Annotated in this window: 51 protein-coding genes and 1 pseudogene; 17 read left to right on the plus strand and 35 right to left on the minus strand. The window is 60.4% G+C overall.

Annotated features, from left to right (window positions below):
• Positions 1-411: 411 nt before the first annotated feature.
• Together ACODSV_RS12405 and ACODSV_RS12410 are read left to right on the plus strand one after the other, a co-directional pair.
• A complete protein-coding gene (locus ACODSV_RS12405; protein WP_024074338.1) occupies positions 412-1182 on the plus strand; it encodes a hypothetical protein in 771 nt (256 codons plus the stop codon).
• A gap of 114 nt (positions 1183-1296) precedes the next feature.
• On the plus strand, positions 1297-2109 hold the full coding sequence (locus tag ACODSV_RS12410; RefSeq protein WP_024074337.1) for an alpha/beta fold hydrolase: 813 nt from the start codon (positions 1297-1299) through the stop codon (positions 2107-2109).
• A 36-nt stretch (positions 2110-2145) separates the two neighbouring features.
• Here ACODSV_RS12410 and ACODSV_RS12415 read toward each other — a convergent pair whose 3' ends face one another.
• The 4 genes and pseudogenes from ACODSV_RS12415 to ACODSV_RS12430 form a co-directional block, all read right to left on the minus strand.
• On the minus strand, positions 2146-3027 hold the full coding sequence (locus ACODSV_RS12415) for a methyl-accepting chemotaxis protein (protein ID WP_370531106.1): 882 nt from the start codon (positions 3025-3027) through the stop codon (positions 2146-2148).
• Positions 3007-4113, minus strand: a pseudogene (locus ACODSV_RS12420) (HAMP domain-containing protein); the annotation flags it as partial. The gene ACODSV_RS12415 and the pseudogene ACODSV_RS12420, both read right to left, overlap by 21 nt.
• A 114-nt stretch (positions 4114-4227) precedes the next feature.
• Positions 4228-5640: an aminotransferase-like domain-containing protein gene (locus tag ACODSV_RS12425; RefSeq protein ID WP_150055004.1), complete on the minus strand. Its 1413-nt coding sequence runs from the start codon at positions 5638-5640 to the stop codon at positions 4228-4230.
• 203 nt (positions 5641-5843) lie between these two features.
• Positions 5844-6605, minus strand: coding sequence for an SDR family oxidoreductase (locus tag ACODSV_RS12430; RefSeq protein WP_024074333.1), 762 nt, complete (start codon positions 6603-6605; stop codon positions 5844-5846).
• Between the two features lie 227 nt (positions 6606-6832).
• On the opposite strand from ACODSV_RS12430, the gene ACODSV_RS12435 reads away from it, so the two are divergent.
• Positions 6833-7840: an NADP-dependent oxidoreductase gene (locus ACODSV_RS12435; RefSeq protein ID WP_024074332.1), complete on the plus strand. Its 1008-nt coding sequence runs from the start codon at positions 6833-6835 to the stop codon at positions 7838-7840.
• Positions 7841-7902: 62 nt separating this feature from the next.
• Here the strand turns inward: ACODSV_RS12435 and pyrF are convergent, their stop codons facing one another.
• Positions 7903-8601, minus strand: coding sequence for an orotidine-5'-phosphate decarboxylase (gene pyrF, locus ACODSV_RS12440; protein WP_069075589.1), 699 nt, complete (start codon positions 8599-8601; stop codon positions 7903-7905).
• A gap of 259 nt (positions 8602-8860) precedes the next feature.
• On the opposite strand from pyrF, the gene ACODSV_RS12445 reads away from it, so the two are divergent.
• Both ACODSV_RS12445 and ACODSV_RS12450 read left to right on the plus strand, forming a co-directional pair.
• Complete coding sequence (locus ACODSV_RS12445) at positions 8861-9625, plus strand: response regulator (protein ID WP_041161131.1); 765 nt, start codon at positions 8861-8863, stop codon at positions 9623-9625.
• Positions 9625-10659 (plus strand): sensor histidine kinase, encoded by a 1035-nt coding sequence (locus ACODSV_RS12450; RefSeq protein WP_069075588.1) that lies wholly within the window; start codon positions 9625-9627, stop codon positions 10657-10659. Before ACODSV_RS12445 ends, ACODSV_RS12450 begins: the two co-directional genes overlap by 1 nt.
• A gap of 31 nt (positions 10660-10690) precedes the next feature.
• Here ACODSV_RS12450 and ACODSV_RS12455 read toward each other — a convergent pair whose 3' ends face one another.
• The 9 genes from ACODSV_RS12455 to ACODSV_RS12495 form a co-directional block, all read right to left on the minus strand.
• Positions 10691-11752: an AI-2E family transporter gene (locus tag ACODSV_RS12455; protein WP_024074328.1), complete on the minus strand. Its 1062-nt coding sequence runs from the start codon at positions 11750-11752 to the stop codon at positions 10691-10693.
• Between the two features lie 72 nt (positions 11753-11824).
• On the minus strand, positions 11825-12643 hold the full coding sequence (locus ACODSV_RS12460; RefSeq protein WP_024074327.1) for a DUF4892 domain-containing protein: 819 nt from the start codon (positions 12641-12643) through the stop codon (positions 11825-11827).
• Positions 12644-12757: 114 nt separating this feature from the next.
• Positions 12758-13612: an alpha/beta hydrolase gene (locus ACODSV_RS12465; protein ID WP_150095240.1), complete on the minus strand. Its 855-nt coding sequence runs from the start codon at positions 13610-13612 to the stop codon at positions 12758-12760.
• Positions 13609-14412 (minus strand): alpha/beta fold hydrolase, encoded by an 804-nt coding sequence (locus ACODSV_RS12470; RefSeq protein WP_150055005.1) that lies wholly within the window; start codon positions 14410-14412, stop codon positions 13609-13611. Before ACODSV_RS12470 ends, ACODSV_RS12465 begins: the two co-directional genes overlap by 4 nt.
• A gap of 97 nt (positions 14413-14509) precedes the next feature.
• Entirely contained in the window at positions 14510-14953 is a 444-nt protein-coding gene (locus tag ACODSV_RS12475) for a hotdog fold thioesterase (protein ID WP_024074324.1), read from the minus strand.
• Between the two features lie 30 nt (positions 14954-14983).
• Positions 14984-16639 (minus strand): AMP-binding protein, encoded by a 1656-nt coding sequence (locus ACODSV_RS12480; protein WP_150055006.1) that lies wholly within the window; start codon positions 16637-16639, stop codon positions 14984-14986.
• A gap of 85 nt (positions 16640-16724) precedes the next feature.
• Entirely contained in the window at positions 16725-17174 is a 450-nt protein-coding gene (gene sixA / locus ACODSV_RS12485; protein WP_024074322.1) for a phosphohistidine phosphatase SixA, read from the minus strand.
• Positions 17171-17518 (minus strand): DUF4389 domain-containing protein, encoded by a 348-nt coding sequence (locus ACODSV_RS12490; RefSeq protein WP_024074321.1) that lies wholly within the window; start codon positions 17516-17518, stop codon positions 17171-17173. The genes sixA and ACODSV_RS12490 overlap by 4 nt, the downstream gene beginning before the upstream one ends.
• Positions 17519-17528: 10 nt before the next feature.
• The gene (locus ACODSV_RS12495; protein ID WP_024074320.1) at positions 17529-18554 is read right to left on the minus strand and encodes an NAD(P)H-dependent glycerol-3-phosphate dehydrogenase; all 1026 of its coding nucleotides are present in this window, start codon (positions 18552-18554) and stop codon (positions 17529-17531) included.
• Positions 18555-18749: 195 nt separating this feature from the next.
• Here ACODSV_RS12495 and ACODSV_RS12500 point away from each other — a divergent pair, with 195 nt between their 5' ends.
• From ACODSV_RS12500 to fabB, 5 genes are all read left to right on the plus strand, one after another.
• A complete protein-coding gene (locus ACODSV_RS12500) occupies positions 18750-20870 on the plus strand; it encodes a TonB-dependent receptor plug domain-containing protein (protein ID WP_150095241.1) in 2121 nt (706 codons plus the stop codon).
• A gap of 1 nt (position 20871) precedes the next feature.
• On the plus strand, positions 20872-21801 hold the full coding sequence (locus ACODSV_RS12505; RefSeq protein WP_024074318.1) for an ABC transporter substrate-binding protein: 930 nt from the start codon (positions 20872-20874) through the stop codon (positions 21799-21801).
• Positions 21798-23699: an ATP-binding protein gene (locus ACODSV_RS12510; RefSeq protein WP_024074317.1), complete on the plus strand. Its 1902-nt coding sequence runs from the start codon at positions 21798-21800 to the stop codon at positions 23697-23699. Before ACODSV_RS12505 ends, ACODSV_RS12510 begins: the two co-directional genes overlap by 4 nt.
• A 249-nt stretch (positions 23700-23948) precedes the next feature.
• Positions 23949-24464 carry a 3-hydroxyacyl-[acyl-carrier-protein] dehydratase FabA gene (gene fabA, locus ACODSV_RS12515; protein ID WP_024074316.1) on the plus strand — a complete coding sequence of 172 codons (516 nt, stop codon included), beginning with the start codon at positions 23949-23951 and terminating at the stop codon, positions 24462-24464.
• Positions 24465-24475: 11 nt separating this feature from the next.
• Entirely contained in the window at positions 24476-25696 is a 1221-nt protein-coding gene (gene fabB / locus ACODSV_RS12520; RefSeq protein ID WP_102624104.1) for a beta-ketoacyl-ACP synthase I, read from the plus strand.
• 107 nt (positions 25697-25803) lie between these two features.
• On the opposite strand, the gene ACODSV_RS12525 is transcribed toward fabB, so the two are convergent.
• Positions 25804-26817 carry an amidohydrolase family protein gene (locus tag ACODSV_RS12525; protein WP_024074314.1) on the minus strand — a complete coding sequence of 338 codons (1014 nt, stop codon included), beginning with the start codon at positions 26815-26817 and terminating at the stop codon, positions 25804-25806.
• Between the two features lie 139 nt (positions 26818-26956).
• On the opposite strand from ACODSV_RS12525, the gene ACODSV_RS12530 reads away from it, so the two are divergent.
• Both ACODSV_RS12530 and ACODSV_RS12535 read left to right on the plus strand, forming a co-directional pair.
• Positions 26957-27373, plus strand: coding sequence for an OsmC family protein (locus tag ACODSV_RS12530; RefSeq protein WP_024074313.1), 417 nt, complete (start codon positions 26957-26959; stop codon positions 27371-27373).
• A 64-nt stretch (positions 27374-27437) separates the two neighbouring features.
• Positions 27438-28304 carry a pirin family protein gene (locus ACODSV_RS12535; RefSeq protein ID WP_150055032.1) on the plus strand — a complete coding sequence of 289 codons (867 nt, stop codon included), beginning with the start codon at positions 27438-27440 and terminating at the stop codon, positions 28302-28304.
• Positions 28305-28418: 114 nt separating this feature from the next.
• On the opposite strand, the gene ACODSV_RS12540 is transcribed toward ACODSV_RS12535, so the two are convergent.
• The 4 genes from ACODSV_RS12540 to ACODSV_RS12555 form a co-directional block, all read right to left on the minus strand.
• Entirely contained in the window at positions 28419-29147 is a 729-nt protein-coding gene (locus ACODSV_RS12540) for a dienelactone hydrolase family protein (protein ID WP_024074311.1), read from the minus strand.
• A 107-nt stretch (positions 29148-29254) separates the two neighbouring features.
• The gene (gene htpG / locus ACODSV_RS12545) at positions 29255-31159 is read right to left on the minus strand and encodes a molecular chaperone HtpG (RefSeq protein ID WP_041161130.1); all 1905 of its coding nucleotides are present in this window, start codon (positions 31157-31159) and stop codon (positions 29255-29257) included.
• Between the two features lie 89 nt (positions 31160-31248).
• Complete coding sequence (locus ACODSV_RS12550; protein WP_024074309.1) at positions 31249-31701, minus strand: PaaI family thioesterase; 453 nt, start codon at positions 31699-31701, stop codon at positions 31249-31251.
• On the minus strand, positions 31698-32174 hold the full coding sequence (locus ACODSV_RS12555; protein ID WP_024074308.1) for a PaaI family thioesterase: 477 nt from the start codon (positions 32172-32174) through the stop codon (positions 31698-31700). Before ACODSV_RS12555 ends, ACODSV_RS12550 begins: the two co-directional genes overlap by 4 nt.
• Positions 32175-32332: 158 nt before the next feature.
• Here ACODSV_RS12555 and ACODSV_RS12560 point away from each other — a divergent pair, with 158 nt between their 5' ends.
• Positions 32333-32584: a hypothetical protein gene (locus tag ACODSV_RS12560; RefSeq protein WP_012723095.1), complete on the plus strand. Its 252-nt coding sequence runs from the start codon at positions 32333-32335 to the stop codon at positions 32582-32584.
• A 105-nt stretch (positions 32585-32689) separates the two neighbouring features.
• Here ACODSV_RS12560 and ACODSV_RS12565 read toward each other — a convergent pair whose 3' ends face one another.
• The 11 genes from ACODSV_RS12565 to sdhC all read right to left on the minus strand — a co-directional run bounded on the left by ACODSV_RS12565 (position 32690) and on the right by sdhC (position 46611).
• On the minus strand, positions 32690-33427 hold the full coding sequence (locus tag ACODSV_RS12565) for a DUF599 domain-containing protein (RefSeq protein ID WP_150056264.1): 738 nt from the start codon (positions 33425-33427) through the stop codon (positions 32690-32692).
• Between the two features lie 172 nt (positions 33428-33599).
• Positions 33600-34913: a branched-chain amino acid transport system II carrier protein gene (brnQ, locus tag ACODSV_RS12570; protein ID WP_150053973.1), complete on the minus strand. Its 1314-nt coding sequence runs from the start codon at positions 34911-34913 to the stop codon at positions 33600-33602.
• Positions 34914-35230: 317 nt separating this feature from the next.
• Positions 35231-36112, minus strand: coding sequence for a succinate--CoA ligase subunit alpha (sucD, locus tag ACODSV_RS12575; protein ID WP_003172813.1), 882 nt, complete (start codon positions 36110-36112; stop codon positions 35231-35233).
• On the minus strand, positions 36112-37278 hold the full coding sequence (gene sucC / locus ACODSV_RS12580; RefSeq protein ID WP_003233235.1) for an ADP-forming succinate--CoA ligase subunit beta: 1167 nt from the start codon (positions 37276-37278) through the stop codon (positions 36112-36114). The genes sucD and sucC overlap by 1 nt, the downstream gene beginning before the upstream one ends.
• A gap of 202 nt (positions 37279-37480) precedes the next feature.
• Positions 37481-38917: a dihydrolipoyl dehydrogenase gene (gene lpdA / locus ACODSV_RS12585; RefSeq protein ID WP_024074305.1), complete on the minus strand. Its 1437-nt coding sequence runs from the start codon at positions 38915-38917 to the stop codon at positions 37481-37483.
• A gap of 101 nt (positions 38918-39018) precedes the next feature.
• The gene (gene odhB / locus ACODSV_RS12590; RefSeq protein WP_024074304.1) at positions 39019-40242 is read right to left on the minus strand and encodes a 2-oxoglutarate dehydrogenase complex dihydrolipoyllysine-residue succinyltransferase; all 1224 of its coding nucleotides are present in this window, start codon (positions 40240-40242) and stop codon (positions 39019-39021) included.
• Between the two features lie 44 nt (positions 40243-40286).
• On the minus strand, positions 40287-43118 hold the full coding sequence (locus ACODSV_RS12595) for a 2-oxoglutarate dehydrogenase E1 component (RefSeq protein WP_024074303.1): 2832 nt from the start codon (positions 43116-43118) through the stop codon (positions 40287-40289).
• Between the two features lie 261 nt (positions 43119-43379).
• On the minus strand, positions 43380-44084 hold the full coding sequence (locus ACODSV_RS12600) for a succinate dehydrogenase iron-sulfur subunit (RefSeq protein ID WP_024074302.1): 705 nt from the start codon (positions 44082-44084) through the stop codon (positions 43380-43382).
• Positions 44085-44095: 11 nt separating this feature from the next.
• Entirely contained in the window at positions 44096-45868 is a 1773-nt protein-coding gene (gene sdhA, locus ACODSV_RS12605; RefSeq protein WP_024074301.1) for a succinate dehydrogenase flavoprotein subunit, read from the minus strand.
• A gap of 3 nt (positions 45869-45871) precedes the next feature.
• On the minus strand, positions 45872-46240 hold the full coding sequence (sdhD, locus tag ACODSV_RS12610) for a succinate dehydrogenase, hydrophobic membrane anchor protein (RefSeq protein ID WP_024074300.1): 369 nt from the start codon (positions 46238-46240) through the stop codon (positions 45872-45874).
• Positions 46234-46611 (minus strand): succinate dehydrogenase, cytochrome b556 subunit, encoded by a 378-nt coding sequence (gene sdhC / locus ACODSV_RS12615; RefSeq protein WP_024074299.1) that lies wholly within the window; start codon positions 46609-46611, stop codon positions 46234-46236. Before sdhC ends, sdhD begins: the two co-directional genes overlap by 7 nt.
• A gap of 364 nt (positions 46612-46975) precedes the next feature.
• Here sdhC and gltA point away from each other — a divergent pair, with 364 nt between their 5' ends.
• Positions 46976-48265: a citrate synthase gene (gene gltA / locus ACODSV_RS12620; protein ID WP_003222994.1), complete on the plus strand. Its 1290-nt coding sequence runs from the start codon at positions 46976-46978 to the stop codon at positions 48263-48265.
• Positions 48266-48509: 244 nt separating this feature from the next.
• On the opposite strand, the gene ACODSV_RS12625 is transcribed toward gltA, so the two are convergent.
• From ACODSV_RS12625 to ACODSV_RS12635, 3 genes are all read right to left on the minus strand, one after another.
• Complete coding sequence (locus ACODSV_RS12625; RefSeq protein ID WP_024074298.1) at positions 48510-50168, minus strand: cation acetate symporter; 1659 nt, start codon at positions 50166-50168, stop codon at positions 48510-48512.
• Positions 50165-50476 (minus strand): DUF485 domain-containing protein, encoded by a 312-nt coding sequence (locus ACODSV_RS12630; RefSeq protein ID WP_024074297.1) that lies wholly within the window; start codon positions 50474-50476, stop codon positions 50165-50167. Before ACODSV_RS12630 ends, ACODSV_RS12625 begins: the two co-directional genes overlap by 4 nt.
• Before the next feature lie 252 nt (positions 50477-50728).
• Positions 50729-51580, minus strand: a complete 852-nt coding sequence (locus ACODSV_RS12635) for a glycine betaine ABC transporter substrate-binding protein (RefSeq protein ID WP_024074296.1) — start codon at positions 51578-51580, stop codon at positions 50729-50731.
• A gap of 332 nt (positions 51581-51912) precedes the next feature.
• Between ACODSV_RS12635 and ACODSV_RS12640 the strand changes: the two genes are divergently transcribed.
• On the plus strand, positions 51913-53466 hold the full coding sequence (locus ACODSV_RS12640) for a glycoside hydrolase family 17 protein (RefSeq protein ID WP_150056256.1): 1554 nt from the start codon (positions 51913-51915) through the stop codon (positions 53464-53466).
• Between the two features lie 80 nt (positions 53467-53546).
• Here the strand turns inward: ACODSV_RS12640 and ACODSV_RS12645 are convergent, their stop codons facing one another.
• A complete protein-coding gene (locus ACODSV_RS12645) occupies positions 53547-53915 on the minus strand; it encodes a hypothetical protein (protein WP_024074294.1) in 369 nt (122 codons plus the stop codon).
• 236 nt (positions 53916-54151) lie between these two features.
• On the opposite strand from ACODSV_RS12645, the gene ACODSV_RS12650 reads away from it, so the two are divergent.
• Both ACODSV_RS12650 and ACODSV_RS12655 read left to right on the plus strand, forming a co-directional pair.
• The gene (locus tag ACODSV_RS12650) at positions 54152-55450 is read left to right on the plus strand and encodes a serine protein kinase PrkA (RefSeq protein WP_024074293.1); all 1299 of its coding nucleotides are present in this window, start codon (positions 54152-54154) and stop codon (positions 55448-55450) included.
• Complete coding sequence (locus tag ACODSV_RS12655; RefSeq protein ID WP_024074292.1) at positions 55443-56231, plus strand: MlaA family lipoprotein; 789 nt, start codon at positions 55443-55445, stop codon at positions 56229-56231. Before ACODSV_RS12650 ends, ACODSV_RS12655 begins: the two co-directional genes overlap by 8 nt.
• Positions 56232-56286: 55 nt before the next feature.
• Here the strand turns inward: ACODSV_RS12655 and ACODSV_RS12660 are convergent, their stop codons facing one another.
• Entirely contained in the window at positions 56287-57201 is a 915-nt protein-coding gene (locus ACODSV_RS12660) for a DUF808 domain-containing protein (protein WP_150056002.1), read from the minus strand.
• Positions 57202-57235: the final 34 nt, after the last annotated feature.

Here is a 57235-nt window from a genome sequence, read left to right on the forward strand (position 1 = left end):
CCCCTGTTACCGCCGTGAAAGGGCGGTGTCCTAGGCCACTAGACGAAGGGGACACACGTACAACATTCACTCCCTACCGCGTTTCGCTGTGTGCTTTACGCTGTAAGTGGCGCGCATTCTATGGATGGATTGAAAGGTCGTCAACCCCCAAGGATAAATTTATTTAAATCAATGACTTCGCCCCCGTTTACCAGCCTGCTCAGGCATTCTGCCCGTCCGCCCCTTGACGCCTATATTCTGACGCCCTACAAGACGCTATAGTTCGCTCCAGCAAATGATGGCAATGTGCATCCATGCAGGGAGCGCCGACCTATATAGAAGAAACTACCTGGGCAACTGGTCGAAGAGTCCTATCCGTCGGTTGTTCCAGTCACTACACTCAACAGCAAACCCTATAAAGAGGTCACACCGGTGACACCACTCATGATCACCCTGCTGGTAATAGCCGGGATCGTAATACTGATCGCCATTGGCTACATGAACCACGTGGTGGAAAACAACAAACTGGAAAAGAAGCGCACCGAGATCGAACTCAATGATCGGCTGCGTCGCTGCGGTGAAATCACCGAGACTTTCCCTGGCCAGTTGATGACCCCGGCGCTCAAGTTGTTGCTGACCCGCCTGGAACTCAACGTCAACCAACGCCTGTTGCACCTCAATAGGACCAACGCCGCGGTCAAGGCACGGATCGCCGAGCTCAATGCCCTGGTGGCCCAGGGTGAGTCGATTCCGGTCAACAACCCGCCCGCCCCGATCCAGACCGAAACCAAGGCCAAGGACGTGCGTTTCCTGCTGGAAGCCCTGCACGGCCAGGTCACCCGCGCCGCCCAGGATGGTTTCCTGCCGACCAACGAGGCCAAGCACTGGATAAAGGAAATTCGGCATATCCTGGTGCTGCTGCATATCGAGTTCTTCAATAACCTCGGCCAGCATGCCTTGCAGCAAGGCCAGCCGGGCCAGGCACGCCTGGCCTTCGAACGTGGCGTACAGTACCTGCGCAAACAGCCCGAACCGGTGCTGTACAGTGCGCAGCTGCAATTGCTGGAGTCGCAGCTGGCCCGCGCCAACTCCACGGTGCTGACCAACAGCAAGCCTGCCGAAGACGAAGTCAACGAACTGACGGAAGGCCTGAAAGTCGTCGACGCCGACGCCGAGTGGAAGAAGAAAGTCATCTACGACTGATCCCCACCGCCATGTGGCGACCGCCGTCGCCACATGCCATCACTTTGTACCTATCCCCCCGCTCTCGACTAGCGTAAAAAAGTGCCCCTCACTCCGTGAAGTTAGAGGCCTGCTATGCCTGTCGCCGTGATTGATGGACAACCGCTGCACTATCTCGACCTGGGTAACGGCCCAGCGGTGCTCCTGGGTTCAAGCTACCTGTGGGATCGCGATATGTGGGCGCCGCAGATTGAAGCCCTGTCGCAACAGTACCGCGTGCTCGTCCCCGAACTGTGGGGGCACGGCGAGTCGGGCCCGCTGCCCGCGTCAACCCGCTCCCTCGACGACCTGGCGCGTCAGGCCCTGGCCCTGCTCGATCAGTTGGAAATTGCCCAGGTCAACCTGGTCGGCCTGTCGGTCGGCGGCATGTGGGGCGCACGCCTGGCGTTGCAGGCACCTGGGCGCGTCAACAGCCTGGTGCTGATGGACACCTACCTCGGCGCCGAGCCCGAAGCCACGCGCCAGTACTATTTCTCGCTGTTCAAGATGATCGAAGACACCGGCGCGATCCCCGAGCCCTTGCTGGATGTCATCGCACCGATCTTCTTCCGCCCCGGCATCGACCGCGAATCCGCGCTGTACCAGGACTATCGCAGGGCCCTGCAGTCATTCTCCCGGGAACGCCTGCTGCACAGCATCGTGCCCCTGGGCCGGCTGATCTTCAGCCGCTCGGATGTGCTGGAGCAATTGCCACGCCTGGATGCCGACACCACCCTGGTGATGTGCGGCGAGCAGGACAAACCGCGCCCACCCGCCGAGTCCGACGCCATGGCCAAGTTGATTGGCTGCAGCCTGACCCTGATCCCAGACGCCGGGCATATCTCCAGCCGGGAGAATCCGGACTTCGTCAATGAAGCCCTGCTGACCTTCCTCGCCAACCACGCCTGATCGCCCTGCCTTTTGATCGCCGCCAGCACGCGGCGATCAAAGGCGGAAGTGCCCCACCATCCCCTTCAGCTCCGCCCCCAACTGCGCCAGCTGGATGCTCGACGCGGCGTTGCCTTGCATACTCAATGCCGATTGATCGGCACTCGCGCGGATGCTGGTGACACTGCGATTGATCTCTTCGGCCACCGAGCTCTGCTGCTCGGCAGCGGCGGCGATCTGTTGGTTCATCTGCTGGATCAATGACACCGCGACGGCAATGCTGCCCAAGGCGCTTTCGGTTTCCAGCGCATCGCTCACCGCCAGTTTCACCAGCTCGCCACTCTGCTGGATCTGCTGCACCGACGACTGCGCCGCAGCACGCAGAGTGCTGACCAGACGCTCGATTTCCTCGGTCGACTGCTGGGTGCGCTTGGCCAGCGCGCGCACTTCATCGGCCACCACCGCAAAACCACGGCCTTGCTCGCCGGCTCGGGCCGCTTCGATTGCCGCATTCAAGGCGAGCAAGTTGGTCTGTTCGGCCACGCTTTTGATCACGCTCAACACCGTGCCGATGTTCTGGATTTCCGTACTCAGGCTGTCGATGCTGGCACTGGCATGGGCGCTGGAAGTGGCCAGCAACTCTATGCGCTGCAAACTCTGGCGTACCACCTGCTGGCCACTGTCGACCTTGTCATCCGCCGTCTGCGCCGCTTGTGCAGCCTCCTCGGCGTTGCGCGCCACATCGTGCACCGTGGCGGTCATCTGGTTCATCGCGGTCGCCACTTGCTCGGTTTCTTCCTTCTGGCTGCTGACCTCGACGTTGGTCTGCTCAGTCACGCTGGATAACGTATGCGCCGAACTGGCCAGTTGCTCAATACCCGCCTGCAACCCGCTGACCATGTGGCTAAGGCCATTGCCCATCTGCTGCATGGCCTGCATCAGCTGGCCGATCTCATCGCGGCGATCAACCTCCATGCGCCCACTCAGGTCTCCGGCGGCAATCTGCTGGGCCACCGCAATCACACTGCGCAGCGGCGCCACGATCAACCGGGTGATCACCCAGGCAGCGATCAGCCCCACCAACAATGCCAAGGCTGACGAGCCAACGATCAACATCGCGCTTTCCTTCAGTTGCGCCTGCATCGATTGGTCTTCGGTGGCGTAGGCCTGGTTGACTCGGCTGACCACTTGATCGGCGCGGTCATGCAACTGCTTGTAGACCACCTTTTCCTGGGCCAGCAGGCCGGTGTATTCACCGAGCTTTTCACTGAACGAGGCAATATGCCCGGACACTTCGTTAAGCACCGTCTGGTAACCCGGGTCCTTGACCGAAGTTTTCAGTTGTTCGACCTGGGCCAGGGCCTGGTCGGCCTGCTCGATCTTGCCCTGCTGAGAGTCATCGGCGTCGGCCTTGCGGCTCTGGTCGAGGCGCACATGGGCTTCGTTCATGGCTTGCAACATCAGGCGCGAGACCTGGCTGACCTGCCCCGCCTGCTCGATAAACTCGGCACCTTCCTTGCCCTGGCTCTCCTTGAGACCATACGCGCCATCGTCCGCCAGGCCGGCCTGCAACACGTCGAGGTTATTGGCCACGCTGGACACCGACCAGGTGGCCATTTCCAGGGCCAGGTCCTTGGTTTGGGTCAGCTCGACAAACTCATCGAATGCCTTGCGATAAGCCGCCAGGGCCTGCTCCACATCGGTCATCACTGGCACATTGGCGGCGGACTCTGCCTTGAGCCTGGCCGCCAGCGCCGCCAACGCGTCGACGCTCTCATGCAGGGCATCGACAGCCTTGGGGTCGGCGTGCAGCGCGTAGTCCTGCTCGATCAAGCGCACCTTGAACAGGCCGCTGTTGAGCGAAGACATTGCCTTGAGGCCTTCGAAACGCTGGCCAACGGTTTGCAGGGACCACACACCGATGGCCGCCACCAAAGCTGTCAGCAGCAGGACAAGAAGGAAGCCCAAGCCCAGTTTTTTCGCCATACCGAGGTTGGCGAAACGTCGTTGCACGGCCGAAATCATTGCACTTGAATCCTCTTGCAATGGCAGATGCCATAAGCCCGGTTTACAAGAAGCGAGATTCGCAACCCCAAGGCATTGAGCACAAGCTGTTGGCGCCGGAATAATGGCAAAAAGCTACACGCTCGTCGTTTTCAGAATGGTCGAGGTCGATCTGGTAGGGCCCAAGGCGCGGAATAACGCAAGTGCCCGTTGATCATCAGCATAGGCCACATTGATGCGCAGCCACTCACTGGATTCACCCGTCGGGTTGAACAGCGCCCCCGGTGACAACAAGACGCCGAACTTGCGCGCATATGCCTGCAGCCGCGAACGATCCGCCACGGCAGGCCGCGCCCACAGGAACATCCCGCCGGCAGGCACGGCAAACACCTGCCATTCCTCATCCTCCAGTACCTGCAAGGTGGCGGTCATCTGCGTGCCCAGGCGTTTGCGCAGGCGCTGCACCCACTTGCGGTAGGTACCATTGGCCAGCAACGTGGCCACCACCGCCTCGGCAAAGCGCGAAGTACCGATGCCGGTCAGGGTCTTGAGGTGAGCCAAGCGGGCAATGAGCGCGGTGCTGGCGCTGAGGTAGCCCACCCGCAAGGCGCTACTGAGGGTCTTGGAAAAACTCGAGACATAGATGACCCGGTCATCATGGGGCAGCGCCGACAGTCGCGTGCAGCTGGCGTGTTGCAGGTCGCCGTAGACATCCTCCTCGATGATCAGGAAATCCTCACGGCGTGCCAGTTCGAGCAAACGCTCGGCGACCGCGCGGCACAGGCTGGTGCCGGTGGGGTTGTGATAGAGGCTGTTGATGAACAGGCACGTGGGGTGATGCCGTTGCAGCAGCGCCTCCAGCGCCGGGATGTCCGGGCCGCCACGGGTCCGAGGCACTTCCAGCAACGTGACGCCATGATGCGCCAATTGGCGATAGAGGTTGCCATAGCCTGGGGTCTCGACCACGACGGTGTCGCCCGCCTTGAGCAAGGTGCGTATCAACAGGTCCTGGGCATGGCTGGCGCCCTGGGTGGTGAGAATGCGATCGAGGCTGGTGGTCACGCGGATCTGGGTCAGGCGCTTGAGCAACTGTTCGCGCAACGCCGGCAACCCCAGCGGCGTACTGTAGTTGAACAAACCGCCGGTATCGGTGCGAGAGATTTCGCGAATCGCATAGCTGATGTCATCACTTTCGCGCCAGGCGTCCGGCAACCAGCCACACCCCAGCTTCAGTTCACCCAATGGGCTATCGGTAAAGTCCCCCCATTCCCGTTCCGCGCCTTCATACCAGTGGTATTCGTGGACGGTGGGAGGACGCGCGACCACGAACCCCGCCCCCTGTTTCGAGGCCAGCACCCCCTGGGCCACCATGCGTTCGAATGCCTCGATGACACTGGACTGGCTGAGCAAGTTGTCGAGGGCCAACTGGCGGATGGACGGCAAGCGGGTACCGGGGCTGACCCCGCTCTTGCGAATCCATTCCGCCACCGCACTGACGATTTGCTGCACCACCGGTACAAGGGCTTGTCGATCGATCCCTAAATCCATGAGCCACTCACTTCAACTGTCTGTTATTCAACCTCAAACAGTTAAGCACAGAAGCCCAGCCAAACCGGCCGACAACCTTTATTAAAGTATTGATTTTATTAGCTTATTTACCTGGTGATACACATTCACCCGCGGCGCTTTGCCAGCTCTGGAAACGCCCCACAGCGCCTCATGCCTTTTCGAATGGCGCGCTGCACGGAGTCCTAGATTGCGGTCGCGCCACCGTCCACCGCGAGCGCATGGCCAGTTGTGAAGGCGGCCCCATCACTGCACAGGTACAACACGGCGCTGGCGATTTCCTCGACCTTGCCGATGCGCCCTACCGGATGCATGGCCGCTGCAAATTCGGCTTTGCGCGGGTCGGCTTCATAGGCACGGCGGAACATATCGGTATCAATCACCGCCGGGCATACCGCGTTGACACGAATTTTCTTTTTCGCATATTCGATGGCCGCCGACTTCGTCAGGCCGATCACCGCATGCTTGGAGGCAGCGTAGATGCTCATCTTCGGCGCCGCGCCCAACCCCGCCACCGATGCGGTATTGACGATCGCACCGCCGCCCTGGGCCAGCAGCAACGGCAGTTGGTACTTCATGCACAGCCAAACCCCTTTCACGTTGACGCCCATGATGGCGTCGAACTCATCCAGGCTGCCGTCGGCCAGCTTGCCCTTCTCGATCTCGATGCCCGCATTGTTGAAGGCATAGTCCAGGCGGCCATACACGGCGACGGTCTGCGCCATCAGTTGCTGCACATCCGCTTCAAGCGTGACGTTGCAACGCACAAACAGCGCTTCACCACCGGCCTGCCGGATCAGCTCGACGGTGCCCTCGCCCCCTGCCACATCCAAGTCGGCTACCACGACCTTCAAGCCTTCACCTGCGAATGCCAGGGCGGTCGCGCGGCCGATACCGGCGGCGGCGCCAGTGACCAGGGCGACCTGGCCGGAAAACGTCATGCTCATGGAGGATGTCCTTTGGGAAAAGTTACCGTGGGACGAGTCTAGCCAACAGCCGGATAGGCGCGTCAGCACTATCAGAAGGCCGGTTGAGGCTGTATGCGTCGCAGTGATAAGGCGTCGTGGATCACTATCATCACGGCCTATCGGCGGGCATTCGCCCGCCTCGGACAACCTTGCTTCCAGGCCATCTTGGGTCTATCACTCAGGTTCATTTCTAAAGAGCCCTTGCCATGACCGCCCAGACCAACCGCCAGTTCCTGCTTGCCAAACGCCCGGTCGGCGCAGCCACGCGGGAAACCTTCACCTACCAGGAAGTGCCCGTGGGCACGCCCCAGGAGGGGCAGGTGCTGGTGCACAACGAATACCTGTCCCTCGACCCGGCCATGCGCGGCTGGATGAATGAGGGCAAATCCTACATTCCCCCCGTCGGTATCGGCGAAGTCATGCGTGCGCTGGGCGTGGGCAAGGTGATTGCCTCGAACAACCCGAACTTTGCAGTGGGGGACTACGTAAACGGTGCCCTGGGCGTGCAGGATTACTTTCTGGGCGAGCCGCGTGGTTTCTATAAGGTCGACCCGCAACTCGCGCCCCTGCCCCGCTACCTCTCGGCGCTGGGCATGACCGGCATGACCGCCTACTTTGCCCTGCTGGACACCGGCGCGCCCAAGGCTGGCGAAACGGTGGTGATCTCCGGCGCGGCCGGCGCGGTCGGCAGCATTGCCGGGCAGATCGCCAAGATCAAAGGCTGTCGCGTGGTAGGCATTGCCGGCGGCGCCGACAAGTGCAAGTTCCTGGTGGATGAGCTGGGCTTCGACGCCGCCATCGACTACAAGAACGAAGACGTGCCCGCCGCTCTCAAGCGCGAGTGCCCCAAAGGCGTGGATGTGTATTTCGATAACGTCGGCGGCGATATTCTCGACGCCGTGCTCAGCCGCCTGGCACTCAAAGCCCGTGTGGTGATTTGCGGCGCCATCAGCCAGTACAACAATAAGGAGGCCGTGAAAGGCCCGGCCAATTATCTGTCATTGCTGGTCAATCGCGCGCGTATGGAAGGCTTCGTGGTGATGGACCATGCGGCGAACTTTGCGGCGGCCGGGCAGGAAATGGCCAGCTGGATGGCCCAGGGCAAGCTCAAGAGCAAGGAAGATATCGTGGAGGGGCTGGAGACATTCCCGGAGACGCTGATGAAGCTGTTCAACGGGGAAAACTTTGGCAAGTTGGTGCTCAAGGTCGACTGATCGACAACCGCTGTAAATATGGGAAGGGCTTGCCCCCTCCCATATTTTTGATCGGTGACTGATCAGGCGATCTCGGCCACTACCGCCGCCAACGCTTTGGCCGGATCGGCTGCCTGGCTGATCGGACGGCCGATCACCAGGTAATCAGAGCCTGCATCCAGTGCCTGACGCGGCGTCAGGATACGACGCTGGTCATCCTGGGCACTGCCCGCCGGGCGAATGCCCGGGGTCACCAGTTGCAGCGACGGGTGAGCGGTCTTCAGGGCCTGGGCTTCCAGCGCCGAGCAGACCAGGCCATCCAGGCCGGCTTTGTCGGCCAGGGCGGCCAGGCGCAGCACTTGTTCCTGAGGCTCGATGTCCAGGCCGATGCCGGCCAGGTCTTCACGCTCCATGCTGGTCAGCACGGTGACACCGATCAGCAAGGGTTTGGGGCCGCTGCGCTGTTCCAGCACTTCGCGGCAGGCTGTCATCATGCGCAGGCCGCCGGAGCAGTGCACGTTGACCATCCACACGCCCATTTCAGCCGCAGCCTTGACCGCCATCGCAGTGGTGTTGGGGATGTCGTGGAATTTCAGGTCGAGGAACACTTCGAAGCCTTTGTCACGCAGGGTGCCGACAATTTCCGCGGCGCAACTGGTGAAGAGTTCCTTGCCGACTTTGACCCGGCAAAGCTTCGGGTCCAACTGATCAGCCAGCTTCAGTGCGGCGTCACGGGTGGGGTAATCCAGGGCGACGATGATAGGAGTCTGGCAGACGGACATTGGAATAGGCTCTCAGGCAAGTCGAAATCGGCGCGGATTGTAGCGCAAGCGGCGCTGTTGCGGGATCCGATGATCGGTAAATACTGACCAGGCGCCCTCGGACAGGCCTTTCGGTGAATTATTTCAAAGCCGATACATTCACGACATGCCCTCAACACGCCCCAAGGCTAGGCTCGCCCGCACGACCCACCGTGCAGCACTTCCAGCCATGGGGCTGGGCGCCTATGCTGACCGCTACAACCAGGCAGATGATCGCACTATGCATACCCCTTCGGCTTCTGTGAACGACGAGCAAAAAAGCGCGGTGATCGCCGATGAAAAGCGCTGGAATACCCGAGCGCTGATCGTAGACGACGATGTGCCGATCCGCGAACTGCTGATCGACTATCTGGCGCGTTTCAATATTCTCGCCAGCGGCGTGACCGACGGCGCCGCGATGCGCGTGGCCATGCAAGCGGAAACGTTCGACGTGGTGGTGCTCGACCTGATGCTGCCGGGCGAAGACGGCCTGTCGCTGTGCCGCTGGCTGCGCGCCGAATCGGATATCCCGATCCTGATGCTCACCGCCCGCTGCGAACCCACTGACCGCATCATCGGCCTGGAGCTGGGCGCCGACGACTATATGTCCAAGCCGTTCGAACCCCGTGAGCTGGTCGCGCGGATCCAGACCATCCTGCGCCGGGTACGCGATGACCGCACTGAGCAGCGCGCCAACATCCGCTTCGACAGTTGGCGCCTGAACAGTGTGCTGCGCCAACTGGTGGCCGACGATGGCCTGGTGGTACCGCTGTCCAACGCCGAATTCCGCCTGCTGTGGGTATTTATCGAGCGGCCGCGTCGGGTGCTCAGCCGCGAACAATTGCTGGACGCCGCCCGTGGGCGCTCTATCGAGGCGTTTGATCGCAGCATCGACTTGCTGGTTTCACGCCTGCGCCAAAAGCTGGGCGATGACCCGAAGGCACCGCAATTGATCAAGACCGTGCGTGGTGAAGGCTACCTGTTCGACGCGCGGGATATCGGCTGATGCGCAACACCTTCAACACGCTGTTCGGCAGGCTGTTCGGCGTGTTGCTGATTGCGATTGTGCTGGCCCATGGCCTGGCGTTCTTTTGGTTTCACCACTACGGCCCGCCGCCACCGCCGCCTGCAGAAACCTTTGTGCAGCAGCCCGATGGCACGATGAAGCCCCTGCACAAGCATCGTCGCCCGTGGTTTGGTGGCCCGGTGGTACCGCTGACGTTTCAGTTCATCTCGTTGATCATCGCGGCCTGGTACGGCGCCAAACTGTTGAGCCGACCGATCCAGCGCCTGAGTGCGGCGGCCGAACGCTTGAGCCTCGACCTCGACAGCCCGCCCCTCGACGAATCCGGCCCCAGGGAAGCCCGACAGGCGGCATCGACCTTCAACCTGATGCAAAAGCGCATTCGCGAGCAGGTCAGCCAGCGTGCACGTATGCTCGGCGCGGTCTCCCATGACCTGCGCACCCCGCTGTCACGCCTCAAGCTGCGCCTGGAGCAGATCGAAGACACCAAGCTGCAAGGCCAGATGCGCCAGGACCTGGACGACATGATTGGCATGCTCGACGCTACCCTGAGCTACCTGCATGAACAACGCACCAGCGAAACCCGACACTGGCTCGACGTCCAGGCGCTGGTGGAGTCCCTCAGCGAGAACGCCCAGGACCAAGGTTCCGATGTGCAGTTTGCCGGCACCTGCGCGCCTTTGCAGGTGCAGCCCATGGCGCTGCGCTCCTGCCTGAACAACCTGATCGACAACGCCCTGCGCTACGCTGGCACGGCGCGTGTGGAACTGCAGGATAGCCGCGAGGCCCTGATTATCCGCGTGATCGACCACGGGCCGGGGATTGCGGCGGATAAACGAGAAGCGGTGTTCGAACCGTTCTATCGGCTGGAAGGCTCACGCAACCGCAACTCCGGCGGCGTCGGCCTGGGGATGACAATCGCCAAAGACGCGGTGGAGCGCCTCGGCGGCCGCCTGAGCCTGGAAGACACTCCGGGCGGCGGCCTCACCGCCGTCATGTGGCTCCCCCGCCGCTAGGGGGAGTTGAAGCCGTAGCGACTGCAAGCCTCTACAGCGTTTTGTCATCACGCCGCCCCTGGGCCTGGGTCGCGCTCCAATCCATCAAGAGGCTGTACGCCACCGCCAACAGGGTCGGGCCGATAAACAGGCCGATAAAGCCAAAGGCGATCAACCCGCCGAACACCCCAAGCAGCACGATAACCAGCGGCAGGTTGCCGCCACGGCTAATCAGGTACGGTTTGAGCACGTTGTCCACGCCGCTGATGATGAACGTGCCCCACACGCCGAGGAACACCGCATATGTGTAATCGCCCTTCCACGCCAGCCAGGCCGTGGCCGGAATCCACACCAGCGGTGGCCCCATGGGGATCAGGCTGAGCAGGAAGGTGACAATACCCAATACCAGTGCGCCCGGCACACCGGCGATCAGGAAGCCGATCAGCGCCAGCAACGCCTGGGCGGCGGCGGTACCGATTACGCCGTTGACCACGCGCTGCACGGTGCCAGCCACCAACTCGATGTAATAACCGGCACGGTCACCAATCAGGCGCTCCAGCAAGCGGTGCACGAACATCGCCAGGCGCGGCCCGTCACGATAGAAAAAGAACACGAACACCAGGCTCAGGGTCAGCTCCAGAATGCCGCCGCCGATCTGCGCACTGCGCGCCAGCAGCCAATTCCCGACCTGCCCCAGGTACGGCTTGAGGCTGACCATCAGCGCCGCGCCCTGCTGGTCAATGCTGTCCCACATCGCCACCAACCGCTCGCCGACAAACGGGATCGAACCCAGCCAGGTCGGCGCCGCGGGCAAACCGTCGACCTGAATATCCTTGATCAGCGCCACCGCATCACGCACATGGTCCGCCAGGTTGAACCCGAGCCACACCAATGGCACCGCCACCAGCAGCATCCAGCCCAAGGTCAGGATGCCGGCGGCCAGGGATTCACGACCGCCGAGCCAACGGGTGAGCAGACGCATCAGCGGCCAACTGGCAAACGCCAGCACCGCGCCCCAGAACAGCGCCGACCAGAACGGCGCCATCACCCAGAAGCTGGCACCGAACAGCACCAGCAGCAGGATTTGCACCAGCAGGCGATCGTTATTGAGCATGGGGTATCTCTAGCAAAAGGCTGTAGGAGGAGAGCTTAGGCGAACGGCACGGGTCCGTTCGCCCTGTTACGGTCAGCGTATCAGATGCAGGTGCAGACCCTTGGCTTGATCCGTGCCGGTCTCCAGCCGCGTAGCCCGCACACCGCTGTCAACCAGGGCCTGGCGCCACGCTTCGGCAGTAGGGCCGGTCAAACTGACACGCAAGGTGGTGTCGAGGTTCAACCCGCGGGATATCAAGGTCAACCAGGTGGCGTCAGGGTCTGTGCCCAAGGTCGGGAAGTCCAGTTCGCCGGTGCTTTTCAGCTCTCGCAACAGCGTGGCGGAGGTTGGCAGCAGCTCGCCGAGCGGTGCGCCGGCGTCTATTTGCTCGACATGCAGATAAGCCCGGCGATTGCCCCGGGTGATGCCGTACAGCGCCACGAGGGAGTTTTCCTGCGGGGCGGCCAGGCGCAAGAGCAGGTACTCCTGCTGGCCGTCGGCGCCGACCAGCTTGGCATTGCCGAACACTTCATTGGCCCACAGGCTGCTTTCGCCGCAATCGCGGGCCTGGCACCAGAACAGCAGTTGCGCGCCCTTGGCCTGCAAGGCTTCGCGCGTGGCAGTGAAAGCGGCGCTGGAGGTGTGTTCGGCGGGCAGTTCATAGGTGATCGCCGTGGTTCGCCCGCGGGCAGTGGCCTGGCCTTCGTAGCGCAGTTGGCCGCTGATCTTGCGGATCGCGCCCATGGGGTAGATGCGTTCCTTTTCTTCAGCGGGGCGGTAATCGACGATTTGCGCATCAACCTGGCGGGACACGGCAGGTAAATCCTGGCTTCCCGGCACATCGGCGGCGAACACCAAGGGGCTGAAACAGCACAGGCCGAGGGCACGGATACATCCTTTACGCAGGCTCATCGGATCGGCAAGCCCTGGCCATCGGAGGTCACAGCAGTTTCAAGATCGGTGTTGAGATCGTACATGGTTGACTCCCTTTCAATCCGCCCAGCCTCGGCAGTTGCCCGCGCCAAGTCAAGGCGCGTGGAAGAACCGATTGAAACAGTCTGCAACAAGGACCGCGCCCGGCTCATCATTCAGGTGTAAATGATGGCCTCCCGGCAGCGTTGTGACCGTAAAGGGTAGTTGAGAAAGCAATTCGGAATGTTTCGCCAGCATGCCGTCAGCCGCGACCACCAATTGCGTAGGGCAACTCACTCTGCGCACGAACGCCATCGCCTGCTCATCAGTCAGACGCATCGGCGACGCCAGGGTCAGGCGGCTGTCGGTACGCCACGTGTAACCGCCCGGCACCGGCATCAAACCGCGCTGGGCCAGCAGTTCCGCGGCTTCGCGGCTGACAGCCACCACCCCTTTCATGCGCGCCTCGACCGCACGCTCCAGGGTGCTGTAGACCGGTTTGCGCTTGTCCCGCAGGTTCAGTTGCGCCTGCAACGCCATGCCCAGGCGCTCAGCGGCATTCTCACCACTGGCGGTCGGCGGGATCACGCCGTCGATCAACCCCAGGTGCGTCACGCGCTCCGGCAAGGCGCCGGCCAGTACCAACGAGACGATGGCGCCTAGGGAGTGGCCAAGTAATGCAAAACGTTTCCAGCCCAGTTGCTCGGCGACTTGCAGCACGTCAAAGACATAATCCCACAAGGCATAACCGGCCCCGACAGGGCGATGCGCCGAGTGCCCGTGCCCGGCCATGTCCAGCGCGACGATGCGCAAGCCCTGCAGCTTCGGCGCCAACCGCGCAAAGCTGTTGGCATTATCCAGCCAGCCATGCAGGGCGATCACCGGCACGCCATCCTCGGGGCCGAACAGGTGCGCCGCCAATTCGATATGCGGCAAGTTCAGGCGAACCTCTTCGACGGGCGTACTCATGCGCAACTGCGCTCGCGGGTCTGCCAACGAGTGAACACGTTCTTGATCAAGGTTGCAGTGTCCTGGGGGCGTTCAAGGGGAAACATGTGACCGCCCGGCATGGTGAGCATTTCGCCCATGGGCAAGCGGTCGACGCCGCTGGCATGGTGACGCATCACCACCCGACTCTGGCGACCGCGCACCACTGCCAAGGGCACTTTCAACTGGCGCACCTGGCCTGGGCTGGTGTGGGGCACGCCTCGGTAGATGCTGATTTCGGTAGCGGGGTCAAAGCGCAGGCGCAGGCGATCACCCACCTGCTGCAGGCCGTGTTGCAGATAGGCGTCGAAGCATTCCGGGTCGAAGCCGCGAAACAGGGTCTTGCCCGCGAAATAACTGCGCGCGGCCTCAAGGTCTGTGAACTCTTCGCGACGCCCCAGGGTACGCCCGGCCGGCGTGAGGCGATCGATAAAGCCAAAGCGCTTGGCGGCACGGATCACCCAACGGTCCGCGCGGGTCAGCACTGGCGAATCGAGCATCACCACGCCGCGATACAGCTGCGGGCAGCGCATGGCCGCATGCAAATGCAGTACACCGCCCAGGGAATGGCCTACCCCCCACACCGGTTCTGGCTGTTGCTCCAGATGGTGGATCAGTTCGTCCACCAGGTTCTGCCAGTTATCGTCCACTGGGAACCTGGGGTCGTGGCCGTGCTGCGGCAGATGGGCCACTGCATATTCCGGCGCCAGGGCGGCAAACAGCTTGCCGTAGGTAGCGGAAGGAAAGCCATTGGCGTGGGCAAAAAACACAGGCTGCGACATACCGGTTCCATCGACAAAAAACAGACACTGATTGTCCCACGCCTGGCTCGGACAGCAATGACCGTAACCGCCAGGAATGATGACACTCACGCCACGCCTATCGCGCCGGCGGGGTCTCGCCCAGGGGCACCACGGCCATGGTCAGGCGCGAGACACAACTGGTCTTGCCTTCATCGTTGGTCAGGCGGATGTCCCACACCTGCGTGGTGCGGCCGATATGAATCGCCTTGGCCACCGCCGTCACCCGCCCGCTGCGCACCCCGCGCAGGTGGTTGGCGTTGACCTCCAGGCCCACGCAATAGAACTTGCTGGCATCGATGCACAGGTAGGCGGCCATGGAGCCGACACTTTCGGCCAGCACCACCGACGCCCCGCCGTGCAGCAGGCCGTAGGGCTGGTGGGTGCGATGGTCAACCACCATGCTGGCGGTCAGGGACTCGTCGTCGAAACTTTCGAAACGAATATCCAGCAACTCACCAATGGTGTTTTTCTGGCTCGCGTTGAGTTGCTCGATATTGGGTTGGGTGCGCCACAGGCTCATACCGTTGTCCTTGTTGGTTTTATGATGGCCCTAATCCTGCCACAGAATCACTTCGGTGCGCTCGCTCCACACCTGAAACTGTGGACCGTAAGTCGATTCAATCACGTTGCGCTTGATCTTCAGGGTCGGCGTCAGAAAGCCGTTTTCTACCGCCCAGGTGTCTTTTACCACCACCAGTTGCCGCAAACGCTCATGTTTGTCCAAGGCCGCGTTGACCTGTTCCAGCCAACGCTCGAGGCTGTCCTGCAAGGCATGGCGCGCCTCGGGCTGGCCCACCGTTGACAGCACGCACAGGCCCATGGGCGCGGTAAGGCCGTCACCGACCACACATACCTGTTCGATGCGCGCATGTTCGGCCAGGCGGTTTTCAATCGGTGCCGGGGCCACGTATTTGCCTTTGCTGGTCTTGAAGATTTCCTTGAGCCGTCCGGTCAGGCGCAGGCGGCCGTCGGCGTCCTGCTCCCCTTTGTCGCCAGTGCGCAGGAAGCCATCTTCGGTCAGCACTTCAGCCGTTCTTTGCGCGTCCTTGAAGTAGCCCAGCATGGTCGCGCCACTACGCACCTGCACTTCACCGGCCTGGTCAATGCGCACTTCAACGCCGGGGCACGGCAGGCCGATCCAGCCGATCTTCTGCTGGCCAGGGCGGCACACATGGGAGTAGCCACAGTTCTCGGTCATGCCATACACCTCCAGCACATCCAGGCCCAGACGCTGATACCAGCGCAGCAGGGCCTCAGGCACCGGCGCCGCGCCGGAGAGTGCAATGCGCAGCGCGTCGAGCCCCAGGCCGGCGAGGACTTTATGGCCCACGCGCTTACCGATAAATGGCAGGCGCAACAACCTGTCCAGGCGCTTTCCCGGGATCCTGGCATAGACGCCCATCTGGAATTTGGTCCAGATACGCGGTACGCCAAACAACGCCGTGGGCCGCGCCCGACGCAGATCCGTCAGAAAAGTATCGAGGCTTTCAGCGAAATAAACGGTTTGCCCGGTATAGATAGAAGCCATTTCCACAAACATCCGCTCCGCCACATGGCACAGCGGCAGGTAGGACAACAGCCGGTCGCCCTCCCCCAGGCCAAACAACTCAGTGCCGTGCGTAGCGGCAAAGCCCAGGGCGCCGAAGCTGTGCATCACGCCTTTGGGCAGGCCGGTGGTGCCGGAGGTATAAATGATGGTGGCGAGGGCCGAGGCCGGCGGTAGCGGATCATCCTGGATCGGTGAACAGGCTTGCAGGTCGGCCCAGCGGTAATCAAAGTCGCCGGCCGGGCAAAGCGGCAGGCTGATGGTGGGCACGCCGGCAGGCACGCCGGGGGCCATGGTCGGCCAGTCATCGAGCTTGCCGATGAATACCAGCACGGCCTCGGAATGCTGCAGCACATGGGTAACGGAATCGGCGGTGAGGTTGGGATAGAGCGGCACCGAGACATGCCCGGCCATCCATATCGCGAGGTCAGCGATGATCCAGTGCGCGCAGTTTTTCGAGATCAGAGCGATATGCGAGCCCTGGGGCAGCTCCCTGGCGCGCAGCCAGTGTGCGGCGCAGCGTGCCTGGTGGCCGACATCACCCCAGGTGAGGGTCTGTACCGCGCCACCCCCGATGGGCTGGACAAGAAAAGGTTGGCGCGGGTGCCGCGCTTCACGTTCGTAGAAGACCTGCAACGGCAAACGAAAAGCGACAGGCATGGGACGCGCTCCTTTGTGATCCGGCGATAGCCAACCAAGCACTTGCTTGGTTGACTATATAGCACACACAAAGCGGCGAGAAAGCCTACGGATTCTTCACACTGACCAGGCTCATCAGCCCCGCCAACGGGAAGTCGCCCTCTAGCTCCGCCAGGCTGGCGGTGTGCATGGGCTGCGGCTGACGCTGATGACCATGCTGCAGAAAGCTGATCAAGCTGCCGACCAGGGGCTGATGGCTGACCAGCAGCACATTGTCATCGCTGTCGAGCTTGTTCAGAACCTCCAGCGGATTGCCCTCCGGCGTGAGCCAAGGCACCGTGCGGATGTCCGCTTCAAAACCCAACGCCTGCCGCACCAACTGTGCAGTTTGCTGCGCCCGCACGTACGGGCTGGCAATGATCGCGTCCACAGGCTGGCCGATCAGGTGCGCCGCACTGCGCAACACCTCGGCACGGCCATGCTCGGTGAGTTCGCGCTCGGCATCGGTACGGGCATGGCCCTCGGCCTCACCGTGACGCAACACCCACAACTTCATAGCTTCGGCTCCTCGTCGCGCACCGGGTGCGGTGCCGGCGGCACGCTGTGGGCGGCTTCACCTTCCGGCGCGCGCGGGGTTGGCCAATCGGCGAACGGCCATGGCTTTTGTTCGGTGTGGAAACTGCCAAAGCGGCCGATCTGCGCGAGAAACTGGCTGAGGCTATCGCCAAAGTTCATCAGGCCCAGGTTCGGTGCGCCGTAGACCAGGCGGTAAACCAACTGCACCACCACCAGCGCACCGAGCAGGAACTGCGCCACTTGCCACACCAGGGCAAACACCAGCATCCACAGGATGCGCAAGGCAATGGATTCGTACTTGGGAGCTGCTTTCGGATCGTTCATGACGCGTTCCTCAGTTGAAACCACTGGTGGAAATAAAGTCGACATCGGTTTTCGGCTCGGCGCGCATCAGCAACTCGATGACCTGGTTCAAGGTGCGCCCCTCAAACAGGATCGCATGCAAGCCGGCCACCAGCGGCATATACACCCCGACTTCCTGGGCCTTGGCCTTCAGCACCTTGAGGGTATTGACCCCTTCGGCCACTTCACCCAGACGTGTGACGGCGTCTTCCAGGCTCAAACCCTGGCCGAGCGCAAAACCAACCTGGTAGTTACGGCTCTTGGGCGACGAACAGGTGACGATCAAGTCGCCCACGCCCGCCAGGCCCAGGAAGGTCATCGGATTGGCCCCCTGGTTCACCGCAAAACGGGTCATTTCCGCCAGGGCGCGAGTGATCAGCATGCTCTTGGTGTTTTCCCCCATGCCCAGAGCCACCGCCATGCCGGCGATGATGGCGTAGACGTTTTTCAACGCACCGCCCAGTTCGACACCGAAGCGGTCGCCACTGGCATAGACCCGGAAGGTCCGGCCATGCAGTACCGCCTGGACACGCTCGCAGAGCGCTTCGTCTTCACTGGCGATCACGGTGGCGGTCAGCGCGTGCTCCGCCACTTCCCGCGCCAGGTTCGGCCCGGACAACACGCCAATGCGCGCCTGCGGAGCGATCTCCTCGAGAATTTCGCTCATCAGCTTGAAGGTGTGCGCTTCGATGCCCTTGGTGAGGCTGACCAGCAGCTTGCCCGCCAGGCGCTCGGCATGCGGCGCCAGCACCGAACGCAAGGCGCTGGAAGGCAGCGCGACGAAGCACAGCTCGCACGCCTCCAGCGTGGCCTGCAAGTCGGTAACCGGCTCGACCGCCGGATGAATCTTGATGCCTTTGAGGTAACGGGGGTTTTCCCGATGCACGCGAATGGCCTCGGCCTGCTCGGGATCACGCATCCACTGACGCACCGGGTGACCGTTCTCAGCCAGCAGGTTAGCCACGGCGGTACCAAAACTTCCGCCTCCCAGGACCGCAATAGGGCGCTGTTCAGTCATATGCAATCCGTTAATCCATACCAGTGGCGATGGCGGCATTATACGGGCCGACCCGCTTGCGGCCAGCCCCCGTGTCAATTCGCACGCCTGTCGGAAAATGCCATGCCTGTGTGAAGTAATTGCAAGGGTGGCGACTGGCAAATGGCCCCGCCTCAGTTAACATGGGCGGCTATCCGTAATTATCAAGGCCGTGCCGTGTATTTGGGCCCTCCTCCCCGTTCATCCCTGTGGTGGTTGCTGCTGTTCAGCGGCGCTGTGTGTGCCGACGACCTGTTCCTCGACAGCCAGCCGCTGCCCCAGGTCCTCACCGCCACGCGCCTCAAGCAATCGGCCGCCGCCGTGCCCGGCAGCATGACCGTGATCGACAGCGAGCTGATCAAGGCCAGTGGTGCGCGAGACATCGCCGAGCTGCTGCGGCTGGTGCCGGGGATGATGGTGGGCTACACCACCGGTAACCAGGCGGCAGTGAACTACCACGGCACCAGCGCCAGCGATGCGCGACGCATGCAAGTGCTGATCGACGGACGCTCGGTGTACCGCGCAGGCCTGGCAACCGTGGACTGGAGCGATATCCCGGTGGCCATGGAGGATATCGAGCGCATCGAAGTGTTCCGTGGGCCCAATACGGTCAGTTACGGCGCCAACGCGTTGATGGCCGTGGTCAATATCCTCACGCGCGCGCCGGCCAATAGCCATGGCACGCGGGTGAAAGTGGTTCGTGGCGAACGGGGGATCAACGATTTCTATGCCAGCCAGGGCGTGGGCTGGGAAACCGGTGACTTGCGCCTGTCCATGTCCGGGCAGCAGGACGATGGCTTTGACAGCGATGCCGTGGGCGCCGACCGCCGTGACGGTCGGCGTCTCAACCGCTTCAGCCTGGCAGTCAGCCAGACGTTGAATGCGCAACAGAGTATCGATTGGCAACTGAACGCCAAGGAAGGGACCAACCAGCGTCCCTATACCTACACACCTGTATTTGCCGGGATTACCGAAGGCGGTGACAACTCCGACGTCACTGCCAAGGACTATGCCGGCTCGCTGCGCTGGAACTTCGATTTCAACCCCGAGCACAGCCTGTACATCCAGGGCTCAGCGCAACAATGGGACCGCCGGCAGGTCTGGAAAGCCTGTGACGCCAAGGTGTCGTTCAGCCCGGAGCTGACCCGCCTGTGGCAACTGAACCCCAACTACGCCGAACAGTTGGCCCGGCACATGGACACCTACAGCCAGGGCACCGCCCCGCCCGGTAGCGCCGCCGAGCAAGCCTTGGCCAACGAAGTGCTGGACCAGTGGCGCAACGGCGCCAACCAGAGCGTATGCGGCAATATCGACCAGAGCACCCGCGAAAGCCGCTACGACCTGGAGGTCCAGGACACCCTGAGCCTCTCCGACAGCCTGCGCCTGGTCAGCGGCATGAACTATCGCTACGACCGCGCCGACTCCGACACCTATTTCAATGGCACCCTGGACGACACCACCTGGCGCCTGTTCGGCCAACTGGAATGGCGCGCCAGCGAACACTGGTTGCTGCAAGGCGGTGCCATGTATGAAGACACCCACCTGAGCGGCAACTCGCTGACGCCGCGAGTGGCGGTCAACTACCTGATCAACCCGCGCCACGGCCTGCGCGCGGTGTACTCCGAAGCCATCCGTTCCCCGGACATGTTCGAGAACAACGTCAACTGGAGCTACCGCGTCACCAACCTCAGCTCCCCGACCTACGGGCAGAATTCCGGGCAATACTTTGTAGTGACACGCGGCCCCGGAAACCTCGATAAAGAGCTGATGAAATCACGGGAACTGGGCTATAACGGCTTTTTTGCCGACCTCGGACTGAACATGGACGTGAAACTGTTCTACGACGAAATCACCGACATGATCAGCTCGCCGTTGCGCAATAACCAATACATTGCCAGCAACGCCAACAGTTCGCGGTTTACCGGCGCCGAATCACAGTTCGACTGGCGCATGAGCAACGCCGACCGCCTGCGGCTCACCTACGCTTACGTCGACGCCACCACCAGCAACCCGCGGGACAAGGCACAGACCGCGCGCAACAGCGGCTCGGCCGGCTGGCTGCGCGAATGGGGGCAAGGCTGGTCCAGCGCGCTGTTCTACTATGGCGACGACGCACTCAACCAATATCGCTTCGAACGGGTCGACCTGCGGGTGGCCAAGCGCCTTGCCCTGGGCAAAGCCAACGTGGAGCTGGCCGGTATGTTGCAAACACGCCTCGACAACCAGCCCACCACCTGGGCCGATAACAATTATGACCATCGCCACGTACTCTACTTCAGCGCGGAGTTAGAGTTCTGACATGGGCGATCAGTCAAGGATGACCCTCTTTTTTATCTCAAGGTTTTGCCAGCGCTGTGTGCTGCTGGCATGCCTGCTGCTGACCGGGTCGGCCTGGGGTGCCGACATCCTGCTGACCGCCGCCGAAGACGGCACGGGCGTCCAGGCCTTCGCCCAGGCACTGGCCCGCCAGCGTCCCGAAGACCACGTCACCTTTACTCCCCTCAAGGACCTGCCGGCGCCGAACCGTTTGCCCGCCGGCACCCGCCTGATCCTGCTGGACCTGCCCGGCCTCGACTGGCGCCTGCAGGACACCCAGGGCCCGCCGACCCTGGTCTTGCGTATCAGCCGCCTGCAAGCCCGGCAACGCCTGGGCAGCAACCTGCCGGCCAGGATCAGCCTGCTCTGGAGCGACCCGCCCCTGGATCGTCAGTTACGCCTGATCACCGGCATCCTGCCCCAGGCGCGGCGCATCGGCGTGCTCTACGGCACCGACAGCGAATTCCTGCTCCCTGAGCTGACCCAGTACGCAGCGCCCCTGGGCCTGGAGATCGTGCCGCAGCGGTGGGACAACATTAATGACAGCCGACCGTTGTTGAACCTGTTCAAGAACAGTGACGTGCTGCTCGGCCTCGACGACCCGCAGCTGTATAACCCGAAAACCGCGAAGAACCTGCTGCTGAGCAGCTACGCCCGGCAATTGCCGCTGGTGGGCCCCAACGCCGGGTTCGTCAAGGCTGGCAGCCTGGCCAGCACCTACAGTGACCAGGCCGACTGGCTCGCCGTGCTCGACCGCCTGCTTGACCATTCGCCGGCCAATTGGCCACGCGCGCTGTACCCGGAACACTTCAAAGTGGTGGGCAACCCGCAAGTCGCACGCTCACTGGGCATCGAACAGGTCGACGAAGCCAACGTCGCCGCCCGCCTGGCCGAAGGAGAAAAACGCCCATGACTCTGCGTCGTCGTTGGGACATCAACACCCGCACCCAGCTCATCACCCTGGGCCCGGCGCTGTTGCTGACATTACTGCTGATCAGTTTCTTCACCTTCGTGCGTATCCAGGACCTGCGCCAGGAACTGGACCACACCGGCCAATTGATCGCCAACCAACTGGCCCCCGCCACCGAATACGGGGTGATCTCCGGCAACAACGACGTGCTCGACAGCCTGCTGCGCGCGACGCTGGCCACCCCCCATGTGCGCTTCCTGGAGATCCAGGACAGCGCTGAGAACATCCTCGTGTACGTCGAACAACCCTCGGAAAAACACGACCGCTCGCTGTCGGTAAAAGTGTTCCAGGCACCGATTCGCCTGCAACATATCCAGCTGGGCAATGACTTTTTCCAGGACAACCTCAACGAACCCAAGGCTCCCCGCGCCGACTACCTGGGTCGGGTGATTGTCGGCATGTCCAACGACGCCTTCAGCCAGCGCCAGCAGGAGATCCTGTTCAAGGCCGGCATCCTGGCCCTCTTCGCCCTGCTGTTTACCTTCCTGCTCGCCAGGCGCCTGGCGGCGAGCCTGTCGCAACCGATCAGCGCGATGGGCAACGCGGTAAAAGCCATCCAGCAAGGCGACTACAAGACGCCGCTGCCGATTGTGGATGATTCGGAGCTGGGCGACCTGTCGCGGCATATCAACAACCTGGCCGCAGGCCTCAACCAGGCCAGTCGCGAACAGCAGCAGGCCATGGCCCAGTTGATCCAGACCCGGGAGGAAGCTGAACGGGCAAACAACGCCAAGTCGGAATTCCTGGCAATGATGAGCCATGAACTGCGCACGCCCATGAACGGGGTGCTGGGCATGCTGCAACTGCTGGAAACCACCGAAATGACCGAGGAGCAGACCGAATACGCGGCGCTGGCGTCCGAGTCCACCGAGCATTTGCTCAAGGTCATCAATGACATCCTCGACTTCTCGCGCATCGAACGCGCCGCCCTGGAGCTGGAACATATTCCATTCAACCTGGCGGACCTGATCAATAGCTGTGCCCAGGCCTTCCAGCACAGCGCCCAACAGCGCGGGCTGGCCCTGACCCTGCCGATTCCGCCTGGCATGGGGGCGTTGCGGGTGCTGGGCGACCCCACGCGTATCCGCCAGATCCTGGTGAACCTGATCGGCAATGCCCTGAAGTTCACCGAGCACGGCACGGTCAGCGTCGAACCCCAATGGCAAACCCTCGACCATGAACTGCTATGGTTTACCTGCACCGTGCGCGACAGCGGCATCGGCATTTCTGCCGAGCGCCTGGAGTTGATGTTCGACGCGTTCCAGCAGGCTGACAGTTCCATTTCAAGACGTTACGGCGGCACCGGCCTGGGCCTGCCAATCGCCCGGACCCTGGCCGAACGCATGGGGGGCACCCTGCGGGCCCAGAGCGAAGAAGGCCGTGGCTCGGTGTTTACCCTGGAAATCCCCCTGGCCATCGACCAGCACAGCCTGCCGGCCATTGCCCAGGATGCCGAAGGCAAAGCCGGCGCCGGCGAAGGCCGGCACGTGCTGCTGGTGGAGGACAACCCGGTCAACCGCACGGTGGTCGAAGCCATGCTGCGCAGCCTCGGATTTGAGGTGAGCCTGGCCACCGACGGCGCCGAAGCGATCCGCAGCGCCGAGAGCCTCATATTCACCGCGATCCTGATGGATTGCCGACTGCCGCTGATCGACGGTTACGAGGCCACCCGGCAGATTCGCCAACTGCCGGGCTGCGCCGACCTGCCGATAATCGCCCTCACCGCCAATGCCTTGCAGGGCGACCGTGAAGCCTGCCTCGCTGCCGGAATGAACGATTACCTGGCCAAGCCGTTCAAACGCACGGATTTGCAGCAAATCCTGCAGCGCTGGGTGCAATAGCCCAGCGCCATCAGCCAAGTCCGACTGGCGTGAAACACGAAAGTGCGGCAGTCTTAGGCACCCGAACGGGCCTATAAACGGGTCCGGTTTAAAATTTCAGTGAACAAGTGTACATTCAGTGCCTTGACGCTGTGACTTTCACTACAACGCAATAGTCTATGTGTAGGCTGCCGAGATGAGGCATGAACGCTTCAGTCGGTTCGGGAAGATTTGCCCTACCCTGCCGCATGGGATTATTGAGGAGCTCGCATGACCAAACAAAACGCCTTTACTCGGGAAGACCTGCTGCGCTGCAGTCGCGGTGAGCTGTTCGGCCCAGGTAACGCGCAACTGCCCGCCCCGAACATGCTGATGGTGGATCGCATCACCCATATCAGCGAAGAGGGTGGCAAGTACGGCAAAGGTGAATTGGTCGCCGAGCTGGATATCACCCCGGACCTGTGGTTCTTCGCCTGCCATTTCGAAGGCGATCCTGTCATGCCGGGCTGCCTGGGCCTTGACGCCATGTGGCAGCTGGTCGGTTTCTTCCTCGGCTGGCAAGGTCTGCCGGGCCGCGGTCGCGCCCTGGGTTCGGGCGAAGTGAAGTTCTTTGGCCAGGTCCTGCCGACCGCCAAGAAAGTCACCTACAACATTCAGATCAAGCGCGTCCTCAGGGGCAAGCTGAACCTGGCCATCGCCGATGGTTCGGTGAGCGTCGACGGTCGCGAGATCTATACTGCCGAAGGCCTTCGGGTCGGCGTATTCACTTCCACTGACAACTTTTAAGGGTTATCCGCATGCGCCGCGTCGTTATCACTGGTCTGGGCATCGTTTCTTGCCTGGGCAATGACAAAGAGACCGTCACCGCTAACCTGCGTGCAAGTCGCCCTGGCATCCGATTCAACCCGGAATATGCCGAAATGGGTCTGCGTAGCCAGGTTTCCGGCTCCATCGACCTGCCCCTCGAAGAATTGATTGATCGCAAGATCTACCGCTTCGTCGGCCACGCTGCCGCCTACGCCTACCTGGCCATGAAAGATGCGATCGCCGACTCCGGCCTGAGCCCTGACCAGGTCTCGAACGTGCGCACCGGCCTAATCGCCGGCTCCGGCGGCGCGTCCACCCTGAACCAGATGGAAGCGCTGGACATCCTGCGCGAAAAAGGCGTGAAGCGCGTTGGCCCGTACCGCGTTACGCGGACCATGGGCAGCACCGTTTCCGCCTGCCTGGCCACGCCGTTCCAGATCAAGGGCGTGAACTACTCGATCTCCTCCGCATGCGCAACCAGTGCTCACTGCATCGGTACTGCCGTTGAGCAGATCCAACTGGGCAAGCAGGACATCGTGTTCGCCGGTGGCGGTGAAGAAGAACATTGGAGCCAGTCGTTCCTGTTCGACGCCATGGGCGCCCTGTCCACCCAGTACAACGACACCCCGGAAAAAGCCTCCCGCGCCTATGACGCCAAGCGTGACGGTTTCGTCATCGCCGGCGGCGGCGGCATGGTCGTAGTCGAGGAGCTGGAACACGCCCTGGCCCGTGGTGCGAAGATCTACGCGGAAATCGTCGGCTACGGCGCCACTTCCGATGGTTACGACATGGTTGCGCCAAGCGGCGAAGGCGCCATCCGCTGCATGCAGATGGCAATGGCAACCGTGGATACCCCGATCGACTACCTGAACACCCACGGCACCTCGACTCCGGTCGGCGATGCCAAGGAAATGGAAGGCGTACGTGCGGTATTCGGTGACAAGGCCCCGGCCATCAGCTCGACCAAGAGCCTGTCCGGTCACTCCCTGGGTGCCGCCGGCGTTCACGAAGCGATCTACTGCCTGCTGATGATGGAAGGCAACTTCATGGCCGGTTCGGCCAATATCGAAGAGATCGACCCAGTAGTGGCCGATATGCCGATCCTGACCAAGACCGTGGAAAACGTAAAAGTCGACACCGTGATGAGCAACAGCTTCGGCTTCGGTGGCACTAACGCCACCCTGGTGCTGAAACGCTGGCAGGGCAAGTAAGCCCCGCAGGTTGATCACATGAAAAAGCCCCGACTGGTTCGGGGCTTTTTTTTGGCTGATGAAATCTCAGACGGTGTCGACTGCATCGCGAGCAAGCCCGCCTCAATCTAACCGCCGCGACGGGGCTTGGGCAGGATGGCCAGAAAGTTATCCCGCGCCACCTTGTGCGCAACCTCCTCAGGCAACGCATTCAGGAAGGGATCAAAGCCCCGCATTTCCTTACCCAGCTTGTTGAAACGCCCTACCACATCCGACCCCAGCATAAAGCGCTCCGGGAAGCGCTCTACCAGCGCAACCCATTCCGGCCGGGGCTTACCCGCCTCATCGAGCAAATACGGCGTGAGCATGCTCCAGGACAGGTCGATATACAGATTGGGGTACGCCTCCAGCAGGCGGCTCAGCGTGGGCAGCAAAAAATCCATCTGCACCTGATGGCGATGGATTTCCTTGCTGGTGCCGGCATGGGCCCAGATAAACCGAGTATGCGGATGATTACGCAGCGGTTGTTCGACTTCAGCGAGGTACAGCGGGTTGCGCTCGCGCTTGGAGGTGATGTTGGAATGCAACATCACCGGCAGGTCATTTTCGGCGGCCAGGTGATAGATGCGCGTCATGGCTTCGTTATTGGCCCGCGGTGTATCACCGGAAGTCAGCGCGGTCAGGTCATCATGCCGGGTAAACACTTCGCCAATGCCTTGCCACAGCCCCGGGTTGAGGTCGAGCATCCGCTGGATATGGGCGGCGGAATTCTTGTCGTTGGGGTTGAAGCCGGAAAGAAACGGATGAAAGCGCGAGCGTTGCTCCGGCGTCAGTGCATTGATCGCTGCCGCGACGATGACATCGGTGGCGCTGTACCAGTAGGCATCCGCGTCATCGCCGGCGTAGTAGCGCGGGCGCTTGGGTTCGTCTTCGTGCCATTTCTTCGCCACAGGGATGCCGGAAATCATCACATGCTCAATGCGATTATCCGCCATCGCCTTGAGCAGCTTGTCCATGCCCGCCGTTTCCTGGAAGAAGTCCACGTAATGCAGGTGCGCATCGCTGTAGGCATAATCGCGAGCCTGTACGGCAAGGCTGCTGGCAGCGAGCAACAGGGCTAGACTCAGGCGGGTCCAGGGCACGGTAACACCTCGATAGGGGCTGATACGGGTAGACCTTGGGTGATACATCCGGGTTCATCACGAAAAACACGGAACACCTAAGTGCCAGCATGCTCTATAACTGCAAGACCTTCATCCTGCCCCCTTAGTGAGGTTTGCCATGCCTGTTACCGTCAACACGCTGAACCACGATAACTTTCGTCACAGCGTCAATATCAATAACCATGAGCTGTTCACCGACCTGCCCAAAAGCCTTGGGGGCGACGATTCAGCGCCCTCTCCCCACGATTATTTCGATGCCGCACTGGCGTCCTGCAAGGCCTTGACCGTCAAGCTCTATGCACAGAAAAAGGATATCCCGCTGACGGGCGTCACCGTGGAAGTCACCCACGATGCGACCGAGGAGCAAAAGGGCAAGTACAAGCTCAACGTCAAGCTGACCCTCAAGGGCGTGCTCACCGACGAGCAGCGCAACGAATTGCACCGTGTTGCCGACCGTTGCCCGGTACACAAGCTGATGACTACCGCCGAAGTCACCATTGAGACTCAATTGTCCGAAGGCGCCTTCAGCCAATAGCAGCAACCTCCCGTCGAGCGGGTTATGCTCTGCATCATCTAACCCGCTCAGACTGGGACGCACCATGACCACCCTCACCGTGATCCGCCCTCGCGCCGAAGATGTCGAAGGCCAACCCATCCTGCGCCCGCTGCCGTCGCGCGAATGCCGCAGTGTCGGGCCCTTTGTGTTCTTCGACCATATGCTGCCCACCCACTATGCACCGGGCAGCGGCATGAATGTCCGCCAGCACCCGCATATCGGGCTGTCCACCCTCACCTACCTGTTCGACGGCGCATTGCAGCATAAGGACAGCCTAGGGTCGGACCAGGTGGTGCAAGCTGGCGATGTCAGCTGGATGACCGCCGGCAGCGCGATTGCCCACATCGAACGCACGCCGGCGCCGCTCAAAACCAAGGGATCCAACCTGCACGGCCTGCAAGTGTGGCTGGCCTCGCCCAAGGATCATGAGAGCGGACCTGGCCATTACAGCCATCACCCCGCGGCAAGCTTGCCGGTGAGTGACAATCTGGGCGTACAGATCCGCTTGATCGCCGGCAGTGGCTTCTGCCTCACATCGCCGGTACCGGTGCTATCGCCCACGTTGTATGCCGAGGTGCAGATGCAGCCGGCCACTACCTTGCTGATCCCGGATGAACACGAGGAACGCGCGGTATACGTGCTGGCGGGTGAAGCTCAGTTGGACGGTGAGCCACTTGAGGTGCACAGCCTGGTGGTATTGCCAGCCGGCCAGGAAATGACGCTGTCTGTCGAGAGCGATTGCCACCTGGTGGTGTTTGGCGGCGCGCCGCTGGATGGGCCGCGCAGGATCAACTGGAATTTTGTCGCGAGCGACCCGGCCAGTATTGATCAGGCCAGGCAGCGCTGGGCCGTAGGGGATTGGCCGACGGTGCCGGGGGAGTCAGAAAGAATTGAGTTGCCTGTGAGATAGCTATCGGGGGCAAGCCGAATCGTCGCACCGCCCCTCCCACATTTTGACTGTGTGAATCCAATCAAGTGTGGGAAGGCGCGTGCCCCCGATCAGGCCGGAACAGACGCTGAAGATTTAGCCCTTGAACACTTCATCCAGCAAGTTGTGCATCGACTGGAAAGCCCGCGCAGCGGTCTTCGCGTCGTACATCATCATGCCCGGCACATTGGCGTGCGGATCGGTGAAAGAATGCACCGCGCCGCCGTAGCTCAGCAGTTGCCAATCCACACCGGCCGCGTTCATTTCATCTTCGAAGGCCGGCAACTGCTCCTTGGGCACCAACGGGTCGCTAGCGCCATGCAACACCAGCACCGAGCCCTTGATGTTCTTGGCATCCGCCGGGTTCGGCGTATCGAGGGTGCCGTGGAACGACACGGCAGCCTTCAACGGCGCACCGGTACGCGCCAGTTCCAACGAGCAGCAACCACCAAAGCAGAAACCGAAGGTCGCCAGCTTCGAGGTATCCACGGCGGCTTCGGCCTGGCCCTGCAACTGCTCCAAGGCTGCCTGCATACGCTTATTCAGCAACGGGCGGTCGTTTTTCAATGGCATCATCGCCGCGCCGGCTTCATCACCATTCGATGGGCGAACCTTTTGCCCATACAGGTCGGCGATCAGCACCACGTAGCCCTTGGCGGCAACGCGCTTGGCGATCTCCTCGGCACCCGCACTCACACCCATCCAGTTCGGCGCCATCAGCAGGCCAGGCAACGGACCTTTGTGGCTGGCATCAAACGCCAGGCGGCTTTCATAAGACTGGCCATCAATCTGATAGACCACGGAACGCACGGTGACTTGGCTCATCATTTTCTCCAGTTGAAGATCACTAGAACGGAAATGGGCTGTAGGAACGAGCTTGCTCGCGCCTCCAAACGAAAAAACCCGCCGAAGCGGGTTTTTCTACAACGGTGTTAAACCGACAGTTCAACCAACAGCTTGTTCAGTCGGCGCACATAGGCGGCCGGGTCTTTCAGGCTGTCGCCAGCGGCCAGGGCCGCCTGGTCGAAGAGGATGTGCGACAGGTCGCCAAACCGCTCCTCGCTCTGCTCGCCGTCGAGTTTCTCGATCAGCGGGTGAGCCGGGTTGAATTCGAAGATCGGCTTGGAATCCGGCACCTTCTGGCCGCTGGCCTCGAGGATCTGGCGCATCTGCATGCCCAGGTCCTGCTCACCAATAGCCAGGATCGCCGGGGAGTCGGTCAGACGGTGGGAGACCCGCACTTCACTGACCGCATCCCCCAAGGACGCCTTGATCCGCTCAACCAGGCCTTCTTTGGCCTTGGCGACTTCTTCGGCTTCTTTCTTCTCTTCTTCAGAGTCCAGGTTACCCAGGTCCAGGTCGCCACGCGCCACATCGACGAAAGATTTGCCGTCGAATTCGTTGAGGTAGCTCATCAGCCACTCATCGATGCGGTCGGTCAGCAGCAGCACTTCGATGCCTTTCTTGCGGAAGACTTCCAGGTGCGGGCTGTTCTTGACCTGAGCGTAGGTTTCGCCAGTCAGGTAGTAGATCTTGTCCTGGCCTTCCTTGGCGCGCGCCAGGTACTCGGCCAGGGACACCACTTGCTCGCCGTCGTCACCCTGGGTGGATGCGAAGCGCAGCAGGCCGGCGATTTTTTCCTTGTTAGCGAAGTCTTCTGCCGGGCCTTCTTTCATGACCTGGCCGAAGTTTTTCCAGAAGCCCTTGTACTGCTCAGGCTCGTTCTTCGCCAGTTTTTCCAGCATGTCGAGCACGCGCTTGGTCAGCGCCGACTTCATGGAGTCGATAATCGGATCTTTCTGCAGGATTTCCCGCGACACGTTCAACGACAGGTCATTGGAGTCGACCACGCCCTTGATAAAGCGCAGGTACAGCGGCAGGAACGACTCCGCCTGGTCCATCACGAACACCCGCTGCACGTAGAGCTTCAGGCCCTTCGGCGCTTCACGCTGGTACAGGTCGAACGGCGCACGGGCCGGCACGTACAGCAGCGAGCTGTATTCCAGCTTGCCTTCAACCTTGTTGTGGCTCCAGCTCAGCGGGTTTTCGTAGTCGTGACCGATGTGCTTGTAGAACTCCTGGTATTCCTCGTCCTTGATCTCGGTACGCGGACGGGTCCACAGCGCGCTGGCGCGGTTGACGGTTTCCCACTCAACCGCTGGCGCTTCTTCGCCTTCGGCAGCAGCCTGCTCTTTCGGCAATTCGATCGGCAGAGCGATGTGGTCGGAGTACTTCTTGATAATGTTGCGCAGGCGCCAGCCATCGGCGAACTCGTCTTCACCGGGCTTGAGGTGCAGCACGATGCGGGTACCGCGGTCAGCCTTGTCGATCGTGGCGATTTCAAACTCGCCCTCGCCTTTCGAAGCCCAATGCACGCCTTCGCTGGCGTCAAGGCCGGCGCGACGGCTGAACACTTCGACCTTGTCGGCGACGATGAAGGCGGAGTAGAAGCCCACGCCGAACTGGCCGATCAGGTGCGAATCTTTCTTCTGGTCGCCCGAGAGGTTTTTCATGAAGTCAGCGGTGCCGGATTTGGCGATGGTCCCCAGGTGGGTAATCGCTTCTTCGCGGCTCATGCCGATACCGTTGTCTTCGAGGGTGACGGTCTTGGCGTCCTTGTCGAAGCTCACACGGATTTTCAGTTCCGCGCCACCTTCCAGCAACTCAGGCTTGGACAGGGCTTCGAAACGTAATTTGTCGACAGCGTCAGAGGCGTTCGAGATCAATTCGCGAAGGAAAATTTCCTTGTTGGAATACAGCGAATGGATCATGAGGTGCAGCAGTTGCTTCACCTCGGTCTGGAAGCCCAGGGTTTCCTTTTGAGTTTCCACACTCATGGTCATCAAACTCCAATTGGATGGCAGTGGCCGCGCCCTAAAGGGTTGGCGGCGGGTTGTCATCAAAGTTGGGGGCTAAGACCAGGATTTCAAGGGCGGGCCACCTCCTCAATCTTGAAATGCGCACGCGCAGTGGCAATCGGTTCCGCTGGGGTGCTTTGCCAGGCGGTGATCGCCACATTGGCCACGCGACGGCCCTGGCGCCATACCTGGCATTTGGCGTAGGTGTCGCGAAACTGCCCGGCGCGCAGGTAATCCAGGGAGAAATCGATAATCTTCGGCAGCCCCGGCGCACCGGTAAACACCAGCAGGTGCAACGCCGCCGACAGTTCCATAAAGCCGGCAATCACGCCACCGTGCAGTGCCGGCAATATGGGGTTACCAATGTTGTCCTGGTTGGCCGGCATGCGGAACAACAATTCATCGCCCAGGCGGGTGCACTCGATGCCGATCAGCCTGGCGTAGGGGATCAGGTCGAGCAGCACCGCGTAGTTACCGCGCTGATGGGCTTGTTCGAGTCGGGTTTTGAACCGGTGCGTCATGCTTTCTCTCCCTGGACAGTGCTGCCCAATCCCTGCGTGCCCTTGAGGCGTTTACCCATGCGCATGAACGTGCCCACCACATGGGCAATGGGCTGCTGGGGGTCGTCCTGATAGGCGAAGCCACGGGTAAAGATCACATCGCTGGTCACCCGGTAGCACTGGGCGAAGCCGTACACCGGCTTGTGCGGTTCGGCCGGATGCATGTAGTCCACACGCAGATCCAGGGTCGGACACACCTCGAATTCCGGCAAGACACACAGGGTGGCCATGCCGCAGGCAGTGTCCATCAACGAGGTCAAGGCGCCGCCATGGATCACCCCGCTCAGGGGGTCTCCGACTATGTGCGGCCCGTAGGGCAGGACCAGCGTCATACCCTCTCCATCTGCGTGATGAACGGTAATACCCAGGACCTGACAATGGCGCAGCGCCGATACAAAGCGTGTGGCACGCGCTAACAGTGGATTTTCGGTCATTCGTTCCAGACTCTTATTAGTGTTGATCCGCGGAGTGGGCGCCACGGGCGAAAGTTCCTTGACGCGCGAGGTTTATATATCTACGCAATAAAAGGAACTAATGCTGGCCCCCCACGTTCGAAAGGCCAGTAGATATCTTCAATAAGGAGAAACACCCCATGCGCAAGACTTTAGCTATTTCCATGATGTTGGCCGCTGCCCTCGGTCTCGCTGCCTGCGATAAAAAATCCGAAGACAAAGCCCAAGATGCCGCCGCGCATTCTGAGCAAGCTCAGAAAGATATGGCCAAAGCTCAGGATAAAGTGAACGACGCTGCGAAAGAAAACGCCGATGCTGCCAAAGCTCAGGCTGAATCGAACGCAGCCGCCGCGAAAGAAGCTGCACCCGCTACCCCTGCCACCGGTTCTTGAGACCGCGGCTTGAATTAGCTTCGCTGCAAAAAGAAAGCCCGCTTAAATAGCGGGCTTTACTTTGTCTGCGGTTCTTTACTCTCAGTATTAATACGCTGATCCAGCCTAAGCCACTTCTTTGAGCGCTTCCGAAGGTGGCGTATCCGTCTGGGTATACACCATCACTTGCAGTACGTCGGAATGAAACTCTCGGCGATACAGCACCAGCACCACCCCGCCGCTCATCAACATGAATAACCACGGGCTGACAAACCACGCCAGCATGGTCATGCCGAAGTAATAAGAACGCAGGCCGAAGTTGAACTGATTGGCTGCCATCGAGATAACCCGTGCCGCTCGCAAGGCAAATGCCTTTCGCTCCTGCTCGGACACATGCCGCTCGCCGATCATCGGTGCCGAACCTACCAGCACCGCTGCAAAGTTGTACTGGCGCATGCACCAACTGAAGGTGAAGAAGGCATAGACGAAGACCAGCGCCAGGCAGAGCAGCTTGATCTCCGACATGCCCTGGGAGGCCTGCTGCACCATGGGGATGTCCGCCAGCAATGACACCGCCCGCTCGGAAGCACCCAGCACCGTGAGAATGCCGGCGAGGATGATCAAGGTGCTGGAGGCGAAAAATGAGGCATTACGCTCCAGATTGCCGATCACGCTGGCGTCGGCGATCCGGTTGTCACGCAGCAGCATGCGGCGCATCCAGTCCTCGCGATACAAATGCAGCACGCTGGCCAGGCACGCGGTGTCTCGGGCTTTCCAGGTGGCATAACGGGTGTAGCCGCCCCAACACAGGATGAACCAGAGGGCAGCAAGCAGGTGGATCTGATTGGCTTCGACGAACGACATGCGGGTCCTATTACAGGGTGAATGATGGCGGAATGCGGTTCAAAGGTGGGATGGGCTTGCCCCCTCCCACACTGATCCAGTTCCAACTTTAGAAGGTGTAGTTTCATAAAGCATAAAAAATGCCCCGTATCGATTGATACGGGGCATTTCTATACCGCATGAAACCCGCGTGTTACGCGATGGCTTCGCTGCGCTTACCCAGCAGGCGATCAATGACGACCGCCACACCCAGCGTCATCACCGACGGCACCAGCCAGGCCAGGCCTTGCTCGCTCAGCGGCAGGTTCGCCAGCGGCGAAGGCATCCAGCCCGCCAGGCCGGCGCCCTTGAGCGCGTCGATGCAGCCAAAGATAAACGACACCAGCATCACCGGCCCGACGATACGGCCCTGCTCCTGCCAGAAGTCTTTGCAGAAGCTCAAGGCCACCAGCACGATGCACGGCGGGTAGATCGCGGTGAGTACCGGGATCGAGAACGCAATCAGCTTGGTCAACCCCAGGTTCGACACGAACAGCGAGAACAGCGCCAGGATCACTACCAGGGTCTTGTAGGACAGCGGCAGGATTTTGCTGAAGTACTCGGCGCAAGCGCACGTCAGGCCGACGGCGGTGACCAGGCACGCGAGCGAAATCAACACCGCCAGGAAACCACTGCCCAGGGAGCCGAAGGTGTGTTGCACATAGGCGTGCAATACAGCTGCGCCATTGGCAGCGCCAGCAGCGACTTCATGGCTGCCCGCCCCGAGGCGGAACAAACTGATGTACACCAGCGCCAAACCTACGCCAGCAATCAACCCGGCAATAATCGCGTAACGGGTGATCAGCTTGGGCGATTCAACACCACGGGAACGGATCGCATTGACGATCACAATGCCAAACACCAGTGCCCCCAGGGTATCCATGGTCAGGTAACCATTGATAAAGCCTTGAGAGAACGGTGCAGCAACGTATTCCGGGGTGGCGACACCCACCTCACCGGCCGGCAGGGCAAACGCGGCAATGCCGAGGATGGCCAGCGCGATGATCTTCAGCGGCGCCAGGAAGCGACCCACGGTGTCCAAGAGCCGGCCTGGGTACAGGGAGACAAAGAACACCACCAGGAAATACACCGAGCTGTAGAGGAACAACGCCAGCGGGCTCTCGCCGGTCAGCGGCGCCAGGCCCACTTCAAAAGACACAGTCGCGGTACGCGGGGTAGCGAACAGCGGCCCTACCGCCAGGTACGCCGCTGCCGCGAGCAGGCCACCGGCGATCTTGCCGATCGGGCTGCTCAATGCATCCATGCCGCCACCGACCTTGGCCAGGGCAATCACGGTGACCACCGGCAAGCCGACCGCAGTGATCAGGAAGCCCAACGCCGCCATCCAGACATGAGGCCCGGACTGCAAACCAACGATAGGCGGGAAAATGATGTTGCCAGCGCCCACGAACAGGGCAAAAGTCATGAAGCCCAACGCCAGGATATCCTGGCTTTTCAACACTTTCATTTGAGGAAATACCACACTACTGAATCGGAATTTAGAGAGGGATTCCCTATGGATGAGGGAAATACGGCCGGCCCTTATGGGGACCGACGGGTCTAGCGCGCGGCTTCCTTTTGGGATGTCGGCGCATAAAGAGGCGGCTAGGGTACAGAATTAGCCTGACGAACGCACTGTTGCGGGGCGTACTGTCCGATAAGCGACACTTTCATGTCGCGTTTTCATACCTAATTTGGCAATACAGGCAAATGAACAAACCCAGAACGCACAAAGGCCACCCGAAGGTGGCCTTTGCCTGGTAAAGCGTCAGTTAAGCGCGAGGCTTATTTGACAGCCCAACCGGTCAGCTCGGCCAGGGCCTTGCCGATGTCTGCCAGCGAACGCACGGTTTTAACGCCTGCGTCTTGCAGTGCAGCGAATTTCTCGTCTGCAGTGCCTTTGCCGCCAGAGATGATTGCGCCAGCATGGCCCATGCGCTTGCCAGCAGGGGCAGTCACACCAGCGATGTAGGAAACAACCGGCTTGGTCACGTGTGCCTTGATGTAGGCAGCCGCTTCTTCTTCAGCCGAACCGCCGATCTCACCGATCATCACGATCGCTTCGGTCTTCGGGTCTTCCTGGAACAATTTCAGGATGTCGATGAAGTTCGAACCTGGAATCGGGTCACCGCCGATGCCGACGCAAGTCGACTGACCGAAACCGGCGTCAGTGGTCTGCTTCACAGCTTCGTAGGTCAGGGTGCCGGAACGGGAAACGATACCGACTTTACCTGGCAAGTGAATGTGACCTGGCATGATGCCGATCTTGCATTCGCCTGGAGTGATCACGCCTGGGCAGTTAGGGCCGATCAGGACTACGCCCAGCTCGTCGCACTTAACTTTAGCGTCCAGCATGTCCAGGGTAGGAATGCCTTCGGTGATGCACACGATCAGCTTGATGCCACCGAATGCCGCTTCCAGGATCGAGTCCTTGCAGAAAGGAGCTGGAACGTAGATCACGCTGGCGGTGGCGCCAGTGGCAGCTACAGCGTCTTTCACGGTGTTGAACACGGGCAGGCCCAGGTGCTCGGTGCCGCCTTTGCCCGGCGTTACGCCGCCAACCATCTTGGTGCCGTATTCGATGGCTTGCTGGGTGTGGAAACTACCTTGCGAACCGGTAATACCCTGGCAGATAACTTTGGTGTCTTTATTGATCAGGACGCTCATTATTTGCCCTCCGCAGCTTTGACAACTTGTTGAGCAGCGTCGGTCAGGCTGGTAGCCGCGATGATGTTCAAACCGCTTTCTGCCAGTACTTTAGCGCCCAGTTCAGCGTTGTTGCCTTCAAGGCGAACAACAACCGGGATTTTAACGCCGACTTCTTTCACTGCACCGATGATGCCTTCGGCAATCATGTCGCAACGAACGATGCCGCCGAAGATGTTGACCAGTACTGCAGCGACGTTGGAGTCGGACAGGATGATCTTGAAGGCTTCGGTTACGCGTTCTTTGGTAGCACCACCGCCTACGTCGAGGAAGTTGGCTGGTTTGCCGCCATGCAGGTTGACGATGTCCATGGTACCCATGGCCAGGCCGGCACCGTTGACCATGCAACCGATGTTACCTTCCAGGGCTACGTAGTTCAGTTCGAACTTGGCAGCGTGCGCTTCGCGCGGATCGTCCTGCGACGGATCGTGGAAAGTCTTCAGCTTAGGCTGACGGTACATGGCGTTGGCGTCGATGTTGATCTTGGCGTCGAGGCAGTGCAGATCGCCGTCAGCCTTGATCACCAGCGGGTTCACTTCCAGCAGGGCCAGATCGTGATCCTGGAACAGTTTGGCCAGACCTACGAAGATCTTGGCGAACTGGGCAACTTGCTTGCCTTCCAGGCCCAGCTGGAAAGCCAGCTCGCGACCCTGGAATGGCTGAGCGCCAACCAGTGGATCGATCGTGGCTTTCAGAATTTTTTCTGGGGTTTCGTGAGCGATCTTCTCGATGTCCACGCCACCTTCGGTGGAAGCCATGAACACGATGCGACGGCTCGAACGGTCAACGACAGCGCCCAGGTACAGCTCTTTAGCGATATCAGTGCACGATTCAACCAGGATCTTGGTGACTGGCTGGCCATTGGCATCAGTCTGGTAAGTCACCAGACGCTTGCCCAGCCACTGCTGTGCGAAGGCCTTGGCGTCTTCTTTGCTGCGAACCAGCTTAACGCCGCCCGCTTTACCGCGACCACCAGCGTGGACCTGGGCTTTGACAACCCATTCAGTGCCGCCGATTTTGTCGCAAGCTTCTGCTGCTGCTTCCGGGGTGTCTACTGCGTAGCCCTTGGAAACTGGCAGGCCGTATTCAGCGAACAGCTGCTTACCCTGATACTCGTGAAGATTCATGCTTTTTACCGTCTTCGTTAGGTACTGCGCATTCGGCGCTGCGCTCATTATGAGTGCCGCGCCACCTGTGACTGCTGCTTACGCAACTTGCCGGACTTGGGCCCGGTCAAGCTGCGCAAGACTGCGTCCAGCGGATATTCCGCGGTGAGTCTTGCGCGCAAGGCTCACGACGGGCAACCGCCGTGGTTTCTTATTATCTCGTTCAGCGCTTCTTCTTGTTGGCGATGTGGATGGCATGGCCATTCACTGCCAGCGCGGCTTCGTGCAACGCTTCGGACAGGGTCGGATGGGAGAAGACCATCATGCCGATGTCCTCGGCACTGGTGCCGAATTCCATACCGATTGCGCCCTGCTGAACCAGCTCTGCTGCGCCTGGGCCAATCACGTGGACGCCCAATACGCGGTCAGTCTTGGCATCAGCGATGACTTTGACAAAACCACCGGTGTCGTTGGCTGCCATGGCACGGCCAGAAGCGGCAAACGGGAAGGTGCCGACGTTAACTTCAACGCCTTCAGCTTTCAACTGCTGTTCGTTCTTGCCGACCCATGCAATTTCCGGGTGGGTGTAGATAACCGATGGGATCAGGTCGTAGTTCATCTGGGTTTTATGGCCCTTGATGCGCTCGACAACCATGATGCCTTCTTCGGAAGCCTTGTGCGCGAGCATCATGCCGCGAACCACGTCGCCAATGGCGTAGACGCCAGGAACGGTGGTAGCGCAGTGATCGTCAACGTGGATGAAGCCACGCTCGTCGATGTTCACGCCGCTGTCGGAAGCCAGCAGGTCGGTGGTCACTGGACGGCGACCCACGGCGACGATCAGCTTGTCGAACGTGATGGTCTGTTCGCCATCCTTGTCGGTGTAGGTCACAACGACTTCTTCGCCGTTAACCTTCGAGCCGGTCACGCGAGCGCCCAGCTTGATGTCCAGACCTTGCTTGGTCAGGGTTTTCAGCGCTTCCTTGGACACCGCGGTATCGGCGGCCAGCAGGAACGTGTCCAGGGCTTCGAGCACGGTGACCTGGGAACCCAGGCGGGACCAGACGGAACCCAGCTCCAGGCCGATCACGCCAGCGCCGATCACGCCCAGGCGCTTAGGCACGGCTTGGAATTCCAGGGCGCCAGTCGAATCAACGATGACTTTCTGGTCAACAGGTGCCGGTGGAATGTCGATTGGACGCGAACCTGGCGCCAGGATCACGTTCTCGGCTTCGATGATTTCTACCGAACCATCTGGCTTGGTGATTTCAACTTTCTTGCCGGCCAGCAGTTTGCCGTGGCCTTGCAGGGAAGTGACGCCGTTGGCCTTGAACAGGGTCGCAACGCCAGAGGTCAGGCCTTTGACGATGTTGGCTTTACGGCCGACCATCGCGGGTACGTCCATGGTCACGCCAGCGTGGTTGATGCCGTGGATGGCAAAACCGCTTTGCGCTTCGTGGAATTTCCAGGAGCTGTCCAGCAGCGCCTTGGAAGGAATGCAACCAACGTTCAGGCAGGTACCGCCCAATGCCAGTTTGCCTTCCTTGTCGGTGTATTTTTCGATGCAAGCAGTCGAGAGGCCCAATTGTGCGGCCTTGATGGCGGCAACATAGCCGCCAGGGCCTGCACCAATCACTACAACGTCAAATTTCTGCGACATGAAAATAGTTCCTCTATTTAGCAGCAAGCTTTCAAGCCGCAAGCCCCAAGCCCGGCTGCCTTCTCCGGCAGCCTGTCACTCGAGGCCTGCAGCTGCTTCTATCAGATATCCAGCAGCAGACGAGCCGGGTCTTCCAGCAGGTTCTTGATGGTCACCAGGAAAGTCACGGCTTCTTTACCATCGATCAGGCGGTGATCGTACGACAGCGCCAGGTACATCATTGGGCGGATCACGACTTGGCCGTTGATGGCCATCGGACGCTGGATGATGTTGTGCATGCCCAGGATTGCGGCTTGTGGCGGGTTGACGATCGGTGTCGACATCATCGAACCGAAGGTACCACCGTTGGTGATGGTGAAGGTACCACCGGTCATCTCGTCGATGGTCAGCTTGCCGTCACGGGCCTTCTTGCCGAAGCCGGCGATGCCGCCTTCGATTTCAGCCAGGCTCATCAGCTCGGCGTTACGCAGAACCGGAACCACCAGGCCACGGTCGCTGGACACGGCAACGCCGATGTCTGCATAGCCGTGGTAGACGATGTCGCTGCCGTCGATGGAAGCGTTGACTGCCGGGAAGCGCTTCAGCGCCTCGGTGGCCGCTTTCACGAAGAACGACATGAAGCCCAGGCGCACGCCGTTGTGGGACTTCTCGAACAGGTCCTTGTACTTCGAACGCAGGGCCATGACTTCGGTCATGTCGACTTCGTTGAACGTGGTCAGCATCGCCATGTTCGACTGGGCTTCAACCAGGCGCTTGGCCACGGTGGCACGCACGCGGGTCATCGGTACGCGCTTCTCGGTGCGGTCGCCGGCAGCGAACACAGGCGCAGCGGCAGCTGGGGCAGCAGCCTTGGCAGGCGCGGCAGCCGGAGCGTTTTTCTTGGCTTCAACCGCAGCAACCACATCTTCCTTGGTCACACGGCCGTCTTTGCCAGTGCCTTTGATGGAAGCCAGGTTGATGCCGTTTTCTTCCGCCAGCTGGCGCGCAGCCGGGGCAGCGATTGGGTCTTCACCACCAGCAGCCGGTGCGGCAGCTGGAGCCGAAGCAGCGACAGCCGGTGCAGCGGCGGCTGGAGCGGCGGCAGCACTGCCCTCTTCGATCGAGCCCAGGACCTGGTTGGACAGGACGGTGTCGCCCTCGTTGGCAACGATTGCGCCCAGGACGCCGTCGGCTTCGGCCAACACTTCCAGTACGACTTTGTCAGTCTCGATGTCGACGATCAGGTCGTCACGCTTGACGGCCTCGCCCGGTTTCTTGTGCCAGGTGGCAACGGTGCCATCGGCAACCGATTCCGGGAATGACGGGGCTTTGATTTCGATAGCCATTATCTGTGGGTCCTTAAAATTCGGTTTCAGTCAGCGCGAAGGCGTTAAACAGTGAAAGCATCTTGCAGCAGTTTTTCCTGCTGCTCGGCGTGCATCGACGCATAACCACAAGCAGGTGCAGCAGAAGCATCACGACCGGCATACTCCAGGCCCAGGGCCTTGTTGTGGTTACCGATGCTGCGACGCAGGTGATGCTGGCTGCTGTACCACGCGCCCTGGTTCATCGGTTCTTCCTGACACCACACGACATTCGTGAGGTTGGTGTAAGGCGCGATGATCTCCATCAGGTCATCTTCCGGGAACGGGTAAAGCTGCTCGATACGCACGATGGCGATGTCTTCGCGGCCTTCGGCACGGCGTTTTTCCAGCAGATCGTAGTAGACCTTGCCGCTGCACAGGATCAGGCGAGTGACCTTGGCGGCGTCCAGCGTATCGATTTCTGGAATCACGGTCTGGAACGAACCATCCGCCAGATCTTCCAGGGTCGAGATGGCCAATTTGTGACGCAGCAGCGATTTCGGGGTCAGCACTACCAGCGGCTTGCGCAACGGGCGGATCACCTGGCGACGCAGCAAGTGGTAGATCTGCGCCGGGGTGGTCGGCACGCACACCTGGATGTTGTGCTCGGCGCACAGCTGCAGGTAACGCTCCAGACGGGCCGAGGAGTGCTCCGGGCCCTGACCTTCATAACCATGTGGCAGCAGCATGGTCAGACCGCACAGACGGCCCCACTTGTGCTCACCGCTGGTGATGAACTGGTCGATCACCACTTGTGCGCCGTTGGCGAAGTCGCCGAACTGGGCTTCCCAGATCACCAGCGCGTTAGGCGTAGTGGTCGAGTAACCGTATTCGAACGCCAGTACGGCTTCTTCGGACAGGAACGAATCGTACAGGTCGAAACGTGGCTGGCCTTCGTACAGGTTCTGCAACGGGATGTAGGTGCCCGCGTCTTTCTGGTTGTGCAATACCGCGTGACGGTGCGAGAACGTACCACGGCCGATGTCCTGGCCGGTCATGCGGATCGGGTGACCTTCGAACGCCAGGGTCGCGTACGCCATGGTTTCGGCATAACCCCAGTTGATCGGCAGGCCGCCGGCTTGCATCTTCTGACGGTCTTCGTAGATCTTCGCAACTTGGCGCTGTACCACGAAGCCATCCGGGATTTCCAGCAGCTTGGCGGACAGTTCCTGCAGGGTCTTCAGATCGAACGAGGTGTCGTGACGCGCCGTCCAGGTGTGACCCAGGTACGGACGCCAATCAACGAACAGCTCTTTGTTCGGCTCTTTGACCAGGCTTTTTACTACATGCAGACCATTGTCCAGCGCGTTGCGGTATTCATCGATCTTCGCCTGAACACGCGCATCATCAACGATACCGGCCTTGATCAGGCTTTCGGCATACAGCTCACGGGTGGTGCGCTGCTTGGTGATCTGCTGGTACATCAACGGCTGGGTGCCGCTTGGTTCATCGGCTTCGTTGTGACCGCGACGGCGGTAGCAAACCAGGTCGATCACCACGTCACGCTTGAACTGCATGCGGTAGTCGACAGCCAGTTGGGTCACGAACAGCACGGCTTCCGGATCATCACCATTCACATGGAGGATCGGCGCCTGGATCATCTTGGCAACGTCGGTGGCGTACTCGGTGGAACGCGCGTCCAACGGGTTGCTGATGGTGAAGCCCACCTGGTTGTTGATGACGATGTGAACGGTGCCGCCGGTCTTGAAGCCGCGAGTCTGCGACATCTGGAAGGTTTCCAGGACCACGCCTTGACCGGCGAATGCCGCGTCACCGTGGATGGAAATCGGCAGGACCTTTTCACCGGTGGAATCGTTACGACGATCCTGGCGAGCACGGACCGAACCCTCGACCACTGGAGAAACGATTTCCAGGTGGGATGGGTTGAAGGCCATGGCCAGGTGAACTTCACCGCCGGTGGTCATCACGTTGGACGAGAAGCCCTGGTGGTATTTAACGTCACCGGAACCCAGCTCGACCTTCTTCTTGCCTTCGAACTCGTCGAACAGCTCGCGCGGGTTCTTGCCAAAGGTGTTGACCAGCACGTTCAAGCGGCCACGGTGGGCCATGCCGATCACGATTTCCTTGGTGCCGTAGGAACCGGAACGCTGGATCAGCTCATCGAGCATCGGAATCAGGCTCTCGCCGCCTTCCAGGCCGAAACGCTTGGTGCCCGGGTATTTGGTGCCCAGGTATTTTTCGAGACCTTCGGCTGCGGTCACACGCTCAAGCAGGTGGCTGCGCACATCGGCGGACAACACCGGACGGCCACGCACGCCTTCGAGGCGGTGCTGGAACCAGTGGCGCTGTTCGGAATCGGTGATGTGCGTAAACTCAGCGCCGATGGTGCGGCAATATGTCTGCTGCAACGCTTCGTGAATTTCGCGTAGGCTCGCTTCCTCTTTGCCGATGAACAGGTCGCCGGCACGGAAGGTCGTATCAAGATCGGCATTGGTCAAGCCGTAATGATTGATCGACAGGTCTGCAGGTGCAGGACGCTTCCAGAGCCCCAGCGGGTCGAGCTGGGCCGCCTGGTGGCCACGCATACGGTAGGCCTGGATCAGTCGCAGTACTTCAACTTGCTTCTTCTCGTGCTCACTGCTCACGCTTGCGGCGGAAACCGGCTGGGCGCGGCGCTGGTTCTTTGCCAGCAGCACGAACTGATCGCGAATTGTTGCGTGCGATACATCGGTGGCAGCGTTGCCGTCTGAAGACAACGTCTGAAATTTGGTGCGCCATTCTTCTGGCACAGCGTTAGGGTCGTGCAGGTAGAGCTCATAAAGCTCTTCCACATAGGCAGCGTTACCACCTGAAAGATAGCCGCTGTTCCACATGCGCTGCATCACGCTTTCTTGCATGCTTGGTCACCCTCGATTTGGGGACACCACCGGCGAAAACACCGAGTTTGCTTGCAAAAGGCCAAGTGCAGCGACCAAAACAAGCCACTTAGGATCACGCTGATAGTTCGGGTACCAACCCGAATGCCCCTGCTTGTCTCATTTCTTCAAAATAAGAGCCGCGGCTTTGTAAGTCGCTGCTCAAGTTAAAACTACGGCGCCGGTTGAAGCCTGCGCCGCAGCATTTACGGGCACAACGGTCCTGCTTTGCTACAACGTCAGTTACACGCCGCTTTGCAGCAACATGTTACGGATGTGACCAATGGCTTTAGTCGGGTTCAAGCCTTTGGGACATACGTTGACGCAGTTCATGATCCCGCGGCAGCGGAATACGCTGAACGGGTCATCCAGTGAAGCCAGACGCTCGGCAGTCTTGGTGTCACGGCTGTCTGCCAGGAAGCGGTACGCTTGCAGCAGAGCGGCTGGGCCCAGGAACTTGTCCGGGTTCCACCAGAAGGATGGGCACGACGTCGAGCAGCAAGCGCACAGGATGCACTCGTACAGGCCATCGAGCTTTTCACGCTCTTCCGGGGACTGCAGACGTTCGATGGCCGGAGCCGGCGTGTCGTTCTGCAGGAATGGCTTAACTTTCTCGTATTGCTTGTAGAAGATGCTCATATCGACGACCAGGTCACGGATAACCGGCAAACCTGGCAGTGGACGAACAATCAGCTTGTTGCCTTTAACAACGGCGGACAGCGGCGTGATGCACGCCAGGCCGTTCTTGCCGTTGATGTTCATGCCGTCGGACCCGCACACACCTTCACGGCAAGAGCGACGATAGGAGAAACCTTCGTCCTGCTCTTTGATCAGGGCCAATACATCCAGCACCATCAGGTCTTTACCACCGGTATCGACCTGGAACTCCTGCATGAACGGCGCAGCGTCCTGATCAGGGTTGTAGCGATAAACACTGACTTTCAACATGGCAGCCACCCTTAGTAAGTCCGAATCTTCGGTTCAAACGTCGGAACCGTCTTCGGCGAGAAGTTCACGGCACGCTTGGCAACGCGCTTTTCACCCGGGAAGTACAGGGTGTGGCACAGCCAGTTCTCGTCGTCGCGATCTTCATAGTCTTCACGAGCGTGAGCACCACGGGATTCCTTACGAACCTCAGCGGCAATCGCAGTCGCTTCGGCCACTTCCAGCAGGTTTTGCAGCTCAAGGGCTTCGATACGAGCGGTGTTGAACGCCTGGCTCTTATCGTTGATCTTGACGTTGGCGATACGCTTGCGCAGGTCAGCCAACTGGGCAATCCCCTTCTGCATGTATTCGCCAGTACGGAATACACCGAAGTAGTTCTGCATGCAGCTTTGCAGCTCGCGACGCAGGGTAGCCACGTCCTCGCCATCAGTACGCTCGTTCAGAGCGGTCAGACGTGCCAGGGCCGCTTCGATGTTGGCGTCGGTAGCGTCATCGTATTCGATGCCGTCGGTCAGCGCCTTTTCCAGGTGCAGGCCAGCAGCACGACCGAATACCACCAGGTCGAGCAGCGAGTTGCCGCCCAGGCGGTTGGCGCCGTGAACCGATACGCAAGCCACTTCGCCCACGGCGAACAGACCATGGATGATCTCGTCCACACCGTCTGCGTTCTGGGTGATCGCCTGGCCATGAATGTTGGTCGGAACACCGCCCATCATATAGTGGCAAGTCGGAACGACCGGAACCGGGGCAACGACCGGGTCAACGTGCGCGAAGGTCTTGGACAGCTCGCAAATACCGGGCAGGCGGCTGTGCAGCACTTCTTCGCCAAGGTGATCGAGCTTGAGCAGCACGTGGTCGCCATTCGGGCCACAGCCGTTACCGGCAATGATTTCCTTGACCATCGAACGGGCTACAACGTCACGACCGGCAAGGTCTTTCGCGTTCGGAGCATAGCGCTCCATGAAACGCTCGCCGTTCTTGTTGATCAGGTAGCCACCTTCACCACGGCAACCTTCGGTAACCAGTACACCAGCGCCGGCAATACCGGTCGGGTGGAACTGCCACATTTCGATGTCCTGTACCGGCACGCCGGCACGCAGTGCCATGCCGACGCCGTCACCGGTGTTGATCAGGGCATTGGTAGTCGAAGCGTAGATACGACCTGCACCACCGGTCGCCAGAACAGTCGCCTTGGCGCGGATATAGGTGGTTTCACCGGTTTCGATGCAGATGGCAATCACGCCGACGAATGCGCCGTCCTGGTTTTTCACCAGGTCAACCGCGTAGTACTCGTTCAGGAACGTGGTGCCGGCTTTCAGGTTGCCCTGATAAAGGGTGTGCAGCAACGCGTGACCGGTACGGTCGGAGGCGGCGCATGTACGGGCAGCCTGGCCGCCTTTACCGTAATCCTTCGACTGGCCGCCGAATGGACGCTGGTAGATACGGCCTTGCTCGGTACGGGAGAACGGCAGGCCCATGTGGTCCAGCTCGAACACCGCGGCCGGGCCTTCCTGACACATGTATTCGATAGCGTCCTGGTCACCGATGTAGTCGGAACCCTTGACGGTATCGTACATGTGCCAGCGCCAGTCATCGTTCGGGTCGGCAGACGCGATGGCGCAGGTGATGCCACCCTGGGCCGATACGGTATGGGAACGCGTCGGGAACACCTTGGTGATCACGGCAGTCTTGTGACCACCCTGAGCCAGCTGCAGCGCTGCGCGCATGCCAGCACCGCCACCACCAATAATGATGGCGTCGAAGGAAATAGTTGGAATGTTAGCCATGGATCAGATACCCCAAAGAATCTGCACACCCCAGACGAAGTAAGCGAACATCGCGACGCCGCATACTGCCTGGAAGAGAAACCGTACTGCGGTCGCGGGCTTGCCCAGCGCCATCGGCGTCAGGTAGTCGGTCGCGATGGTCCACATGCCGACCCAGGCGTGAGCGCCCAGGGCTACAAGGGCCAGCAGACTGAAGATTCGCATCGCATTGTGGGAAAACAACCCGTGCCATTGCTCATAGCCAATGCCCGGGTTTGCGACGAGGTATCCGATCAGGAAAATGAAATAAGCCGCGAGAACGACCGCAGACACACGCTGTGCCATCCAGTCATAGAGGCCCGAACGCGACAGATTCGTTACGCTGGTTACCATATCCAAACTCCTGCCAGAACGATCAGCACCACGGAAATGGCGATGACGATTTTCGAGCCGCGGCGGCCGCCTTCCAGCGTCTCACCGATGCCCATATCCATAATCAAGTGGCGCACGCCGGCTACCAGGTGATAAAGCAGAGCGGACAGGAGGCCCCATGCTACGAACTTGGCCAGAGGGCTGGTCAAGCATGCCTTCACCTCGGCATAACCTTCCTCGGAACCCAGGGATTTGCTCAATGCATAAAGCATGATGCCCAGGCCCAGGAACAGGATGATGCCGGAAACACGGTGCAGGAACGACGTAACGCCGGTGATGGGGAGTTTGATGGTCCTTAGGTCAAGGTTTACAGGTCGTTGGCTATTCTTCACGGCTTTTTTTCACACTGAAGAGCCCCTAACAATCAGGGCAAAGTTGTAGGGGAGTGCACTGGTCAGGTAAGCACCACCCAGGGAGTGCGACCCCCAATGAAAGCAAGCCCAAAAGCCCTTGGCGGTCGGTGGCCGAGTATAGACAGTTAGGTTACTAATGACAACGCGCGCACCTCACCCTAATAGCGGATTGCGCTGGAGGGATAAAAGGCGTAAATGGCAGTCAATTTCGAGGAAAAAGTACGGTTAAAGCCTTCTGGAGCAAGACTTTAGGCAAATTGACATCTGAATTTATCTCACTATAGTGGTGCGGGCCCTGCGTGGGGGGTCTGTCTGATGATTTGAAGCATAAATAGGAGGCCACATGGCTGACAAAAAAGCGCAGTTGATCATCGAGGGCGCAGCCCCCGTCGAGCTGCCCATTTTAACCGGCACCGTTGGTCCCGATGTTATCGACGTACGGGGCCTGACGGCCACGGGCCGTTTCACTTTCGACCCAGGCTTCATGTCGACCGCCTCTTGCGAGTCGAAGATCACCTATATCGATGGCGATAATGGCATTTTGCTGCACCGGGGCTACCCGATCGAGCAACTGGCTGAAAAATCGGACTACCTGGAAACCTGCTACCTGCTGCTAAATGGCGAACTGCCAACAGCCGAGCAAAAAGCCCAGTTCGTCAGCACCGTCAAGAACCACACCATGGTTCACGAGCAGTTGAAGACCTTCTTCAACGGCTTCCGCCGCGACGCCCACCCGATGGCCGTCATGTGCGGTGTGGTTGGCGCCCTGTCTGCCTTCTATCACGACTCCCTCGACATCAATAACCCGCAGCATCGCGAAATTTCCGCGATCCGCCTGGTTGCCAAGATGCCGACCCTGGCCGCAATGGTTTACAAGTACTCCATGGGGCAACCCATGATGTACCCGCGCAACGACCTGACGTACGCGGAAAACTTCCTGCACATGATGTTCAACACCCCGTGCGAGATCAAACCGATCAGCCCGGTACTCGCCAAGGCAATGGACCGGATCTTCATCCTCCACGCCGACCACGAGCAGAACGCCTCCACCTCTACCGTGCGCCTGGCGGGCTCTTCGGGTGCCAACCCGTTCGCCTGTATTGCCGCCGGTATCGCCGCACTGTGGGGCCCTGCCCACGGCGGTGCAAACGAAGCCGTACTGACCATGCTCGATGAAATCGGCGATGTCTCGAACATCGACAAGTTCATCGCCAAGGCCAAGGACAAGAACGATCCGTTCAAGTTGATGGGCTTCGGTCACCGGGTCTACAAGAACCGCGACCCACGCGCCACCGTCATGAAGCAGACCTGCGACGAAGTGCTGAAGGAACTGGGCATCAACAACGATCCGCAACTCGAACTGGCCATGCGCCTGGAAGAGATCGCCCTGACCGACCCGTACTTCATCGAACGCTCGCTGTACCCGAACGTCGACTTCTACTCGGGGATCATCCTCAAGGCGATCGGCATTCCAACCAGCATGTTCACCGTGATCTTCGCCCTGGCGCGGACCGTGGGCTGGATCTCCCACTGGAAAGAAATGCTCTCCAGCCCGTACAAGATTGGCCGCCCGCGCCAGCTGTACACCGGCTACGAGTCGCGTGACATCACCAAGCTGGAAGATCGCAAGTAAGCATTAACGGCTTGTTTGTAATGAGAACGGCCTCCCTCAGTGGAGGCCGTTTTTGTTTGTGTCGCCTGATCTACCGCCATCGGGGGCAAGCCCCCTCCCACATTGAACTGTATTCCAAATGTTGTACTCGGTTAACGGTGAGAGGGGGCTTGCCCCCGATGACATTAGTACAGACAACACGGAACCCCAGACAAAAAAATGCCCCGGCCTTTCGACCGGGGCATTTCCTTATCCAGCTACTACCTTAGTGAGAAACCGCCCCACTCGCCCCCAGGCCAGTCTGCGAACGCACAAACTGCGGGAAGTACAGCGCACGTTCCTTGACTGCCGCCGCCGACTTGTCGGTGATGGAGAAGAACCAGATACCGATGAACGCAATGATCATCGAGAACAACGCCGGATATTCGTACGGGAAGATCGCTTTCTCATGGTGCAGGATCGAGACCCAAATGGTTGGCCCCAGGATCATCAGGCCCACCGCGCTGACCAGGCCCAACCAACCGCCGATCATCGCGCCACGGGTGGTGAGATTCTTCCAGTACATGGAAAGCAGCAGCACCGGGAAGTTACAGCTGGCGGCGATGGAGAACGCCAGGCCGACCATGAACGCAATGTTCTGGCTTTCGAACAGGATACCCAGGCCGATAGCCAGCACCGCCAGGGCGATGGTGGTGATCTTCGAGACGCGGATCTCGTCCTTCTCGTTGACCCTGCCTTTCCTGATCACGCTGGCGTACAGGTCATGGGACACCGCCGAGGCACCCGCGAGGGTCAAGCCGGCTACCACTGCCAGGATGGTGGCAAACGCCACGGCCGAGATGAAGCCCAGGAAGATACTGCCGCCCACCGCATTGGCCAGGTGCACCGCCGCCATGTTGTTACCGCCCAGCAAGGCACCTGCCGCATCCTTGAACGCCGGGTTGGTACTGACCAGCAGGATCGCGCCGAAGCCGATGATGAAGGTCAGGATGTAGAAGTAGCCGATAAAGCCAGTGGCATACAGCACGCTCTTACGCGCTTCCTTGGCATCGCTCACCGTGAAGAAGCGCATCAGGATGTGCGGCAGGCCGGCAGTACCGAACATCAGCGCCAGGCCCAGGGACAATGCCGAGATCGGGTCTTTCACCAAACCGCCGGGGCTCATGATCGCCTCACCTTTAGGGTGAACCTTGATCGCCTCGGAAAACAGCATGTTGAAGTCGAAGTTGACGTGCTTCATCACCATCAGCGCCATGAACGAGGCACCGGACAACAGCAGCACGGCCTTGATGATCTGCACCCAGGTGGTTGCCAGCATGCCGCCGAACAGCACGTACATGCACATCAGGATACCCACCAGGATCACCGCCACATGGTAATCCAGGCCGAACAGCAGTTGGATCAGCTTGCCCGCGCCAACCATCTGCGCAATCAGGTAGAACGCAACCACCACCAGCGAGCCACATGCCGACAGGCTGCGGATCTGGGTTTGCCCGAGGCGGTAGGACGCCACGTCGGCAAACGTGTATTTGCCCAGGTTACGCAGGCGCTCGGCGATCAGGAACAAAATGATCGGCCAGCCCACCAGGAAGCCGATCGAGTAGATCAGGCCATCGTAGCCGGAGGTGTAGACCAGTGCGGAAATCCCCAGGAAGGACGCGGCCGACATATAGTCGCCGGCAATCGCCAGGCCGTTCTGGAAACCGGTGATCTTGCCGCCGGCCGCGTAGTAGTCGGCCGCCGACTTGTTGCGCTTGGATGCCCAATAGGTAATGCACAATGTCGCGCCGACAAAGGCCACGAACATCAGGATCGCTGGAATATTCAGCGGTTGTTTGTGCACTTCACCGGTCAATGCATCCGCCGCCCAGACAGCGGGCGCGAAGACCGAAGCGCCGAATACAGCCAATAGACGACGGATCATTGCGCAGCCTCCTTGAGAATCGCATTGTTCAGGTCGTCGAATTCGCCGTTGGCGCGTCGCACGTAGATGCCGGTGAGCACAAAGGCCGAGACAATCAGCCCGACACCGATGGGGATTCCCCAGGTGATGGATGAACCGGGGCTGAGTTTAGCGCCCAGTATTTGCGGCCCGTAGGCGATCAACAGGATGAATCCGGAGTAAAGCCCTAGCATGATCGCCGAGAGAATCCAGGCGAACCTTTCCCTTTTTCTCACCAGCTCCTTGAAGCGCGGGCTGTTTTGAATCGAGAGGTAAATGCTGTCGTTCATTGTTTTTATCCTCGCAGCACAGCTTTTTTATTATTGGAACGTATCCACTGTATGCGGCTGCCGTAGAGGTTCCAGACGACCTTAGTCTTAGATCGAGTGTAGCGAGGGATCGGGAGAATGCAGGAGGATTTGCAGGGGATGAAATTAATGTGGGAGGGGGCTTGCCCCGATGACAGTGTGTCAGCCAGCACATCGATAGCTGACAGATTGCCATCGGGGGCAAGCCCTCCCACAAGGGTATATCAGGGTCTGTTACTTACCGATCCACTCGGCTACACGCTCAGGGTGCTTTGCAACCCAATCCTTGGCCGCTGCATCAGGCTTGGCGCCCTCTTGAATGGCCAGCATGACTTCGCCGATTTCGTCCTTGGAGGCCCACTGGAATTTCTTCAGGAAGGCCGCGACTTCCGGCGCTTTCTTCTCCAGGCCCTTGCTGCCGATGCTGTTGACGGTTTCAGCAGCACCATAAATCCCTTTTGGATCGTCCAGGAAACGCAGTTTCCACTTGGCGAACATCCAGTGTGGCACCCAACCGGTGACCGCGATGGATTCCTGCTTGTCTTCGGCACGGGTCAGTTCGGCGATCATTGCGGCGCCGGAGCTGGCTTGCAGCTTGTAGTCCAGGCCATAAGCCTTGATGGCTTCGTCGGTCTTGAGCATCACGCCTGAACCGGCGTCAATCCCAACGATTTTGTTCTTGAAGGTGGTATCGGTCTTGAGGTCTTCGATGGACTTGGCCTTGACGTACTCCGGCACGATCAGGCCGATCTTCGCATCCTTGAAGTTGGGGCCGTAGTCGACCACTTTGTCCTTGTTCTTGGCCCAGTACTCACCGTGCGTCACGGGCAGCCAGGCGGAGAGCATGGCGTCGAGCTTGCCGGTGGCCACACCCTGCCACATGATCCCGGTGGCGACCGCTTGCAGTTTCACGTCATAACCGAGCTTTTCCTTGATCACCTCTGCCGCCACATGGGTGGTGGCAACGCTGTCGGACCAGCCGTCCACGTAGCCGATGCTCAGGGTCTTGCTGTCGGCGCTGGCCAGTGTGGAGCCCATCGCAACTACCAGAGTGGCAGCTGCGCCCAAGAGTCGTCGCATCTTCATAGTACTTCCCCGAAAGTGCTGCGCCCGACGGATGCCGAGCGACGTCAACCTGTTGTTATGTGGTGCACCGCGCCCCCTTCACGCGCATCGATTCGGCTGTTGCGACATCAGTGGAGTGCTGACACTTCGATCATCAACCTGCGCCAATCTTCGACCTGCTCTGTCCGCGACCTCAGGTAAGCAAGAAACGACATCACATCGCCAGCAAGTCATTTTGTAGGACATAGCGCCACAATCCCGCCCGAACTTTGCATGTCAAAATTATGCTGCTGCACTGGGACGGGCTAAATCCGGGTAAGATGCGCGCCTTTGCTCCCCCAGATAAGCCGACCATGCCCGCCAATGCCCGCTTCCCTGCCCTGCCCTATTGCTTCGCCCTGATCCTTGCCGTGCTTGCCCTTGTCGGCTACTGGTATGGCCTCGGCCGGCCGGTGGTCCTGCCGGACGTCGCCAGCGCCAGCCACAAGCTGCAATGTGCGTCCTACACGCCATTCGACAAGGACCAATCGCCGTTCGACCAGCCGTTCACGCTGCGCCCCGAGCGCATGGACGCCGACCTGGCCCTGCTCGCCACCCGCTTCGAATGCATCCGCACCTATTCCATGACCGGCCTGGAAGCCTTGCCGGACCTGGCGCGCAAGCATGGGTTGAAGTTGATGATCGGCGCCTGGGTCAACAGCAACCCCGTCGACACCGAGAAAGAAGTCGACGCCCTGATCGCCTCGGCCAATGCCAACGCCGACGTGGTGACCTCGGTGATCGTCGGCAACGAAACCCTGCTGCGCAAGGAAGTCACCGCCGCGCAGTTGGTGAAGCTGATCCATAAAGTCAAAAGCCAGATCAAGCAGCCGGTCACCTACGCCGATGTCTGGGAGTTCTGGCTGCAACACCCGGAAATCGCCCCGGCGGTGGATTTCCTGACCATTCACCTGCTGCCGTACTGGGAAGATGACCCGTCGGGCATCGACCAGGCGCTCAAGCATGTAGGGGATGTGCGCCAGACCTTCGGCAATAAGTTCGCCCCCAAGGACGTGATGATCGGCGAGACCGGCTGGCCGAGCGAGGGTCGCCAGCGCGAAACCGCCGTGCCGAGCCGAGTCAATGAAGCCAAGTTCATGCGTGGTTTTGTCGCCATGGCTGAGGCCAACGGCTGGCGCTACAACCTGATCGAAGCCTTCGACCAACCGTGGAAGCGCGCCAGCGAAGGCGCCGTAGGCGGTTACTGGGGCCTGTTCGATGCGGATCGCCAGGACAAGGGCATCCTTGCTGGCCCGGTGACCAATGTGCCGTACTGGCCACTATGGCTGGGCATGGGCGGGCTTATCCTGCTGGGTACCCTGGTGCTCGGTGGCCGCGTCCGCAGCACCTGCGCTGCCTGGTTGTTGCCGCTGCTGGGGGGCGTCGCGGCCTGTTCTATCGGCACCTGGGCCGAACTCACCCGCGTGACCGCACGCTTTAATGATGAGTGGGTATGGGCCGGCTTGCTGGTGGCGCTGAACCTGCTGGTGCTGGCCCATGCCGCCCTGGCCCTGAGTACTCGCCATGGTTGGCGCGCGCGCGCCTTCGACTGGCTGGAGCAGCGCGCCGGTTGGCTGGTGGCGATGGCCGGGTTCGCGGGCGCGGTAATGATGCTGGCGCTGGTGTTCGACCCCCGTTATCGCAGCTTCCCAAGTGCCGCGCTGGTACTGCCCGCCTTGGTCTATCTGGTTCGCCCGGTGACCGGGCCGCGCCGGGAAATTGCCCTGCTGACCTTTATCATCGGTGCCGGCATTGCGCCGCAACTGTACCGCGAAGGGCTGTTCAACCAGCAGGCATGGGCTTGGGCGCTGGTCAGCGTGTTGATGGTTGTGACCTTGTGGCGGTGCTTGCGGATGCGCAAGGCTTAAGACCGCTATCGGGGGCCAGCCCCCTCCCACATGAGAACGCATTCCAAAGGTGGGAGGGGGCTTGCCCCCGATTGGCCCTATCAGGCGCCCCGCGGCTGCCTGACCAACCGCAACCCGGCAATCACTACCGCAAACACCGCAAACGTGGTGTTGTACAACGCCAGGGCCGGGAACCCGAACACCAGGCCCAACACGGCCAAGCCCCACCCCGCACGACCCGGCACGAAAAACGCCAGCACCGAGGTCACCAACGCAGCCCAGCCCATCACTTTGAAGTGAATCATCAAGCCCAGGTTCGACCGCACCTGGCATTCCCAGCGGCTGGCCTCATCGGCACAGATGCCAACCCACTGGCCATCCTCCATGAAGCCGTAACGTGCGGCATAACTGGCAGCCAGCCATAACGGCAGGGCGATAAGCAGCAGGATCAACGGCAAGCGGCGGGACATGGAGCACTCCGAAAGGCAAAAACGGCGCTCAGCTTAATGCGCCAGCGGCCGTTAGCAAGATACATACACACAATTAGTGTTCACCAATACGTGGCAAAGTGTATCGTCTGCCGACTATTACCCCGATTCCGACGTTTTTTTCCGACTTTTCGTGCCGAAGGCTGGCACTTCGGTGGCAACGCGGTGGTCATAGCCTGCGAACTTCATTCAGCACGTTTCCTCTTAGGGATTAAGTCATGCTCCGTTCCTTGCGCTGTGCTGCCTTGCTGGGCAGCCTATTTTTGAGTGCGTCAGCACTGGCCGTCGACATTGACCAAGCCAGCTATGGCTTCCCTTTGACGAACCCGTTCGAAGCGACCATCGCCACCACCCCGCCTGACCTTCGGCCCAAACTGCCGACCGACGACGAGATCAACCAGTCCGACTACACCCTGAACATGCGCCCCGAGCGCGAATTCAGCCTGCCCGACAATTTCTGGGCAGTGAAGAAACTGACCTACCGCATCGCCAAGCAGGATCGCGCCGCGCCGCTGATCTTCCTGATCGCCGGCACCGGCGCGCGCTTTGACAGCAGCATCAACGAGTACCTGAAAAAGCTGTATTACCAGGCCGGCTACCACGTGGTGCAATTGTCTTCGCCGACCAGCTTCGACTTCATCGCCTCGGCTTCGCGCTTCGCCACCCCTGGCATCAGCCAGGAAGATGCCGAAGATATGTACCGCGTGATGCAGGCCGTGCGCGCACAGAACGCCTCGCTGCCGGTGACCGACTTCTACCTTACCGGCTACAGCCTTGGCGCCCTGGACGCGGCGTTTGTCAGCAAGCTCGACGAGACCCGTCGCAGCTTCAACTTCAAGAAAGTGCTGCTGCTTAACCCACCGGTCAACCTGTATACCTCGGTCACCAACCTCGACAAGCTGGTACAGACCGAGGTCAAGGGCATCAACAACACCACCACTTTCTATGAGCTGGTGCTGAATAAACTGACCCGCTACTTCCAGCAAAAGGGCTACATCGACCTCAACGATGCCCTGCTCTACGACTTCCAGAACTCCAAGCAGCACCTGACCAACGAACAGATGGCCATGCTGATCGGCACCTCGTTTCGCTTCTCGGCGGCCGACATCGCCTTCACCTCGGACCTGATCAACCGCCGCGGCCTGATCATCCCGCCGAAGTACCCGATCACCGAAGGCACCAGCCTCACGCCGTTCCTCAAGCGTGCGCTGCAATGCGACTTCGACTGCTACCTCACCGAGCAGGTAATCCCGATGTGGCGCGCCCGCTCCGATGGCGGCAGTCTGTTGCAACTGGTTGACCAGGTCAGCCTGTACGCCCTCAAGGACTACTTGCACGACAGCCCGAAAATCGCCGTCATGCACAATGCCGACGACGTGATCCTGGGCCCCGGCGACCTCGGTTTCCTACGTAAAACCTTCGGCGATCGCTTGACCGTCTACCCACTGGGCGGCCACTGCGGCAACCTCAATTACCGCGTCAACGCCGACGCCATGCTGGAGTTCTTCCGTGGCTAAATATCTTCTTCTGCTCGCCGCTTTAATGTGCGCAGGCGTGGCCAATGCCGACAACAGCAAGGCCCACACACCCACCGTAGTAGATTCCGACGGTTTCAAGGAACCGCTGACCAAACTCAAGTTCAACCCGGGCCTGGACCAGCGCGAGTTCGAGCGTTCGTCGCTCACCGCACTCAACGTGTATGACCCGCTGGAGTCGTGGAACCGCCGCGTTTACCACTTCAACTACCGCTTCGACCAATGGGTGTTCCTGCCGGTGGTCGACGGTTACCGCTACGTCACGCCAAGCTTCCTGCGGACCGGCGTGAGCAACTTCTTCAACAACCTGGGCGACGTCCCCAATCTGTTGAACAGCCTGTTGCAGCTCAAGGGCCATCGCTCCCTGGAAACCACCGGGCGCCTGTTGCTCAACACCACCATCGGCATCGCCGGCCTGTGGGACCCGGCTACCGCCATGGGCCTGCCGCGCCAGAGCGAAGACTTCGGCCAGACCCTGGGCTTCTACGGCGTCCCCGGCGGCGCCTACCTGGTGCTGCCGATCTTCGGCCCGTCGAACCTGCGCGACACCACCGGCCTGATCGTCGACTACGGTGCCGAAACCGAGATCAACTTCCTGAACGTCTCCGAAGTCAGCTCCAACCACCCGGAAATCTGGGCCCTGCGTGCCGTCGACAAGCGCTACCAGACCAGCTTCCGCTACGGTCAGATGAACTCGCCGTTCGAGTACGAGAAGGTGCGCTACATCTATACCGAATCACGCAAGTTGCAGATTGCCGAGTAAATAACGCCGACAAAAAAGGCCATTCGATTGAATGGCCTTTTTTTGTGTCGGCGATTTATGCCTTGAGCGCTTTCCAGATCTTGCCCACCACGCTGACCAGCGCCAATACGAGCGCCCCAGCGATAACCCCCGCCACCGCATTCAGTAACGTCGGCATCAACCACGCCAATCCACCGGTGCTCTGGCTCACGCCCTCGATCCAGTGATGCACCACCGGCACGCCATGGGTCAGGATGCCGCCGCCGACCAGGAACATCGCCGCCGTCCCTATCACCGACAAGCTCTTCATCATGTACGGCGCCGCCCGCAGGATCCCGCCGCCGATACTGCGCGCCATCTGGCCGGGCTTCTGGGTGAGCCACAGGCCCAAGTCATCCAGCTTGACGATACCGGCCACCAACCCATAGACGCCGATGGTCATGACAATGGCAATGCCCGACAGCACGATCACCTGTTGCATCAAGGGCGCATCGGCCACGGTGCCGAGGGTGATGGCGATGATTTCCGCCGAGAGGATAAAGTCGGTGCGGATCGCCCCTTTGATCTTGTCCTTTTCAAAGGCCACCAGATCGGTTGCCGGGTCGGCCACGGCTTCGACCAATTGCGTGTGTTCGGCCTGGTCTTCAGCTTTGCTGTGCAGGAATTTATGCGCGAGTTTCTCAAAGCCTTCGAAACACAGGTAGGCGCCGCCGAGCATCAACAACGGCGTCACCGCCCAGGGCGCGAAAGCACTGATCAACAGCGCAGTGGGCACCAGGATCAACTTGTTGATGAAGGAACCCTTGGCAACGGCCCACACCACTGGGATTTCCCGTTCGGCACGTACGCCGGAAACCTGCTGGGCGTTAAGCGCCAGGTCGTCCCCCAGCACGCCGGAGGTCTTCTTTGCGGCCATTTTTGTCATCAGGGCAACGTCATCGAGTACCGCGGCGATGTCATCGATCAATACCAACAAGCTGCTTCCTGCCATGAATCAGACTTCCGTAAGGGGGGAGGACGCGAGC

Source organism: Pseudomonas sp. FG86, from assembly GCF_057808775.1.

Excerpts from the sequence above, each read along its gene's own strand:
- ACODSV_RS12410 (WP_024074337.1), top strand. The coding sequence starts at position 1,297 with ATGCCTGTCGCCGTGATTGATGGACAACCGCTGCACTATCTCGACCTG.
- ACODSV_RS12415 (WP_370531106.1), bottom strand. The coding sequence starts at position 3,027 with ATGCAGGCCATGCAGCAGATGGGCAATGGCCTTAGCCACATGGTCAGC.
- ACODSV_RS12425 (WP_150055004.1), bottom strand. The coding sequence starts at position 5,640 with ATGGATTTAGGGATCGATCGACAAGCCCTTGTACCGGTGGTGCAGCAA.
- ACODSV_RS12430 (WP_024074333.1), bottom strand. The coding sequence starts at position 6,605 with ATGAGCATGACGTTTTCCGGCCAGGTCGCCCTGGTCACTGGCGCCGCC.
- ACODSV_RS12435 (WP_024074332.1), top strand. The coding sequence starts at position 6,833 with ATGACCGCCCAGACCAACCGCCAGTTCCTGCTTGCCAAACGCCCGGTC.
- pyrF (WP_069075589.1), bottom strand. The coding sequence starts at position 8,601 with ATGTCCGTCTGCCAGACTCCTATCATCGTCGCCCTGGATTACCCCACC.
- ACODSV_RS12445 (WP_041161131.1), top strand. The coding sequence starts at position 8,861 with ATGCATACCCCTTCGGCTTCTGTGAACGACGAGCAAAAAAGCGCGGTG.
- ACODSV_RS12450 (WP_069075588.1), top strand. The coding sequence starts at position 9,625 with ATGCGCAACACCTTCAACACGCTGTTCGGCAGGCTGTTCGGCGTGTTG.
- ACODSV_RS12455 (WP_024074328.1), bottom strand. The coding sequence starts at position 11,752 with ATGCTCAATAACGATCGCCTGCTGGTGCAAATCCTGCTGCTGGTGCTG.
- ACODSV_RS12460 (WP_024074327.1), bottom strand. The coding sequence starts at position 12,643 with ATGAGCCTGCGTAAAGGATGTATCCGTGCCCTCGGCCTGTGCTGTTTC.
- ACODSV_RS12465 (WP_150095240.1), bottom strand. The coding sequence starts at position 13,612 with ATGAGTACGCCCGTCGAAGAGGTTCGCCTGAACTTGCCGCATATCGAA.
- ACODSV_RS12470 (WP_150055005.1), bottom strand. The coding sequence starts at position 14,412 with ATGTCGCAGCCTGTGTTTTTTGCCCACGCCAATGGCTTTCCTTCCGCT.
- ACODSV_RS12475 (WP_024074324.1), bottom strand. The coding sequence starts at position 14,953 with ATGAGCCTGTGGCGCACCCAACCCAATATCGAGCAACTCAACGCGAGC.
- ACODSV_RS12480 (WP_150055006.1), bottom strand. The coding sequence starts at position 16,639 with ATGCCTGTCGCTTTTCGTTTGCCGTTGCAGGTCTTCTACGAACGTGAA.
- sixA (WP_024074322.1), bottom strand. The coding sequence starts at position 17,174 with ATGAAGTTGTGGGTGTTGCGTCACGGTGAGGCCGAGGGCCATGCCCGT.
- ACODSV_RS12490 (WP_024074321.1), bottom strand. The coding sequence starts at position 17,518 with ATGAACGATCCGAAAGCAGCTCCCAAGTACGAATCCATTGCCTTGCGC.
- ACODSV_RS12495 (WP_024074320.1), bottom strand. The coding sequence starts at position 18,554 with ATGACTGAACAGCGCCCTATTGCGGTCCTGGGAGGCGGAAGTTTTGGT.
- ACODSV_RS12505 (WP_024074318.1), top strand. The coding sequence starts at position 20,872 with ATGGGCGATCAGTCAAGGATGACCCTCTTTTTTATCTCAAGGTTTTGC.
- ACODSV_RS12510 (WP_024074317.1), top strand. The coding sequence starts at position 21,798 with ATGACTCTGCGTCGTCGTTGGGACATCAACACCCGCACCCAGCTCATC.
- fabA (WP_024074316.1), top strand. The coding sequence starts at position 23,949 with ATGACCAAACAAAACGCCTTTACTCGGGAAGACCTGCTGCGCTGCAGT.
- fabB (WP_102624104.1), top strand. The coding sequence starts at position 24,476 with ATGCGCCGCGTCGTTATCACTGGTCTGGGCATCGTTTCTTGCCTGGGC.
- ACODSV_RS12530 (WP_024074313.1), top strand. The coding sequence starts at position 26,957 with ATGCCTGTTACCGTCAACACGCTGAACCACGATAACTTTCGTCACAGC.
- ACODSV_RS12535 (WP_150055032.1), top strand. The coding sequence starts at position 27,438 with ATGACCACCCTCACCGTGATCCGCCCTCGCGCCGAAGATGTCGAAGGC.
- ACODSV_RS12540 (WP_024074311.1), bottom strand. The coding sequence starts at position 29,147 with ATGAGCCAAGTCACCGTGCGTTCCGTGGTCTATCAGATTGATGGCCAG.
- htpG (WP_041161130.1), bottom strand. The coding sequence starts at position 31,159 with ATGAGTGTGGAAACTCAAAAGGAAACCCTGGGCTTCCAGACCGAGGTG.
- ACODSV_RS12550 (WP_024074309.1), bottom strand. The coding sequence starts at position 31,701 with ATGACGCACCGGTTCAAAACCCGACTCGAACAAGCCCATCAGCGCGGT.
- ACODSV_RS12555 (WP_024074308.1), bottom strand. The coding sequence starts at position 32,174 with ATGACCGAAAATCCACTGTTAGCGCGTGCCACACGCTTTGTATCGGCG.
- ACODSV_RS12560 (WP_012723095.1), top strand. The coding sequence starts at position 32,333 with ATGCGCAAGACTTTAGCTATTTCCATGATGTTGGCCGCTGCCCTCGGT.
- ACODSV_RS12565 (WP_150056264.1), bottom strand. The coding sequence starts at position 33,427 with ATGTCGTTCGTCGAAGCCAATCAGATCCACCTGCTTGCTGCCCTCTGG.
- brnQ (WP_150053973.1), bottom strand. The coding sequence starts at position 34,913 with ATGAAAGTGTTGAAAAGCCAGGATATCCTGGCGTTGGGCTTCATGACT.
- sucD (WP_003172813.1), bottom strand. The coding sequence starts at position 36,112 with ATGAGCGTCCTGATCAATAAAGACACCAAAGTTATCTGCCAGGGTATT.
- sucC (WP_003233235.1), bottom strand. The coding sequence starts at position 37,278 with ATGAATCTTCACGAGTATCAGGGTAAGCAGCTGTTCGCTGAATACGGC.
- lpdA (WP_024074305.1), bottom strand. The coding sequence starts at position 38,917 with ATGTCGCAGAAATTTGACGTTGTAGTGATTGGTGCAGGCCCTGGCGGC.
- odhB (WP_024074304.1), bottom strand. The coding sequence starts at position 40,242 with ATGGCTATCGAAATCAAAGCCCCGTCATTCCCGGAATCGGTTGCCGAT.
- ACODSV_RS12595 (WP_024074303.1), bottom strand. The coding sequence starts at position 43,118 with ATGCAAGAAAGCGTGATGCAGCGCATGTGGAACAGCGGCTATCTTTCA.
- ACODSV_RS12600 (WP_024074302.1), bottom strand. The coding sequence starts at position 44,084 with ATGTTGAAAGTCAGTGTTTATCGCTACAACCCTGATCAGGACGCTGCG.
- sdhA (WP_024074301.1), bottom strand. The coding sequence starts at position 45,868 with ATGGCTAACATTCCAACTATTTCCTTCGACGCCATCATTATTGGTGGT.
- sdhD (WP_024074300.1), bottom strand. The coding sequence starts at position 46,240 with ATGGTAACCAGCGTAACGAATCTGTCGCGTTCGGGCCTCTATGACTGG.
- gltA (WP_003222994.1), top strand. The coding sequence starts at position 46,976 with ATGGCTGACAAAAAAGCGCAGTTGATCATCGAGGGCGCAGCCCCCGTC.
- ACODSV_RS12625 (WP_024074298.1), bottom strand. The coding sequence starts at position 50,168 with ATGATCCGTCGTCTATTGGCTGTATTCGGCGCTTCGGTCTTCGCGCCC.
- ACODSV_RS12630 (WP_024074297.1), bottom strand. The coding sequence starts at position 50,476 with ATGAACGACAGCATTTACCTCTCGATTCAAAACAGCCCGCGCTTCAAG.
- ACODSV_RS12635 (WP_024074296.1), bottom strand. The coding sequence starts at position 51,580 with ATGAAGATGCGACGACTCTTGGGCGCAGCTGCCACTCTGGTAGTTGCG.
- ACODSV_RS12640 (WP_150056256.1), top strand. The coding sequence starts at position 51,913 with ATGCCCGCCAATGCCCGCTTCCCTGCCCTGCCCTATTGCTTCGCCCTG.
- ACODSV_RS12645 (WP_024074294.1), bottom strand. The coding sequence starts at position 53,915 with ATGTCCCGCCGCTTGCCGTTGATCCTGCTGCTTATCGCCCTGCCGTTA.
- ACODSV_RS12650 (WP_024074293.1), top strand. The coding sequence starts at position 54,152 with ATGCTCCGTTCCTTGCGCTGTGCTGCCTTGCTGGGCAGCCTATTTTTG.
- ACODSV_RS12660 (WP_150056002.1), bottom strand. The coding sequence starts at position 57,201 with ATGGCAGGAAGCAGCTTGTTGGTATTGATCGATGACATCGCCGCGGTA.